Genomic DNA, 57,671 nt, shown 5'->3' with positions numbered 1-57,671 from the left:
GCCATCTTGTTCGACGACTTCGAGTCGGTGCAGAGCCCCGCCGTGCTCGCCTTCATGCAGGACCTGATCGCCGCCCTGCCGCCCGGCAACCCGCTCGTGGCCGCCTCGCGCGTGACGCCCGAGCTAGGCATTGGCCGCATCCGCGCGCGCGGCGAACTGCTCGACATCAATCCCGCCGCGCTGCGCTTCACGCTCGCGGAGGCGAGCGCGTTCATCCGCGAGAAATGCGCGCTGCCACTGCGCGACGCCGATATCGCCACGCTGCACCGCTGCACCGAAGGCTGGGCTACGGCCATCTATCTGGCCACGCTCTCGCTGCGAACACGCACCGATCACGCGGCCTTCGTCGCCTCGTTCTCGGGCACCAATCTCGAACTCGCGGAGTATCTCGCCGAGGACATTCTCGCGAGGCAATCCGAAGCGTGCCGCTCTTTCCTGCTGGAGACGAGCGCGCTGCCGCAGTTCTCCGCCGCGCTTTGCGACGCCGCCACCGGACGCAGCGACAGCCGCGAGATGCTGGACTATCTGGAGCGCGCGAACCTCTTTCTCGTCCCGCTCGACGGCGAGCGCAGCTGGTATCGCTATCACCGGCTGTTCGCGAGCTTCCTGCAGCACCGGCTGCGAGCCTCGCTGCCAGAACGCGAACGCAATGTGCACAGCGCGGCCGCATGCTGGTATCTCGACGCGCAGCGCCCCGTGCCCGCCATCGATCATCTGCTCGACGCGGGTGACGAAGCCGGCGCGCTCGCCGAAATCGCGCGCCATTCGCGCGCCTTGCTCGGCAGCGGGCGGCTGCGCCTGTTGATGCGCTGGCTCGACCGCATCGGCGCTGAGCGCCTGGCCACGCGGCCCGACGTCGGCCTCACTTACGCCTGGGTGCTGCTGCTGAACCGCCGCTATGCGGACGCCATGCGCACGGCGCAAAGCATCGTCGAAGGCAGCGTCGGGCAGCCCAACCAGGACAGCGTCGCCTTCGTGGCCGAAGCAATTCGCGGCGTGCTGCTCGCGCTCACCGACCAGGTCGAGGTGTGCGCGCAAATGAGCGCCGCCTTGCTCGATCGCCTGCCCGACCGTGCGAACTTCTCGTTCTACAGCCTCACCAATTCGCTCGCCTTCAGCTACGTCTGCACCGATCGCTACGACGAGGCGCGCGGCGTACTCTCGCGCGCATTGCGGCGCGCGCACGATCATCCGTATGTCGTGATGCGCACGATGGCGGAAACCATCGAAGGCATCATCGATCTCGTGCAGGGGCGGCTTGGCACCGCGCTCGCGCGGCTCGAAATCTCGGCGGCCAACGCCACGGCGAACCGCACCGTGGACTCGGGCGGCGGCCGCACGAGCGTGGACGGCGTGCGCTCGCTCGCGCTCTACGAGAAAAACGCGCTCGACGACATGACGCATCTGCTCGCCGACGCCCTGCCGCGCGCCAAGCGCGTGGGCGCGACCGACGGGCTGATCGCCACCCATGTGCTTTCGGCGCGCGCCGCGCTCATCGACGGCAATGTCGAACAGTGGCTGCGCCTGCTCGCCGAACTTGAACAGTTGGGCCGTGCGGTCAAGTCGGACCGCGCCGTGAGCGCCGCATGGCTCGAACGCACGCGCGTCGCCACGCTCGAAGGCCGCTTCGACGCCGCCGAGCAGGCGTTGCGCGCGGCCACGCTGCACGCGGACTGGGCGCGCCCGGGGGTCTCGTACCATGCGAGCGAGATCGACGAGCCCGTGATCGCGCGCTGCCGCCTCGATATCGCGCAGGGACGCTACGCGGCGGCTCACGCGGCGCTCAGCGATGCGCTGGAGTTAGCCAGCGCGCGGCGGCGTCATTGGCGCGCGCTGAAGCTGCGCGTGTTGCTCGCACTCGCGCTAGACGGCAATGGCGATCGCACCGCAGCCTTCGATATGCTCACCGAGGCGCTGCGCATGGCGAGCCACGAAGGCTTCGTGCGCGCGTTCATCGATGAAGGCGAAGCGCTCATGCGCCTGCTTGGCGCATGGGCCGAGCGCGGGCCCACGCAGATCGCTTCGCTCGGCATCGTGCCCGCGTTCGTCGCGCAGTTGCTGGACGGCGTGGCGCCCTCCCACGCACGCGACACCTCGGCCGATCTCTCGCCCTACGCCGCGGACTCCCCCGCCGACGCACTCACGGCGCGCGAACTGGACGTGCTGCGCATGCTTTCGGCAGGCCACCGCAATCGCGTGATCGCGGAGAAGCTGTTCGTCTCCGAGCTCACGGTGAAGTCGCATCTTCGCAAGATCAACGCCAAGCTCGGTGCGGGCAATCGCACCCAGGCCGTCGCCATCGGCCGCGCGAAAGGGCTGATTCCCTGATTCTGGAACCCGGACAATGAACGATCGCCTGCACGCGAATGACATCTCCCATAACGTTGCGCACGCAACCGTCATGAACGAAGACGATGCCCCGCCGGCCGGCTTCGTGGCGTTGCCGTTCCGCACTGGCTATATGGGTCAGTTCGGCACGCTGTACTTCGACGAAGCACGCGGCGTGATCGGCACGCGCGTGAGCGAGCGCCATCTGAACAATCTGGACATCGCGCACGGCGGCATGCTGGCCACGCTCGCCGACACCGCGATTGGCGCGGCGATGATACGCGCGGCGGGACGCGAACGTCCGGCGGTGACGGCGCATCTGGGCCTCGATTACCTCGGTTCCGTGCGTCCCGGCGACTGGCTGGAAGCGCACGTCGCGCTCGACAAAATGGGCGTGCGCCTGCGCTTTGCCACCTGCCGCCTGATGGTGGATGAGCGCTGCGTGCTCAAGGCCAACGCAACCTTCGCGGTGTTGAGCGCGCAGGCCTGAGCGCCGCGCTCGCGTCGCATGCGGACAGCGTGACGCCGCCGCCCCTTGCGAGGCGGCGGCGCTGTGGGTTAGCCATCGTTTATCAGTGATGGCGCTTCTGGTCCTTCGCCATGTCCTTTGCGGCCTCTTTCATGTCGCCAACGTTCTTGCGTGCCTGGCCAGCTGCCTGCTGGAGGTCCCCCTTCAATTCGCGCGCCGGGTTGTCGGTTGCGCGGCCCACGGCCTCGTTGACCTTGCCCTTCATCTTTTCAGCCGTGCCCTTCACCTGGTCCTTGTTCATGGTCACACTCCACGTAAACGCGACGGTGTGTCGCGACGCTTCGTATAGCGCACGCACTGTGCCCAAGGTGACTGGCGAGCGCGTTTTGAGGGACGCAACATAAGCAGTCAATCGTGCGCCATGGCGCGGTCGATCGAGATCTGCGCAGGCATCATGTTGACGTTCGCGTTGTGCATGACCCACAGCGACAGCCCGACGATCACCGCAATCAGAAATGCCGTGCAGATGAAGATCGCCGTATTCGACCGCTGCTCGCGCGATGCGCCGATATGCAGGAAATACACGAGTTGCACGACGAGCTGCGCGATGCAGAGCACGACGATGGCCACAAGCCCGAAGCCCGGCGAAACGACTCGAAACATCACGACGCCGAACGACGCGAGCGTGAGCACGAGCGAGAGCACCGTGCCGATCATGTAGCCCCTGAGGCTGCCGTGCGACGCGTCATGCACGGCGTGGTGAGTGGCATGAGATTGGCTCACAGGAAACCTCGCAGATAAACGAACGTAAACACACAGATCCACACGAGATCGAGAAAGTGCCAAAAGAGGCTCAGGCAGGCGAGGCGGCGGCGGACCGTACCGGACAGGCCGAACTTGAGGGTCTGGTGCATCATGATCGCGATCCACAGCAGACCCGCCGTGACGTGCAGCCCGTGCGTGCCGACCAGCGTGAAGTACGCGGAAAGGTACGCGCTCGTGCTGGGGCCGGCTCCGTCGGCGATGAGCTTGGCGAACTCGTTGACCTCCATCGCAACGAAGCCCGCGCCGAACAGGAACGTGACGGCCAGCCACACGATCACCTGGCCGCGCCGCTGCGCGTAGAGATTCAACATGGCCATGCCGAACGTGACGCTGCTCGCGAGCAGCAGCAGCGTTTCGCCTAGCACGTACGGCAGTTCGAACAGATCCTTGGCGCCCGGACCGCCGGCCGTCGCATTCGCGAGCACGCCGAACGTGGCGAAGAGCGTCGCGAAGATGAGGCAGTCGCTCATCAGGTAGATCCAGAACCCTAATGTGGTCTTGGCGCTGTCGTCGTGTCCATGACCATGGGCGTGAGTAGTAGCAGCGTGAGCCATGGTTTACGCCATCTCCTCGAATTGCGTGGGTTGTTCGAAACGCTCGATGCCGAGTTGCTTGAAGCGCGCGTTCTCGATGCGCTCGACCTCGGCGGCCGGGACCCAGTAGTCCACGTCCTGGTTGTAGGTACGCGCGATGAACGTGGCGATCATGCCGATCAACCCCACCGCCGCGAACAGCCACATGTGCCACACGATCGCAAAACCGAACAGCAGGCTGAACGCGGCGATGATGAAGCCCGCACCCGTATTGCGCGGCATATGGATGTCTTCGTACTTGCGCGGCTGCACGTAAGCGCGGCCCGCTTCCTTGTTGTCCCAGTGCTGCTCCATCGAGGTGATCTCCGGCAGCACCGCGAAGTTGTAGAACGGCGCGGGCGAAGCGGTCGACCATTCGAGGCTGCGGCCATCCCACGGGTCGCCAGTCACGTCGCGGTTCGCTTCCCGATCGCGCAGACTCACGACGATCTGCACGATGAACGAGAGAATGCCGAGGCCCACGAACACCGCGCCCACGAGCGCCACCACGAGCCACGGGTGCCACTCGGCCACTTCATAGTGGTTCATGCGGCGCGTCATGCCTTCGAAGCCGAGAATGTAGAGCGGCGTGAACGCGAGCCAGTAGCCGATCAGCCAGCACCAGAACGACACCTTGCCCCAGAACTCGTTGAGCGTGAAACCGAACACCTTGGGGAACCAGAAGCTCACGCCCGCGAGGCAACCGAACACCACCCCGCCGATGATCACGTTATGGAAGTGGGCAACGAGGAACAGCGAGTTGTGCAGGACGAAGTCCGCGCCCGGCACGGCGAGCAGCACGCCGGTCATGCCGCCCACGGCGAACGTCACCATGAAGCCAATGGTCCAGAGCGTGGCGCTGTGATAGCGAATGCGCCCGCGATACATCGTGAAGAGCCAGTTGAAGAGCTTTACGCCCGTCGGGATCGAAATGACCGTGGTCATGATGCCGAAGAACGCGTTGACGTTCGCCCCCGAGCCCATCGTGAAGAAGTGGTGCAGCCACACGAAGAACGAGAGAATGCCGATCGACGCGGTGGCGTACACCATCGACTTGTAGCCGAACAGCGGCTTGCCCGAGAACGTCGCGATGATTTCGGAGTACGCACCGAACGCGGGCAGGATGAGGATGTACACCTCCGGGTGACCCCAGACCCAGATCAGGTTGATGTACATCATCGCGTTGCCGCCCAGCTCATTCGTAAAGAAGTGCATGTCGAAGTAGCGGTCCATCGTGAGCAGCGCGAGCGTACCGGTGAGCACCGGGAACACCGCGACGATCAGGATGTTGGTGATGAACGCCGTCCACACGAACACCGGCATCTTCATCATGTCCATGCCCGGCGCGCGCATGCGCAGGATCGTCACGATGAAGTTGATGCCTGAGAGCGTGGTGCCGAGGCCCGATAGCTGAAGCGACCATATGTAGTAATCCATACCAACGGTCGGGCTGTAGCCAAGCTCGGAGAGCGGTGGATACGCCACCCAGCCCGTGGCCGCGAAATCGCCCACGAACATCGACATCATCACGAGCACCGCGCCCACTACGGAGAGCCAGAAGCTCAGCGAGTTGACGAACGGATAGGCCACGTCGCGCGCGCCAATCTGCAGCGGCACGACCACGTTCATCAAGCCGAGAATGAGCGGCGTGGCCACGAAGAAGATCATGATGACGCCGTGCGCCGTGAAGATCTGATCGTAGTGATGCGGCGGCAAATAGCCCGCCGAGTCGCCATAGGCGATGGCTTGTTGCGCGCGCATCATGATCGCGTCGGCGAAACCGCGCAGCAGCATGACGACCGCGAGAATGATGTACATGACGCCAATGCGCTTGTGATCGACCGACGTGATCCACTCGCGCCACAAATAGCCCCACTTGCCCGCGATGGTGATCGCGGCGAGCAAGGCGAGTCCGCCGAGCGCCACGACGGCGCCCGTGCCCATGATGATCGGCTCGTGCCAGGGAACGGCGTCGAGCGTGAGTTTTCCGAACATGTTTTGATTACTCCGCTGCCAGGATGGCGCTACGGTTGAGCGTGAGCGCGCCTGCACTTGTGCCAGTGACGTTGCCAGGACCCGCGTTGGGGACCGTGCCGCAAATGGGGTTGCCGTGCACGTCGCGCATGTATTTGCCGACCACGCCGTCGAAAAGGCCCGGCGCGACGTTCGAATAGAGCGTCACCGGCGTCTTTTCGCCGGGCAGCGCGAGCTGTTCGTAGGCCGCGCGGCTCAGCATCGTCGGCGACGCCTTCGCTTGCGCGATCCACGCGTCGAAGTCGGCGCGGCTCTTGGCGAGCGTTTCGAAATGCATGTCGGAGAAGCCGGGGCCGCTGAAGGCTGCCGAGCGTCCCGCATAGACGCCGGGCTCGTTTGCAATGAGGTGCAGTTTCGTCTGCATGGCCGGCATCGCATACACCTGGCTGCCCAGTTGCGGGATGAAGAACGAGTTCATCAGCGACTCAGCAGTGAGGTTGAACTCAACGGGCGTATCCACAGGAATCGCGAGCTGGTTCACGGAAGCCACGCCGTAATCCGGGTAGATGAAGAGCCACTTCCAGTTGAGCGCGACCACGTCCACGCGCACCGGCTTCGTTTGCGATTCGATCGGGCGATACGGGTCGAGCGAGTGTGTCGTGCGCCAGATGAGCACGGCGAGTGTGAGCACGATCACGCAGGGGATCGTCCACACCACCACTTCGATTGCCGTGGAGTGCGACCAGCGCGGCGCGTAAGTCGCGTTCGTGTTGGAGGCGCGGTAGCGCCACGCGAACCACAGCGTGAGCGCGATCACGGGAATCACGACGAGCAGCATCAGCCCGAGCGCGATCAGGATGAGGTTCTTTTCCTGCACGCCGATGTCGCCCTTCGGGGCGAGCAACGCCATGTTGCAGCCGCTAAGCAGCACGAGCGGCGCGCCCGCCGCGACGAGAGCGGCGCGGCGCAGGAAGCGGGTAACAAGCGGGGGACGTGATGAAGAAGGCGGGCCGGCCGTAGCGGCCCGCCCCGAGCGAGGGTCTGGATTGCGCATGTCTGGTTCCAAGGTTGACGTTCGCGCAAACCCATCCATACGTGCTCACTCTGCTGCCGCACGAGCAGCCCGATCACGCCACTACAGGGCCGCCGCAGAAGCCATACATAGCCTATATGTATGGATTTACGCGCTTCATGCACGCATGCTAAAGTAAGACATGACGCATACATCCGCGACAGAATGACACACGACCAACCTGCCGAACGCGTCGGCGGAATCAATACATGGGCCACGGCGATGCAGTCCGGCAACGGCCCGCGCTACCTGCGGCTCGCCGACTTCATCGAAGGGGCGGTGGCGCAGGGCACGCTGCGTCCCGGCGAGCGCGTGCCCGCGCAGCGCAGTCTCGCCACCCTGCTGTCGGTCGATCTGACCACCGTCACGCGCGGCTTCAACGAAGCCCGGCGGCGCGGGCTGATCGAGGCGCGCGGGCCGCTTGGCACCTTCATTGCCGCGCCGCGCGCCGAGTTGCTCCAGCGCGTGGACCTCAGCATGAACATCCCGCCCGCGCCCGTCGGCCTCGACATGAACGCGCTGTTGCGCGAGGGCATGGCGCGCGTGCTGGCGCGCAGCGACGCCGATCTGCTCATGACCTACCACATGGGCGGCGGCGGCCGCGCCGACTGGCAGGCGGGCGCGAAGTGGCTGCAGCCCATGCTCGGCCACGTCGCGCCCGATCGCCTGGTGGTTTGTCCGGGCGCGCAGGCGGCGCTCGCCGCGCTCATCGTGGCCTTCACGCAGCCAGGCGATGTCGTCCTCGCCGAGCCGCTGCTCTATCCCGGCCTGCCGCACGCGGCGGCGCAACTGGGCCGGCGCATCGAGCCCGTTGCCGTCGACGCGCACGGCATGCGGCCCGACGCGCTCGAAGCGGCTTGCCGCGGGCATGCGGCGCGGCTGATCTACCTGAACCCCACGCTGCAGAACCCGACCACGGCGACCATGCCGGAGGCACGCCGCCTGGAGATCCTGCGGGTGGCCGAGCGTTGCGGCGCGCGCATCGTCGAAGATGATCCTTACTGGCGCTTCGCAACGGATGCGCCCCCGCCGCTCGCGCGACTCGCGCCCGCTCAGGTCTGCTACCTCGCGACGCTCTCCAAGACGCTCTCGCCCGGTTTGCGCACGGCCTATCTCGCGCTGCCCGACGAAGAGGCGCACACGCGCCTCGTGACCGCGCTGCGCACCTTCTCGCTCATGGCCGCGCCGCTCACCAACTCGCTCGCCACGCACTGGATCGAGGAAGGCGTGGCCGAGCAGATCTTCGCGGACGTGAAGGCCGAGGCGCGCGAGCGCCAACGCATCGCCGCGCACACACTGGGGTCGTCGGCGGGCGCGGGCATTCATCTCTGGTACACGCTGCCGCGCTACTGGCACGCGCGCGAACTGGCCGCCGCCGCGAGCATCGAGGGCCTGGCCGTCGCGCCCTCCACCGCGTTCCAGCAAGGCCCGGAAACCGCGAACGCGATCCGCATTTCACTAGGCGCGACGGGCGGGCGCGAACCATTGCAGGCGGCGCTGCGCAAGCTCTCGGCGCTGCTGGCCAACGACCGCAGTGCGCAGGCTCAAGTGATCGTCTGAGAGGGGATCGACGCGTATTTTTTGCCTCTGGCATCGCAATTGCTACGGTTTATCGTTTCCCTTCTTCAGCGCGGCTGCGCGGCCGTGCCCACATAATGGCAAAGACGCGGCTTGGCGGCGCAAGTACACTCGTCGCAGCAGCCGGCGACCGGATTCGAGTAACCGCGCCCGCGAGGGCGCCCTAAATACGGGAGATACGACGATGGCAAACGAGCAAATGCTTGCGCAGATGCGCGACAAACCGGGCTTCATCGCCGCGCTGGACCAAAGCGGCGGTTCGACGCCGGGCGCGCTGCGCCAGTACGGCATCGCCGAAAGCGAATATAGCGGCGACGCCGAAATGTTCCGTCTGATGCACGAAATGCGCGTGCGCATCATCAGCGCGCCCGCGTTCACGGGCGAGAAAGTGATTGGCGCGATCCTGTTCGAAGCTACCATGGACGGCCAGGCGCAAGGCAAGCCCGTGCCCGCTTTCCTCTGGAACGAACGCAGCGTCGTCCCCTTCCTCAAAGTCGACAAGGGGCTGGAAGCCGAAGCCGACGGCGTGCGCCTCATGAAGCCGATTCCGGGCCTCGACGCCCTGCTCGAACGCGCGGTGAAAGCCGGCATTTTCGGCACCAAGATGCGCTCGGTGATCGAGCATGCCTCGCCTTCGGGCATCGCTTCGATCGCCGCGCAGCAGTTCGCCTTCGGTGCGCAGATTTCCGCTCACGGACTCGTGCCGATTCTCGAGCCCGAAGTCTCGATCAAGGCCCCCGACAAGGCCAAGGCCGAGAAGCTCCTGCGCGACGAACTGCTCAAGGGGCTCGACGCGCTTCCCGCCTCGCAGAACGTGATGATCAAGCTCACGATTCCCGATACGCCCGACTTCTATTTGCCGCTCATCGAACATCCGCGCGTGGTGCGGGTGGTGGCGCTTTCCGGCGGCTATTCGCGCACCGACGCGTGCGAGCGTCTCGCGAAAAACCATCGAATGATTGCCAGCTTTTCGCGCGCGCTCATCAACGACCTCACGAAGTCGATGAGCGACGCCGAGTTCGACGCCGCGCTCGCCGCGAGCATCGACGAAATCTGGAAGGCTTCGGTGCAGAAGGTCTGAACTCCGCCTGACGCCGGTCAGGGATGTGAAAACGAGATGACATGCAGCCGGCCTCATTAATCGGGGCCGGTTATACTTTCGCCTTCTTTTTCTTCCTATGCACCGGCCATGAGGCAGTTACTCTGCCTGCTCGTCCTGTTGCCGGGCCTCGTGCAAACCGCGGCCGCGCAGGCGCTGCAGCAGGCGCCCGCGAGCGACATCGTCAGCGCATCGGCTGCGAGCGACGTTGTTCCCGCAAGCTCTCCCGCCGCTTCCAGCGCCGTTTCGAAATACCTCACGCAAAAGTTCGGCATCGCGAAAGAGAAGGCCGCGCAAATCTCGCAAGCCGTCACGGGCGCCGCCGAGAAGTATTCGCTGCCGCCTGCGGTGCTGCTCGCCATCATCTCGATCGAGTCGCGCTTTCGCGAGAAGGCGCACGGCGCGAACGGCGCGACCGGGCTCATGCAGGTCGTCCCCTCGGCGCATCGCAATATCCTGCATAACAAGGATCTCACCGATCCCGAGGTCAACATCGAGGTCGGCTCGTCGATCCTCTATGGCTACCAGCGTGCCGCCGGCGGCGACCTCAACGCCGCGATGAAGAACTACGGCGGCTCGAAGGCCTATGCCGAAAAGATCCGCACGCGAGCCTTGGAGTTCAGCCGTGTGCTCGACACGGCGAGCGCGCCTGCCGCGAGCGATGCGCCCGCAAGCGTCGGGCTGGCGGCTTCGGCGGCTTCCGCCTTTGCGGCTGCGGCGGCTTCGGCTGCGATCGGCGCATCCACGCCTGCCTCCGCGGCGGCGTCGGCCTCCGCGCAGGCCGCCGTGCAAGCGGCCGCGTCGGGCAACTCGCGCTAAATCCCCAACCTGCTTCGCTCAGTCGGCGGCTATGCGTGCCGAAAACGCGATACGAAGGCGGCGTGTGCGCCAAACGTTGCGCACGTATCGATCGGCAGCGCCCCTTCCCAGCGCAAGCAGCGGCTCACCAGACGTGCAAACGCCCTCGCGCGGCTACGCCGCGAGAGGGCCGTTTCGGAACGGGATATTCCGGCGGGTCGGCTCAGGCGCCGGTTGCGGGCGTCTCGCCGTTTTCCGGTTGCTGGACCGCCGTTTCCGGCGCGTCGGAAGGTGCCTGCGGCTCCACGCTCTGGGCTTCGGGCTGCGGCGCGGCTTCGGTCTTCGCTTCGGGTTGGGGCGCAGCCTCAGCCTTCACTTCGGCCTTGGCCTCGGGCTGGGCCTTGCCCTCTTCGCGCGCCTTGGCTTGCGCCTCGGCCTTGGCCTTCTGACGCGCAAGCGCCGCATTCGCGCGGCCGACGTGCGACGGATCGATGCCGGGGCCTTCCGAGGCCGTGCCGTCCAGTTCGTAGCGCGCGCCGCCCGCGGCCACACGCTCGTGATAGCGCGGATGGTTCACATGGCGCTTGAGCACGGCGACGATCATCGTACGCTCGTACTCGGGGTGACGCGCAACGAGATCCTCGGCCACGCCGATCTTGAGCGGCAAACGGTCGCGGAAAGCCGGGTAATGCTTCGCGAACACGTTCCAGACCGTGTTGAGCTGGCGATTGCGCTCGATACGCGCCTTTTCGGCCTCGCTCAGATTCGCTGCCGGCGGCTGCTGGGGGCGTGCCGGACGACGGCGCTGCTGCGCGGCACCGCCCGACTCCGGCCCGCGAGCCGGCTTCGGCTGCTGCGGCCGGCGCGGCTGCTGGGCGCGCTGCCCCTGCTCGCCTTGAGTCTGCTCCTGCGCTCGCGCGCCCTGAGGCCGGCCGTGGCGCGAGCGCGAACGCTCGTCCTTGCCGCCGGCTGCGCCCGCAGCCGCAGAACCGTCTCTCGGCGCACGCGGGCCCTTCGGGGCGTGCGAGCCGCCATGGCCCTTCGCGCCCTTGTGAGCGGGCTTGCCTTGCGATTTTTGCGCCTGTTCTTCGGCGGGCTGGCTTACGCTGCCCCCCATGCTCTTCTTGATCTCAAGAAGGCCTTCCTTGAAGCTCAGGGTACGGCGTTGTTGCGATGCGGCTTTCACGTCCAGATCTCTTCCATATGGAACCGGACGCTATGATACCGAAAACGCGGCCGACCCAACCGGGCAATCGCTTGCCGCGGCCGGTTTCGAGTCCGCCAACGTGCGCCGCGCCACATCGCGAATCCACGCGGCGCGCGGCAAAATCCCTCGAATTTCACGCGTCAACACCTTGCGTGCGCAAGGATCGCATCCCTTTTTTCATCACGACACCATGACGATTTCGACATCCGCCCCCCGTTCCACCATTCGCGCCATCGTCACCGGCCATACGCGCGGGTTGGGTGCGGCGCTCGCGCAATCGCTGCTGCAACGGAACGTCGAAGTGCTCGGCCTCGGCCGCGGCACGCACGCCGAACTCGCGTCGCGTCATCCGGAGCGGTTCGCGCAAGCCATCGTGGATCTCGCCGACCCCGCCGCGCTCGAGCGCTGGCTGGCGGACGACACGCTCAATGCGTTCGCACTCGGCGCGCAATGCGTGCTGCTCTTCAACAACGCCGGCACCGTCGATCCCATCGCGCCGCTCGGCGCGCAGGACACGCTCGCCATTGCTCGCGCCGTGACGCTCAACGTGGCAGCGCCGCTGATGCTCGCGAACGCGCTCGCCGCCACGCCTGCGTTGGACGCAAGCGCATCGCGCCGCATCGTGCACATTTCGAGCGGCGCTGCGCGCAATGCGTATCCGGGCTGGAGCGTGTACTGCGCGACCAAGGCCGCGCTGGACCACCACGCGCGCGCCGTCGCGCTCGACGCGCCTGCCGGCGTGCGCATTTGCAGCATCGCGCCGGGCGTGATCGACACCGGCATGCAAGAGACGATCCGCGCGACGAGCGTCGATCAGTTCCCGCTGCGCGAGCGCTTCGAGCAACTCAAGCAGAACGGTTTGCTGTCCACGCCTGAAGCGGCCGCGCAGCAATTGATCGACTACGCGCTGAGCGATGCATTCGGATCGGCGAGCGTCGCAGACGTGCGCGAACTCGGCAAGGCGTGAGCACGTTGCGCGTTCAATGCACCGATAGGGTTCCCGCAAACCCTCACCGTTGAGGTTTCGCCGTTGCGCTTCACGTGAGCGCAACGCGCGGCCGTACCGCTTTCAGTCGCCGCACACCTCCCGCGAGCACGAGCAACGCGCCGACCACGAGCACATCGCCCGCGAGTCGCGCGGGCAATGAAGCCGTGACATGCGTGGCACGTAGCAGCGTGTCGATGACGTTCGAAGCGACCGCGCCACCCACGAAACAAACGAGGCCCTGCTGCCCCACGGTGACGACGGCAGGCAGCCTTTGCGCGAGCCACGCTATCCAGCCCTTGCGCACCGCCTGTGCGGCCAGCCAGGCCACGGCGGCGAAGTTCACGATGCGCACGCTGGCGAGGTTCTGTTTCATGTAGCCTGGCTGAGGGTCCAGATCGGCGAACAGCTGGATGAACGCGAACGTGGCGACGAGCACCAGCGCGAACGCCGTCAAGGTGCGGCCCGGCCATGAGACCTGAAACTCGCGCGACACGGGATAGATACGGCACAGCAGTCCGAGCATGAACATGGCCTGCCAGGCAAACGGGTTGAAGGGCCATATTGCGCCCGGCGCGGTAGGCAGATATCCCACGAGCCAGCATCCGCCGAACCACAGCACGAAGCTGCCCACGAGCGCGAGATCGGGCGAGCGGCGCGCAAGCGGCATCACGAAGGGCAATGCCATCACGAGCACGATGTACATGGGCAGCACGCCGGCCAGATAAGGCTGATCGCGAAAGACGGCGATATTGGCGAGCGTCGTGAACGGTTGCGCGGCGAAGCGCAGATAACCCGACTCTGCAACCAGCGGCGAATCCACGCGCAGCATAACGGCGGCGGCGCCCGAAAGCAGCATGAGCGCAGCGGTGCACAGATACGCGGCGTAGATCTCACGCCCGCGTCGCCAAAACCGGCGGTTGGCCGCGCCCTCTCCCTTGCGCCCGGCAATGGCGAGCCAACTCGCCGCGCACACATAGCCGCTCACAAATACGAAAACTTCCGCGGAATCGCAGAACGCGAAGTTATGCAGCATCGCATGCGAGAGCACGCTGGACGGAATGTGATCGAGTGCAATGGAAATCAATGCGAAACCGCGGAAGAAGTCGATTTCGATCGATCGCTTCGCTGCCTGACTCATTGGTGACGACTCCCGTTCGTGTCGAAGATTACGATTGAAGGGATGCACTGCCTCGATTCGATGAAGCTGTCAGCTTGATTGATGTTTTTGTAAGGATGCCTGATCGATTCGTGGCCGCATGTGCTACGCATGAAAGGGTCCCGTAAAAGGCCGCGCAACAGCGTCGGCTCACCATGCGACTTTAATGCCAGCTCGATTCGAAATGGGGCTGCGTAACCCATGGTAAGCATTTCGCGCGCTAGACGCCTCCGCGCGGTCGCGCGCGCATGCCTGAACGGTGCGCGCCGTGCACATCGAACCAGCGTCCGCCCTTTTCTGGTGCCACATCGTGCGGTGTCGCATTTGCGGCGCCGTTCGGCCATCGCGCCTCGTGGAAAGGCGCGCGAAAGCCTGCGTGTTCCCTTCGCTTGCGTCATGGCGAGTTGACGCCCGAACCGCGCCGAGGGTTCCGGAAAAAATCAGATGTTTTGTGGCCTCCCCCCAGGCTCATCCCGCCCTCGCCGGTAAAACGCGGCGAATTACTTGACACCTAAAGTAATTAGACCTACATTGACCTTGCAGACTGAACGAGACGGTGAACGAAGGAGCGAGCATGCGCATTGTTTGCATTGGCGGCGGGCCGGCAGGCCTCTATTTCGGCCTCTTGATGAAGCGCCGTCACCCCGACTACGAAATCACCGTGATCGAGCGGAACCGCCCGTACGACACGTTCGGCTGGGGCGTGGTGTTCTCGGACCAGACGCTAGGCAACCTGCGCGCGGCCGACCCCGAAAGCGCGGACGAAATCCTCGACGCCTTCAATCATTGGGACGACATCGAGATTCACTTTCGCGGCAGCGCGGTCCGCTCGTCGGGCCACGGCTTCTGCGGCATTGGCCGCAAGCGCTTGCTCAACATCCTGCAGGCGCGCTGCGAAGCGCTCGGCGTGAAGCTCGTGTTCGAATCGCAGATCACCGACGACGACGTCACCAACGCCGACCTCATCATCGCAAGCGACGGCCTGAACAGCGCCACGCGCCAGAAGTACGCCGCCACGTATCAGCCCGATATCGACTTGCGCGATTGCCGCTTCGTGTGGCTCGGCACGTCGAAACTCTTCGACGCGTTCACGTTCGCGTTCGAAGAAACCGAATGGGGCTGGTTCCAGGCGCACGCTTATCGTTTCGACGACAACACATCGACGTTCATCGTCGAAACGCCCGATCATGTGTGGCGCGCATCCGGCCTCGACACCATGAGCAAGGAAGACAGCATCGCGTTCTGCGAGAACCTGTTTGCGCGCTATCTCGACGGCCACGCGCTGCGATCGAATGCATCGCATCTGCGCGGCTCGTCGCAATGGATCCGTTTTCCGCGCGTGGTCAATCGCGAGTGGGTGCACTGGAAAACCGCGGCGGACGGAAAGGAAATACCCGTCGTGCTGATGGGCGACGCGGCGCACACCGCGCACTTCTCGATCGGTTCAGGCACGAAGCTCGCACTCGAAGACGCGATCGAACTCGCCAACAGCATGGAAGAACATCCCGCCGATCTGCGCGCTGCCCTCACGCACTACACGAACGTGCGTAGCGTCGATGTCCTGCGCATCCAGAACGCCGCGCGCAATTCCACCGAGTGGTTCGAGCATGTGGATCGCTACGCGAAGTTCGATCCGGAGCAGTTCGCCTATTCGCTGCTCACGCGTTCGCAGCGTATTTCGCACGAGAATCTGCGCGAACGTGACGCGAGTTATCTGTCCGGCTTCGAAGCGTGGCTCGCGCAACGCGCGGGCGGCGAGGCACGCGCGGTGCCGCCCATGTTCACGCCTTATACGGTGCGTGGCGTGACGTTGAAAAATCGCGTGGTCGTCTCGCCGATGGCGCAGTACTCCGCGCATGACGGCGTAGCCGGCGACTATCACCTCATGCATCTGGGCGCGCGCGCCATGGGCGGCGCGGCGCTCGTGATGACCGAGATGACCTGCGTCTCGCCCGAGGCCCGCATCACGCCCGCCTGCCCCGGCATGTATGCGCCCGAGCATCTGCAGGCGTGGAAGCGCATCGTCGATTTCGTGCACACGAACTCGGACGCGAAAATCGGCATGCAGCTCGGCCACTCCGGCGCCAAGGGCTCGACGCGCGTGGCATGGGAAGGCATCGACCAGCCGCTCGACGACGGCAACTGGCCGCTCGTCTCCGCTTCGCCGCAGCAATATCTGCGCGGCGTGAGCCAGTGGTCGCACGAAGCGAGCGCAGAGGAACTGCGCGAGATCGAGGCGCAATTCGTGCACGCCACGCAGATGGCGGACGAAGCGGGCTTCGACTGGCTCGAATTGCACTGCGCGCACGGCTATCTGCTGTCGAGCTTCCTCTCGCCGCTCACGAACCAGCGTACTGACGAATACGGCGGCTCGCTCGAGAATCGTCTGCGTTACCCGCTTGAAGTTTTCAAGGCGATTCGCGCGGTGTGGCCGGAAAACAAGCCGATTTCGGTGCGCGTCTCGGCGCACGACTGGGTGGAAGGCGGCAACACGCCCGACGACGCCATCGAAATCGCGCGCGCGTTCAAGACGGCCGGTGCGGACATGATCGACGTCTCATCGGGCCAGGTGAGCAAGGAAGAAAAGCCCGTTTTCGGCCGCATGTTCCAGACGCCGTTTGCCGATCGCATCCGCAACGAAGCGGGCATCGCGACGATCGCAGTGGGCGCGATTTCCGAAGCCGATCACGTGAACGGCATCATCGCAGCCGGGCGCGCCGACTTGTGCGCCGTGGCGCGGCCTCATCTGGCCAATCCTTCGTGGACGCTCACCGAAGCCGCGCGCATCGGCTACCTCGACATCAAGTGGCCGAATCAGTACACAGCGGCCAAAACGCAACTCGAACGCAATATCGAGCGCGAACGCGCGGCCACGGCAGCAGCGGCGGGTCTTTCGCCGATCGAGCGTTCGCAACGCGCCGAAGGAACTGTATGAGTATGAACCAGGCAATCCTTAACGATCGTCATGCAGTCGTCACTGGGGGCGGCAGCGGCATCGGTGCGTCAACGGCCGCCGCGCTCCTGCAGGCCGGCGCGCGCGTCACGCTGATGGGCCGCGACGCCGCGCGGCTCGACGCGCAGCGTACAGCGCTCGGCGGCAGCGAGAACGTGGCTTGCGTGAGCGTGGATATCACCGACGAAGGCGCCGTGAACGCCGCGTTCGCGCGCGCCGCCGAAACGCTCGGCCCCGTCGATATCCTCGTGAACAACGCGGGGCAGGCCCAGGCCGCGCCATTCACGCAAACGGACCTCGCGCTGTGGAAGCGCATGCTCGACGTCAATCTCACCGGCGCATTTCTGTGCACGCGCGCGGCGCTGCCCGGCATGCTCGCGCGCAAGGCCGGGCGCATCGTCAATGTCGCGAGTACGGCGGGCCAGGTCGGCTATCCGTACGTGGCCGCCTATTGCGCCTCGAAACACGGCGTGATCGGCATGACGCGCGCGCTCGCGCTCGAAGTCGCCACGCAAGGCGTGACCGTGAACGCCGTGTGCCCAGGCTACACGGAAACGGAACTGCTGCAGGCGTCGCTCGAACAGATCACGCGCAAGACTTCGCGCAGCGAAGCCGAGGCGCGCAGCATCCTCGTGCGCCACAACCCGCAGCAGCGCTTCGTCACGCCGGAAGAAGTCGCCAACGCCGTGCTGTGGCTCTGCGCGCCTGGATCGTCCGCGATCACGGGCCAGTCCATATCCGTTTCCGGTGGAGAAATCACATGACATCGCCCGCATCCACGCGTAAGAACGCCGCAACGAAAGCGCCGCGCAAGGGCGTTGAAAAGCCCGCCGAGAATGTCGTCGACATGGAGATGAGCACCGGCGCCGACAGCCACATGGGCCTGCGTCTGTGGCTGCGCCTGCTCACCACGACGAACCTCGTGCAAGCCGAGTTACGTCGCCGCCTGCGCGTCGAGTTCGACACGACGCTGCCGCGCTTCGACCTGATGGCACAGTTGGAGCGTCACCCTGAAGGCCTGCGCATGACGGAACTCTCGCGCCGCCTGATGGTGACGGGCGGCAACGTCACGGGCATTACCGATCAGCTCGAAAAGGAAGGCCTCGTCGTGCGCGACGTGGCCCCCGACGACCGGCGCGCCTTCGTGGTACGCCTCACGTCCGAGGGCCGCGCCCTCTTCGACCGCATGGCGGCCGCACACGAGCAATGGGTAGTGGAATTGTTCGGCGGCCTCTCGCTCGACGAGAAGTCGAAGATGCACGAGCGGCTCGGCAAGCTCAAACAACATCTGCGCAACGGCCTCGATGGCTAACGCGGCACAGAGCCAACATCCGGGAGACATATCTTGACGACACGTTCCAGCGCCGAAGCGCTCTTCGCGGGCAACCGCGTAACGCTTGCCGGTTATGAGGCGCAACACTTCGGCTGGTCGGTGCAAGGCCGCGTGGCGACCATCACGCTCAATCGCCCCGAGCGCAAGAATCCGCTCACGTTCGAATCGTATGCAGAACTACGCGATCTGTTTCGCCAGCTCGCCTATGCGACCGATGTGAAGGCTATCGTGCTCCACGGCGCAGGCGAAAACTTCTGCTCGGGCGGCGACGTGCACGACATCATCGCGCCGCTCATCGATCTGCCGATGCCCGAACTGCTGATGTTCACGCGCATGACCGGCGACCTCGTGAAAGCCATGCGCCACTGCCCGCAGCCGATCATCGCCGCCGTGGATGGCGTATGCGCCGGCGCGGGCGCGATTCTCGCCATGGCCTCCGATCTGCGCTACGCCACGGCGCGCAGCAAGCTCGCCTTCCTCTTCACGCGCGTGGGGCTCGCGGGTTGCGACATGGGCGCGTGCGCGATCCTGCCGCGCATCATCGGTCAGGGCCGCGCGGCCGAGCTGCTTTATACGGGCCGCTCCGCAAGCGGAGAAGAAGGCCACGCATGGGGCTTCTACAACCGCATTTGCGAGCCCGAGGTGCTGCTCGCCGATGCGCAGAAGCTCGCCGCCGACCTGGCGTCCGGGCCGACCTTTGCGCACGGCATCACCAAGACGATGCTGCATCAGGAATGGACCATGAGCATCGACGAGGCTATCGAGTCCGAAGCGCAGGCGCAGGCGATCTGCATGGCCACGCGAGATTTCGGCCGGGCCTATGAGGCGTTTGCTGCGAAGACGCGTCCGGTTTTCGAAGGGGACTGAATTGAACGCTGCCGTTGAAACCAACCTCCACGACGCGCTCGCGTGGCCGTTCTTCGAAGATCGCCATCGCGCGCTCGCCGCGGGAATCGAAACTTGGGCGCGCGAGCATCTCGCGCACGTGCCGCACGACGATGTCGATGCAACCTGCCGCGCGCTCGTGCGCAAGCTGGGTGAAGCCGGCTGGCTGCGCTACGGCGTGGGCGGCACCGCTTACGGCGGCCACGGCGACACCATCGACACACGCGCCGTTTGTCTGCTGCGAGAAACGCTCGCGAAGCATTCGGGCCTCGCCGACTTCGCGCTCGCCATGCAGGGCCTGGGCTCCGGCGCCATCTCGCTGGCTGGCAACGACGCGCAGAAGTCGCGCTATCTGCCGCGCGTGGCGCGTGGCGAAGCGATCGCCGCGTTCGCACTCTCCGAGCCGGAAGCCGGCTCCGACGTTGCCGCGATGGCGCTCGCCGCACGCGCCGAGGGCGACGACTACGTGCTCGATGGCGAAAAAACGTGGATCTCGAACGGCGGCATCGCCGACTTCTACGTGGTGTTCGCCCGCACCGGCGAAGCGCCGGGCGCACGCGGCATCAGCGCGTTCGTGGTCGACGCCGATACACCCGGGCTCGAAATCGCCGAACGCATCGACGTAATCGCGCCGCATCCGCTCGCGCGACTGCGCTTCGCCGGCGCGCGCGTGAAGCGCAGCCAGATGCTCGGCGCCCCCGGCGAGGGCTTCAAGATCGCCATGCGCACGCTCGATATTTTCCGCACGTCGGTCGCCGCGGCATCGCTCGGCTTCGCGCGCCGCGCGATGGCCGAAGGCCTCGCACGCGCCGCTTCGCGCAAGATGTTCGGCCAGACGCTCGGCGATTTTCAGTTGACCCAGGCAAAGCTCGCGCAAATGGCGCTCACCATCGACAGCAGCGCCCTGCTCGTCTATCGCGCGGCGTGGCTGCGCGACCAGGGCGAGAGCGTCACGCGCGAAGCGGCCATGGCGAAATGGCACGCGAGCGAAGGCGCGCAGCAGGTGATCGACGCGGCCGTGCAGCTTTGGGGCGGCATGGGCGTGCAAAGCGGCAATATCGTCGAGTCGCTCTACCGCGAGATTCGCTCTCTGCGCATTTACGAAGGCGCGACGGAAGTGCAACAACTTATCGTCGGGCGCGACTTGCTCAAGGCATACAACGCAGCGTAAGCGAGCGCTTTTCAATGGAGCCGGACGACATATGAAACAAGCCCTTCTTCCCGCAGGCTGGGTCAAGCCGCGCGGCTATGCCAACGGCGTCGCCGCGCGCGGCACGCAGGTCTATATCGCCGGCCAGATCGGCTGGGATGCGAACGCGCGCTTCACGAGCCGCGAATTCGGCGCGCAGGCCGTGCAGGCGCTGCGCAATATCGTCGCCGTGCTCGAAACCGCGGGCGGCAAGCCCGAGCATCTCGTGCGCATGACCTGGTACGTCACCGACAAGAAGGAGTACCTGGCATCGCTGAAGGAGATTGGCGCCGCGTTTCGAGAGCTGATCGGAGACTACGACATCGCGATGAGCGCGGTGCAGGTGGTTGCGCTCATGGAAGACGATGCAAAAGTGGAAATCGAGGCGACAGCCGTGATTCCCGACGACGCACGTCTCACGCGCGCATAGACCGCTGCCCACGCAACGGAACGATCAGCTCAAACAGACAGCCGGAGACGCCATGCAACCCACCGCCCATGTCGATACGTTCGCACGCGATCATCTGCCGCCCGAGTCGCAGTGGCCCGACATGCTGCTCGACAACCCCGACGTCGCCTACCCCACCCGCATGAATTGCGCGGTCGAGCTGCTGGACCGCGCAATCGAGGCCGGGCACGGCGAGCGCCCGGCCATCTGGTCGGATATCGACGGCAAACCGCAAGCGACCACGTACGCCGAGCTGCTTGCGCTCGTCAATCGCAGCGCCCGCGTGCTGGTTGAAGACATGGGACTGCTGCCGGGAAACCGCGTCCTGTTGCGCGGACCGAACACGTTGCAGATGGCGGTCGCGTTCCTCGCGTCGCTGAAGGCCGGACTCGTGGTGATTCCCACCATGCCGCTGCTGCGCGCCAAGGAGCTCAAACAGATCGCCGACAAGGCACAGGTTTGCGCGGCGTTGTGCGACGTGCGGCTCACCGAAGAACTCGCGCGCTGCATGGATCCCGCCGACGAATTCTTTTGCAAAGGCATCAAGCAGGTTTGCTACTTCCACGACGAATCACCGGGCACGCTGGAAGCGCTCGCGGCAAGCAAGCCCGCCGACTTCACGGCCTGCGACACGGCCAGCGACGACGTCTGCCTGATCGCCTTCACGAGCGGCACGACGGGCATGCCCAAGGGCTGCATGCACTTTCACCGCGACGTGATCGCCATGTGCGATTTGTTCCCGCGCCACATCCTGAGGCCCACCGCCGAAGACGTCTTCTGCGGCACGCCGCCGCTCGCGTTCACGTTCGGGCTTGGCGGCCTGCTGTGTTTTCCGCTGCGCGTGGGTGCTTCGACGGTGTTGATCGAAAAGCTCACGCCGGCGCTGCTGCTCGATACGATCCAGCGTTTTCACGCGACGATCGTCTTCACCGCGCCCACGTTCTACCGGCAGATGGCGGCGCTCGTCCCACAGTACGACCTTGGCAGCCTGCGCAAGACGGTATCCGCCGGCGAGGCGCTGCCACAGGCCACGCGCGACCTGTGGCGCGACGCGACGGGCATCGAGATGATCGACGGCATTGGCGGCACCGAACTGATTCATATCTTCGTCTCATCCGCAGGCGCCGATGTGCGCCCTGGCTCGATCGGGCGAGCGGTGCCGGGCTACGTCGTGCAGGCGCTGGACAATGACCTGCAGCCCGTGCCCCCCGGCGTGACGGCCAATCTCGCCGTGCGCGGCCCGACCGGCTGCCGCTACCTCGCGGACGACCGCCAGAGCGTGTTCGTGCGCGGCGGCTGGAACCTGCCCGGCGACGCCGTTTCCATCGACGCCGACGGCTATGTGTTCTACCAGGCCCGCTCCGACGACATGATCGTTTCGTCGGGCTACAACATCGCCGGCCCCGAAGTCGAGACGGTGCTCATGCAACACCCCGCCGTGGCCGAGTGCGGCGTAACGGGCGTTCCCGACGAACTGCGTGGCCAGGTGGTGAAGGCGTTCGTCGTCTTGCACCCCGGCTTCAGCGCGGGCGACGCCCTGGTGGCCGAGTTGCAGAATTTCGTGAAAAGCGCCGTGGCGGCGTACAAATATCCGCGCTTGATCGCCTTTATCGATGCACTGCCGCGCACCGAGACCGGCAAGCTCAAGCGCTCGGCATTGCGGTCGATGTGAGGCATCGCGAAAAGAAAGAAATACCACGTAAACCGTTTAATTTCTAACGACTGCAGGCCGGTGTCCATCGAAGGATACGCGCATAATTTTGCGCAATTATCACTAAATTGGTAAATATGCGCAAAATCATGCGCATTTCTAAACGCAAAGGTCCTCGCCATCTCGATGCGCAGAATTATGCGCAAAATGTTCTATCACCACCTATAATGCGCACCATGATGCGCAAAAAAACCGCAACCCCCTCGATTTCCAACGTCGAGCGCCTGTCAGAAGGCCTGCGCGCGACGCGCCGTGAGCGCAAGCTGACCCAGCAGGCTCTGGCGGAGCAGGCGGGCGTCGCCCGCCGCACCGTCACGAACGCGGAACACGCGGGCAACGTCGGCATACGCGAACTCTGCCGTCTCGTGAACGCGCTCGGCTACGAAGTCGTGCTTCGCCCCATGGACACCGTCATCCTCGAGGACCTGAACGACATATTCAGGGACGACGAATGACTGCCAATGCCTCATTCGACCTCGAGCGGCTCCTGCGCGAAATCCGCAATCTGGAAGTCCATACGCCGCAGGGCGTAAGCGGTTTGCTCGCGCGCGAAAGCCGCTTCGTCTTCAATTACGGCGACGTGCCGGACATGACCGCCGTTTCGCTCACCATGCCAGTGCGACGCCAGAGTTATGCGAGCGGCGACCTGATGGGCATCTTCGCGATGAACCGGCCAGAGGGCTACCTGCGCTTCGTCATCGAGGAACGGCTCGCGCGTTACGGCGCGCCGAGCGACATGTTTCTGCTCTTTCTTGCCGGCACCAATCAAATCGGGCGGCTCACGTATTCCGTGCCCGGCGAGCGCGTGCCGGAGAGCGACGGCGAGCGTCTGGATGAACTGCTTTCGTCGCCCTCGGGCCAACTGTTCGAGCGCCTGATCGACCGCTACGCGCTCGGCTCGGGTATCTCAGGCGTGCAGCCCAAGGCTGTCGTTCCGCTCGCCGCGGAAGCTGCCTCGCGCCCTGCTGAGCATACGGCGCTGCCCCTGCACACCGTGATCGTGAAGGCCGAAGGCGATGACTTTCCCGGCCTCGCGCGCAACGAATACTTCTGCATGTCGGTGGCGAAGGAGGCCGCGCTCGAAGTCCCCGACTTCTGGCTTTCCGACGACGGCAAACTCTTCGTGATGTCGCGCTTCGACCGCGAGGCGAATGGCACGCCACTCGGATTCGAGGACATGAGCGTGCTTACCGGCAAGGCCAAGTACGAGGGCAGCTACGAGATGATCGCCAAGGCCGTGGACATCTATACGCGTTCGGACCCGGCGCAGAAACGCCGCCTTTTCGAGCGCATCGCCCTCTCGTGTCTGTTGCGCGACGGTGATGCCCACATGAAGAACCTGGGAATCCTCTATATCGATCCGACCGGAGCGCGCCGTCTCGCTCCAGTGTTCGACGTGGTCTGCACCGACATCTATCCGGATCTCGACGGGCGCATGGCGTTGAGCCTCAACCGCAGCAAGACGTTCCCGCTGCCGGCGGAACTCCATGCCTTCGCCCGGCGGCTCGACCTGCGGCAGTCCGAGAGCGAGGAGATCATGGGCCGCCTGCACGACGCTTATCTCACAGTCGCCGAACGCTTTGCAGACGACCGGCGATTCCACGAAGGCGATCTGCTGGCAAAGATCCGCCGCGCCGTCGAACGGCCGGGCGTCAAACCCGTCTCGCGCCCGAAGCTGGTGCGCTAGGCGCGCGAGCACTGGCATCGACCTTTGCCCGCCTACTGCAGCGCGAACGCCATGCGTTGAGCCGCCGCGTCGTAACGGCACACAACTTTGGCGCCCTCTTTCACGCCGCCCTTGAGCATTTCCTTCGCCAGTTCGTTCTCCACCGCCTGCTGCATCTTGCGCTTCAACTCGCGCGCGCCGAATTCCGGCCGATACCCATCCGAGGCCAGATAGTCGATCACGCTGTCGTCGAACGTCAGGTCGATGTCCTGGCTGCGCGCCATGCGCCGGACCTGTTCGAGCTGCAGCCGCACGATCGAGCGCAGTTCGTCGCTGGTGAGCGGCTGGAACATGATGATTTCGTCGATGCGATTCAGAAATTCCGGCCGGAAATGCTGGCGCAACTCGCCCATCACGGCGCTCTGCATCGACCCTTCGGCGCTCGTGAGGAAACCGGGTCCCGAGCGCTTCTGCCCCGAGACCACGTCGGAGCCGAGATTGCTCGTCGCGATCACGACCGTATTGCTGAAGTCGACGACGCGACCCTTGCCGTCGGTGAGGCGTCCGTCGTCGAACACCTGCAGCAGCACGTTGTAGACATCGGAGTGCGCCTTTTCGATCTCGTCGAGCAGGATCACGCAATAGGGCCGGCGGCGCACCTTCTCGGTCAACTGGCCGCCTTCGTCATGGCCCACATAGCCCGGCGGCGAGCCGATCAACCGCGACACCGCATGGCGCTCCATGAACTCGCTCATGTCGATGCGCACGATGGCGTCCTCGTCGCCGAACACCACTTCGGCCAGCGCCTTCGCAAGCTCCGTCTTGCCGACGCCCGTCGGCCCGAGGAACAGAAAAACCGCCGTGGGACGCCGGCCGCGCCGCAGCCCGGCGCGCGAGCGGCGCACCGCGTCGCTGACCGCAACGATGGCCTGCTCCTGGCCGATCACGCGCTCGTGCAGCCGCTTTTCCATTTCGAGCAGGCGCGTGCGCTCTTCGGCGGTCAACTGCGTGACCGGCACGCCAGTCAGCTTCGAAACGATCTCCGCGACATCTTCGCTCGTCACATCGGAAGTCACGGTGCCAAGCTGCCCTTTCCAGTCATTGGTGGCTTGCGCGAGCGCCTTTTCCTTGTCGGCGATCGGCTCGTCCAGCGTGTGCGCGCGCTCGAAGTTCTTGCGCGTCGCCGCGTAGTCCTGCTCGCGCCGCAACTGCGCCAGTTCCGCCTCGAGTTCGAGGATCGCGGCGGGCCGCGAGGTGGCCGAAAGATGCACGCGCGCCGCCGCCTGGTCGACAAGGTCGATGGCCTTGTCGGGCAGGAAGCGCCCCATCACATAGCGGTCCGATAGCTCGGCCGCCGAAACGAGCGCGTCGTCGCGGATGGTGACGTGGTGATGCACCTCGAGCTTGTCGCGCAGGCCGCGCAGAATGTTGATCGTCTGATCGACGCTCGGCTCGGAAACGAACACGGGCTGAAAGCGCCGCTCAAGCGCCGCGTCTTTTTCGATGTACTTCTGGTATTCCGAAAGCGTGGTCGCGCCAATGAGGTTCAGTTCGCCGCGTGCCATGGCCGGCTTGAAGACGTTGGCGATGTCGAGGCCGCCTTCGCCGCCGCCCTGACCCGCACCGACGATCATGTGCACTTCGTCGATGAAAAGCACGAGGCTCTCGCGCTGCGCCGAGATTTCCTCCATCACGCCTTTCACGCGCTCTTCGAATTCGCCGCGGTACTTCGCGCCCGCAATCAGCGCGTTGACGTTCAGCTCGACGAGTCGCCGCCCGCGCAGCGATTCGGGCACGTCGCCGTTGAGCATACGCTGGGCGAGGCCTTCGGCAATCGCCGTCTTGCCCACGCCCGGTTCGCCGATCAGCACCGGGTTGTTCTTGCGCCGGCGCGCGAGCACTTCCACCACGGTCTCGATCTCGCTCGAACGGCCGATCACGGGATCGAGCTTGCCCTCGCTCGCGAGCGCGGTGAGATCGCGGCTGTACTGATCGAGTTGCGGCGTCGCGCTCGGGCCTTTCGCGGCCGGCCGCTCGCGTTTGTCGCCTTGAGCCTCGACGAGCCGCTGCAACACCTTCTGGGGCGTGACGCCGTAGCGGCCCAGCAGATGGCCCGCAAAACTTTCCGGCACCTGCGTGAGGCCGAACAGCAGATGCTCGGGCGCGACGTAGCTGTGGCCCAGTTCGCGCGAGACGAGAAATGCGCGGTCGAGCGCGCCCTTCAGGCGCGGCGAGACGCCGATGCGGCCGTCCTCGGGCGCGCCTGCGCCTTCGCTCTTCTGTGCATTGGCGTCGATAAACGCGCGCACGTCGTCGGGCTGAATGCCGAGACGCTTGAGGATCGCCGCGCCAGCGTCGTTGCCCGCGAGTTCGTAAAGCAGATGCTCCGTGTCGACCTCGCGCCGCCCGAACTGCACGGCTCGCTCCGCCGCGCGCTGGAGCAATTCACGCGCCACGTCGCTGAAATAACGCTCGACGATGGCGCCGTCGCCCGCTTCCATCGCTTGTGGCGCAGGTTCGGCGGCCGGGTCGCTGGCGTCGCCTGCGCCGTCCGCCTGCTGCGAGGCGCGAAACAGCGCCTCCAGCGGGCTCAGGGTGCGCTGATGCCGCGTGAGTTGCGCGTAGTGATAGTCGCAGACATCGAGAAAACGCCGCCTGCCGTCCTGCAACACGGCGACCCGCACCGTCGCGGGGCGCACGCCGCAGATATCGCAGTTGAACTGAGCCATTTCGTCTCCTTGGAAGCCGTGCGCGGCACGCGCGCATACGCTGCCCGAGACCAGGAGTGGCACGAGGCATGCCCACGCGAGCGCCGCATGAATGCTCTAACGAATGCCGAAGCGAAGTTCAGACGTCATCGTAGCGTCGATTCGAACTGCGCGTCGTCAAGGAGACGTTTGCTAATCGATTAAGTGGCCTGCGCCGCGTCAAATGTCCTGGCTGGCAGCCGGGTTGGACGCATCGCGCGATTGCGCCGCCGGGTCGCGTATCCACGCGCTCAGCAAGGTGGACGAAACGGCGAGGATCACCGGCCCGATGAAGAGCCCGACGATGCCGAAGGCGAACAAGCCGCCGAGCACGCCGGAGAGAATCAGCAGCATCGGCAGATTGACGCCGCGGCGAATCAGCACCGGACGCACGAGATTGTCGAGCATGGCGACCATCACGGACCACACTGCGAGCAGGATGGCCGTGATATGCGCGTCGTGCACGAACAGCCAGATCACACCGCCGAGCAACGGCAGCGTCGGGCCGATCTGCGCGAGACAGAGCATGAGCATGACGGCCGTGAGCACGCCCGCACCCGGCACCCCAGCCACCCACAGGCCGATGCCGCCGAGCGCCGACTGCAGGATCGCCGTGACGACGATGCCCAGCGCCACCGCGCGAACCGAAGCGCCCGCGAGCTTGACGGCCTGCTCGCCATAGACCGGCGTGAGTCGAACGGCGAACCGCGTGACGTAGTCGGCAGCATGTTCGCCATTGCTGTAGAGAATGCCCGTGATGATGACAGTGATGAACATGTGCATGACGAACACGCCCACCGAAGCGGCATGGCCGATCAACCAGTGCGCCACGATCGTGGCGTACGGCTCGAGCTGCGCAAGCAGGCCGCCAGGGCCAGCGTCGGAGAACTCCTTCCACTTGCTGGTAATGCGAGAGCCGACCACCGGAATGTCGCTGACCCATTGCGGCGGCGCCGTCAACGCATAGTCGGGCAGCTTGCGGATCAGGTCCATGATCTCGCTGCCGTGCAACGCGAGCGTCGAGATGGCTTCATAGAGCGGCAGGACGATCACGACCAGCAGGATCAGCAGCATGACGAGCGTGGCGAGCCAGCGGCGGTTGCCGCAGCGCCGCTCGATGGCCTTCATGGCGGGCCAGGTCGCGACGACGATGGTCGTGGCCCAGATCAGTCCGGGCAGGAACGGGCGCATGACGTAGAGCGTGCCGATCGTCAGAGCGCAGAGTATGGCGACAACGAACAGGATGCGGGCAAGGTCCGGCGTGGCTTGCGGCTTCACTTACTTCTCCTCACAGCAGGGCGCGCCTCATGGCGCCGACGCGCTAGTCTATATCGGATACGCTACGAATCCCTTTTGAAAGTGTCGCAGCGGCCCGCCCGGAACGCACCACTCTGGAATAATGGCCCTTTCCAGGTTTTCCCCGACCCTGCAACGAAGAAGAGCCAGCCATGTCCGCAACCGATACGAAACTGCCCTGCGTGCTTCTCACCAACGACGACGGCATCGACGCGCCCGGCCTCGCCGTGCTCGAAGCCGTGGCCGCCGAACTCGCGCATGAAGTCTGGGTGGTCGCGCCCGAACACGACCAGAGCGGCACCTCGCACTCGATCAGCCTGCATACGCCGCTGCGCGTCTCCCGGCGCGGCGAGCGGCGCTTCGGCGTGCTCGGCACGCCCGGCGATTGCGTGGTGATGGCGGTGCGCCAGCTCATGGGCGATGTGCGCCCCTCGCTCGTGCTCTCGGGCATCAACCGCGGCGGCAACCTCGGCGTCGAGACGATGTTCTCGGGCACGGTGGGCGCTGCGATGACGGGCCTTTTGCTCGGCCTGCCGTCCATCGCCTTGAGCCAGACCTTCCGCGACCGCGAGCGAGTGCGCTGGGACACCGCACGCGCACTCGCACCGGACGTGATTCGCCGGCTCGCCGCCGTGGCGCACGATGCGCCCGTCTGCCTGAACGTGAATTTTCCCGATATCGACGCGAGCGCCGCCGGCCCGCTCACGGTCACGCGCCAGGGCGTGGGACTCGTGCAGGGCATCGACGTCGTGCCGCAGATCGACCCGCGCGGCATGGATTACCACTGGCTGCGCTTCAATCGCGGCCCGCGCGAAAACGGGCCCGACAGCGAAACGGCCGTGGTGAACTCCGGCCGCGTTTCGGTCACGCCGCTGCATTTCGACCGCACCGACGAAAAGACCTTCGCCACGCTGGAGACGGCGCTCGGCGCTGCCGCCTGAACATGGCTCTGTGATTATTCGCGCGCGGGGGCCGTCATCGCCCGCGCGATCGCGTCGCGAATGTCATCAGGAATGCCAATCGACTTGTGAGTGTCGAGCGAGGTGGTCACGATGGTCTGGCGTGCCGCCATGCGCAGCACGCCGTCCACGCCCGTGCAGGCCCACGCGAGCGTAAGCGAGGCCCCGCCCAGGCGTTCGACGTCGAGCGAGAGCCAAACCTCGTCGCCCATCTTGCTCACCGCCTTGAAATCCACTTCGAGCCGCACGGTCGGCATACCCACGCGCCGCCCGCCTATTACGCCGTGATAGCCCTCCTGCGGCAACAACTCGTCGATCCACGACTCGACCAGATCGTTGAAGAGGACGAAATACTGCGGATAAAACACGATGCCGGCAGGATCGCATTCCGAGAAGTGAATCTTGTGTTTGCGGCGGTACGTGGGCGTCGCCATGCGTGTGTCTCCTTTCATGCCTGCTCGTCACTGCCCGCGCCAGCGTCAAATCACGAGCCGAGACACCTTCACGCCTTCGACCGACACCCCTGCCATGAGACCCGCATTGGTCAACACGAACGCTTCCACGGGGCTCGTCGCAGTCGAGGTATCGACGTTGCCGTTCGCGCCCACGGTGACGACCGCCACCGTGGCGTCCGCGCCTGCCGACCAGCCCTGGCTGCTCGTGAAATCGTTGAGCGCCACCGGGTTCATGAACGCGAAGATGATCGCCTTCGACTGCGCGCCGATCTGCAGGCCGAACGAGCCCGCAATGGTGCTGTAGTAGCCGGTCGTGCGTCCATCCACGCGCAGCGCGCCGGTGCCGTACTGCCCGCCGAACCAGAAGCCCGCCGAAAGGACCTGCGGAAAGACGAGCACGCCGCTCGACTTCGAGATCAGTTCCTGCGACCCGCTCACCGTGCTGAAAAGGCGGGCGAGCGTGGCGTCGACGCCGGCGTCGATCGAATTGCGCTTCGCCGTGTTCTGCGAGGCGCTGTCCTGCCCGCCGAGCGGCGTTGTCGTGCAGCCGGTGAGCGCAAGGCCGCTGGCGGCGAGCGCGGCGCTGGAGCTGAGGAGAAATTGACGTCGGCGCATTAGGGAGTTCCTGTGCAAATGGGGCTTCGATTGCTCGCGCCGGCCGATCGTGGACAGTCGGACCGCGCGCAAAGCGCTACAGGATAGCGCGCATGGCCGTCGCCGGGGAAAACCGGCATTGTGCCCGGCTGCGGCGGCCATGACCGCTCATCCTTGGGGGTATAGGACCATGCATCGGGCATCGAGTTCTCATAGAGATGTAAGGAAATCCCCACCCGCGGGGGTTTCGGTGCAACGCAGCATCGTCCCGCTTCTTCTGCTGCTTCTTCTGCCGCTTCTTCTCCCGCTTCTTCTCCCGCTTTTCGAATTCCTTCGATATCGCCAGGCCGACCCCGGTCGCAACATGGTGGACATGTCGAGGCGCAGGCTGCGACTGCCCACCCAGCCGCGTCACGGCTCATCCCCGGAAGAGATTCGCCATGTACCCCAGCACGCCAGACCGATCGACCCAACCGCACAGGCCCACGCTCACGCGCGTCTGCGACCGCCTGAGCGGCGCCGGCGTCTATCTGCTGCCACCGCTCTACGTGGGCTTCGTCGCCATGCTGTTCCTGCTCTGCCAGGCCCCGGTCGGCGCCGTCTGGCTGCTGACCGCGGCGGGCGCGCTCGCCGGGGCGATGAGCCTCTGCTCACTCGTCTTCTACGCGGCCAGCAGCGCGCGAGTCGCCTCGCGCCAGCCGGCAGCGCTGCGCGCCATGGCCTCCCACGGCACGGTACGCCTGGTGCCGCAGCGTTTCGTGCAGATGACCACGCGCACCTGCAGCCAGCACTGCGCCGGGACCGATGGCGCGCGCACGCGATTCACGGTGTCGTGCTTTCACGCACACTGCAACGCAGGCAACCCAGACAAGGAAACCGCCCGAGCGACCAACTGAGTCCCGCACCGTCAAATCAACGCACATTACGTGTAGGCAAACTCCGATAACGATCAGTAATCCCTGACTTATAATGACTCAGACCACGACAGAGCAACGCGCGCGCTGAATCTGGGCTCTGTGGGTCTCGCCCTCCGGCTCATCCGACTTCAGGCGACACGCTCACGACCATGACGAATGCAACGCAAGATGTGCGGATCGTGGTGGCCGACGACCATCCGGTCGTGCTGACAGCGATCAGCGATTACCTCGACGGCATGCCGGGCTTCAGGGTGGTCGCAAAAGCCACTACCGGCGCGGGGCTCATCGACGCCTTGCGCGACACCGAGTGCGAGCTGATCATCACCGACTTCTCGATGCAGGGCGACGTCGAAGACGAAGACGGCCTGCGCCTCGTGAGCCGCTTGCGGCGGCTCTTTCCCGACACGCCGGTGATCGTGTTCACGATGGTCACCAATGGCGGCATCCTGCACCAGCTTGCGCAACTCGGCGTGGCCGGGCTCATCGGCAAGGATGAGCCGATTCCGGCGCTCGGCGAAGTCTGCCGGCGCGCGCTCGTGGAACCGGGCACGGCGCTTTCCGCGCGGATTGCCGAACGTCTCGCCAAGGAAGGGTCGACCGCCGACGAGTTTCAGCGCAACCAGCCGCTGTCGCCGCGCGAACTCGAAGTCGTGCGGCTCTTCGCACTCGGCCTGAGCGTCACCGAAATCTCGAAGCGGCTGAACCGCTCGGTGACCACCGTCGCCACACAAAAGCGTGCGGCCATGCGCAAGCTCCATCTCGAATCGAATGCCGATCTGATCCGTTACGCCGGCGAGCACGGATTCGCGTGATGCCACGCTCGCGACGCCTGGACGCCTCGACGCAAGCCTCGCCCTACGAGGCGCTCAAGGCGCTGGAGCGCAATCTGAAACGCGAGCGGCGCGTCTTCGCCATGCTCACCGGCCTGCTGATTTTCGCGGCGCTGTGCATGGCGGCGATCGCGATCGGCAGTGTCGGGTTCGCCACGCTGCGCACGCAGGCCCTCGAAGCCGCAAACCGGAGCGCACAGGCGAACACGCGCATCGAGCGGCAGTTCGCGATGATCGGCACGACCGCTGTGCTCCTCGTGCTCGACAACGCTTCCCCGTTCGCGGCTCAGGTGAACGCCGCGGCGGCGGCGCGCTGCGCGCCGACCTTCGAAGGTCTGCCGGGCGCACCGGATTTGAGTACAGTGTGCGACCGATTCGTCGCTGCGGTCTCGACCGTTTCGACCGATGTGCCGATCATGCTGATGCGTATCGACGGCAGCGCCGCGTACGGCCACAGTCTCGCGCCAGGAGGCACGCCGTTGCCGCCCGCCGACGCCGCGCGCTTGCTGGCCGACACCGTGCACCTGCGCATCGTGGCCCGTGGCCAGAACATCGTCGCCGTGGCCAACGCGATCAAGGTCATCTGGTTCCGGCCGCCGCCGGCGCTCGGCTTCGCGCCCAATCTCGTGCTCGGCGCGCTGACGGTGTCTCTGGACGGCAAACCCTACGCATTCGCGATCTCCAGTGTGAATCTCGACACGTTCGGCCGCTCCGGCGCGGACCATGCGCCCGCAATCGAGCCCACCCTGTTCAACGTCGACGGCGCCATGCTCGCGGGCCCGCTTTCGCCTGCGGGCGCACAGTATCTCGACCGCGTGGTCGCATCGCTGACTCCCGGCAGCTTCCATATGCTGCCGAGCTTTGGCTTCGTGCTGCGCGAGCCGCCGCTCGCGCGCGACTTCGGCCACTACATGATGGCGATCTCATGGAGCAATCTCTTTGACCTGATCAGCACGCCGGTCCTCGTCATCCTCGCGCTCACGGCCGCCCTCGTCGCCATGCTCCTCGCGCTCTCGCGCTACTGGAACCGCCGGGTGCTCGCCCGCACCTACGACGAGGCGACCCGCGCGCTCGAAGGCGAGTTGCTCAATCACCTGCTCGTTCATGCCACGCCGGTCGGGCTGTGCATCGTCAGGCGCAGCAACTTCGAGATCGTCGTGGCGAACCAGATCGTGCGCAACGTGCTCGGCCTCGACGAGCACGCAACGCGTCTGCCGAGCGCCCTGTGCGCGGAATTCGAAAAGCACTCTCCGTGGCCCGAAGCCGCGACCCACGGCGAGAAGACCCCGGTGTACGAGCTGCCTTACTCGCTCGAGCGCACCGGCGAGGAAGGCCTGCATCTCGCCATCACCTATGCGAGCGCCACCATGAACCACGAAGACGTGTTGTTCTGCGCGGTCGCCGACATGTCGAAGCACTACGAGGTGGAGCGGCTGCTGCGCGAAGCGAAGCGCCTGAGCGACGAAGCCGCGCGTGCGAAAGTGAGCTTCTTCGCGGCCATGAGCCACGAGATCCGCACGCCGCTAGGCTCGCTCGTCGGCAATATCGAACTGGTCGCGCGCGGCCCGCTCGCGCCGGAACAAGGTGCGCGCGTGCAGGCCATGCAGATTTCGGCGGCCGAACTGCTGCAGATCGTGAGCGACGTGCTCGACTTTTCGAAGATCGACGTCGGCCAGATGAAGCTCGTCGAAGCGCCCGGCTCGATCGCCGGCCTGCTCGTGCGTATCGCGCTCGCCCATGCCCCGCTCGCCGTGCGTCAGCATCTGCCGTTCTATCTCGTGATGGACCGCGGCATTCCGGACCAGCTTCACTTCGACGCCGTGCGGCTCGCGCAGATCGTCAACAACCTGCTCAGCAACGCGTTCAAGTTCACTCGCTCCGGCAAGATCGTGCTACGCGCGCGCTGGCGCGAAAGCGCGCTGGAGATCAGCGTGAGCGACTCGGGCGGCGGCATTCCTGAAGACCTCAAGCCGCACCTGTTCCAGCCGTTCACGCAAGGCGACGCCCAGAAGCTCACGCAGGCGCGCGGCACCGGCCTCGGGCTTTCCATCTGTGCGCGCCTGACCGAGCTGATGCGCGGGCGCGTCGCGCTCGACAGCACGCTCGGGGTGGGCACGCGCGTCACGGTCACGCTGCCACTGCGCCCCGAGGGCGAAGCCACGGCAGGCGAAGCATGGACGCTGCCCGACGCGCATCCCGCCATGTTGTGCCGGGCGCCCGAGAACCACGAGTGGCTCGCCAATCTGTTCGACGCGCGCGCGAGCACGCCAACCTTCCTGAGCCTCGATGAGCCGACGCACGAGGGCGCGTTCGACTACCTGCTCGTGACCGACGAGTTCACTCGCGAAGACGTTGCACGGCTCTGGCCTACCGGCACGAAAATCGTGTGGCTGCGCCAGGACGGCCCGCTCGTACCGCTCGAACTCGCGGGCGGCGCGGTCGAAGTGAGCTTGTACAGCCTGAGCGCCATCCGCGCGGCGACACAGTTGCAAGGGCGCGGCGCGGCGTTGGCCGGTGAAGCGCCGCGCCCCGCCGGCATACCCGACAACGTCGAACATTTTGCAGCCCTGAATGTTCTGATCGCCGAAGACAATCTGCTCAATCGCGGCCTGTTGCGCGACCAGTTGCGTACGCTCGGCGCAAGCGTGGTCGAGGCGAAAAATGGCGAAGAAGCGCTCGCCCGGCTCGACGAACATGACGTGGATCTCGTGCTGACCGACCTGAACATGCCGGGCATGAACGGCAACGCGCTGCTCCAGGCGGCGCGCGCGAAGTTCCCGCTTCTGCCGATCTACGCAGTGAGCGCCGACGCGCTACCCGAACAGATCGCCCAGGGGCGTGCACTGGGCTTCTCGGATTACCTCACCAAGCCGCTCGCCCTCGCGGAGCTTGCCCGCGTGCTGGCCTCCGTGACCACGCAAATCCACGCGGGGCAGGAAGTTCGAACGGCTGAAGCGCCCACCGAGACAGTTGCAGAGGATGCCGAACCAATGGCAGATGATGAGCTGCCCCGCTTCCCGGCCCTCATGCCCGCGCTCGCCGACCTCTTCGTCGAACAGGCCGGGCGCGACATCGCCGAATACGCGGACATCTCGCAGAGGCGCGACTTCAAACGCTTGCGCGAATGGGCACATCGCGTGTCGGGCGGCCTTGCGGTGCTAGGTCCGTCAATGCTCAACGAAGCCTGCCTCGAATTGCGCGCGACACTGCGCGAGACAGGTGAATGGACCGACGATGTGAGCGATCTGTCGGCGGCCGTCGTCGAAGAGCTCGAAGCGCTGCGCGCGCTCGCCGCGCACCGCGACGCTGTGTGAGCGTGAGTGGGGTGCGCACCGCCACGTGACGCCGCGCAACTCGATGCACTACCGCGCTGCGGCAGTGGTGCGTGCGCCTGCAGAACATCGCGCCGCGCTTATTGCCACCCTCAGGGTGGCGCGCCTGCGTGCCCAAACGCGAAATGCCGTGTTAGACTCCGCCGCGCAATCATTCTCATTCTCATGAATTCACGCAAGCATTCACTGCTGACCGCATGGCTTGGCCTCGTCGCCATGTGGCTCATCGTGCTTGCGCCGCTCGTGAGCCAACTCGTCGCCGCGCAGCACGCGCATGAGCCGGACGCCACGCTCTGCTCGGCCATCCAGCCGGCCGGGGCCAGTGGCGCGCCGCATCTTTCGCACGACGATGCATTCGGCGCATGCGGCTACTGCCATCTGCTCGAACATCAAGTGGCGATGCCTTCGATCGCCGCGCCCGAGCCGCTGGCCGCCCTCGTTCTCGCGCGCGAGACGATCGCGCCGCCCGTCACGCACGACCTCCCCTTAGGCGCCTTCCCTTCGGGCAGACCGCGCGCCCCACCCGTCCTTTCCTGAGTTACGCCGTTACCGTCCGGCCGATCGCGATCTGATTGCGTGCGCAACGAGCACGCTCGGCGCGCGCGGCCGCTCGATTCCCGCTTTCAGGAAGACCTTTCATGTCCACGCTCGCCACGCGTGGCGCTGGCGTTCGCTCGCGCGAACGTGCAACGCCGCGCGCGCGGCAATACGCCGGGCGCTTCGCGCTCGCCATGTTGCCGCGCGTCTTGCCGCTGCCTCTTATTGCGCCCATCGCCGTTCACGCAGCCCTTGCCGCCGAGGCGCAAACGCCCGATGCCAACCCGGCCGCGACGCTGCCAACCGTCACGGTCAGCGCCACCGCACGCGGCACCGCGACGCCCGCCGTCGACCCCAACCTGCCCGCGACGGTGGAAACCGTCACGCCTGCGCAATTCGGAAACTGGAACGTCGTCAATACCGAGGACGTGCTCAAGTACCTGCCGAATCTCGCCGTGCGCAAGCGCTACGTGGGCGATCTGAATTCGATCATCGCCGTGCGCGGCACGAGCAACACGCAAAGCGCGCGCGGCCTCGTCTATGCCGACGGTCTGCTGCTCTCCAACCTGCTCGGCAACAGTTACAGTTTTCCGCCACGCTGGTCGATGGTGTTCCCCGACCAGATCCAGCAAGTGGATGTGATCTATGGGCCGTATTCCGCGCTCTATCCCGGCAACTCGCTCGGTGCGACCGTGCTCATCACCACGCGCATGCCGAAGCAGTTCGAAGCAAACGCGGACGTTAAAGCGTTCACCCAGCATTTCAGCCTTTACGGCGTGAACCAGAACTTCAACGGCAGCGAGACGAGCGCTTCGATCGGCGACCGTATCGGCAAGTTCTCGTATTTGCTCGGCGTGAACCACCTGGAGAACACGAGCCAGCCGCTGCAATTCGCCACGCTCGCGCAGTCGACGAAACCCGCCCAACCGGGCGACACGCCCGTGCATGGCGCGTATTTCTACAACAATCAGACGAACACGCCGACGGTCGTGCTCGGCGTGAACGGCGAAGGCATGCAGCACACGGTGCAGGACCAGTTCAAGCTGCGCATGCAGTACGACTTCACGCCCACCGTGCAAGGCGGCGTGACGCTCGGCTATTGGCACCAGACCTACAACAACGCTACATCGACCTTTCTTTACGACGCGAATGGCAACCCCGTGTACAGCGGAAAAGTGTCGATCAACGGCTACGAATACACCGTACCCGCCGCAGCGTTCGCACCGAGCCGCGGCTGGAGCGAAAACTGGCTGTATGGCGCGTCGCTGCGCACGCATCAGGCAACGGGCTGGAACGCGGAAGCCATCGCTTCGTACTACGACGTAAGCAACAGCGTGGCGCGCACAGCGAATGCGGGCGGACCTGGCAACGGCCCCGGCGTCATGACGCTGGGCGACGGCACCGGCTGGAAGACCCTCGACCTCAAGGCGACGTGGACGCCCGCCACGCCCGAAGCCGGCCTCGCCGCGCACTGGCTCACGTTCGGCTATCACTACGACGACTACGCGCTCGACAACCGCACGTACAACACGCTCGCGTGGCGCGACGGCGGCGGGGAAAGCTTCGCCAATGCATTCGCGGGCAAGACCGAAACCCAGGCGGTCTACGCACAGGACGCCTGGCGCTTCCTGCCGCGCTGGAAGCTCGTGTACGGCGTGCGCTACGAAAACTGGCGCGCATACGACGGCTATCAGGCACTCGGCGGCGTGAACGTGCCTTACGCGAACGTGGGCGATCATCACTTCTCGCCGAAAGCCTCGCTCTCGTACGACGTGACCGACGACCTCACGCTGCGTGCATCGATTGCGCGCGCCTACCGCTTCCCGACTGTGAGCGAGTTGTTCCAGGGGCAGGTGAACGGCTCGTCCATCGTCAACAACAATCCGAACCTGCGGCCCGAAGACGATCTCTCGAAAGAACTGAGCGCTGAATGGGCGCATTGGAACGGCCTCTTTCGCTTGACGCTCTTTCAGGACGACGTAAAAAACACGATCTTCAGCCAGACCGATACGACGGTCATTCCGAACGTCACGAACTTCCAGAACATCGGCAAGGTGCGCTCGCGCGGCGTGGAAACAAGCTACCAGGGAGAAGACGTCATGCTGCGCGGGCTCGATCTCGCGGCGAACGTGGCGTATACGCAGTCGAAGATTCTGGAGAACGCGCAGAACCCGGCGAGCGTTGGCAAGTACTTCTATCGCATTCCGCTGTGGCGCGCCAATCTCGTCGCGACCTACCGCTTCGATGCGCGCTCGGCGCTCACGCTGGCCGCGCGCTACTCGGGGCGCCAGTACAACACGCTCACCAACACGGACACGAACCCGAACGTGTTCGGCGGCACGAGCACCTACACGGTCGCCGACGTGAAGTACACCTTCCGGCCGACGAAGAAGAGCGAGATAGGCGTGGGCGTCGACAACCTGTTCGACGCCCGCTACTTCGTCTATCACCCGTATCCCGGCCGCACGTACTACCTCGAAGCGAAGCTCGGCATGTGAGCGGCTCGCTCGCAAGCGTCTTCGTTTTCGTTTGAACCATTCATGCAGTCGAGCCGCGCCGGCTCGACAAGGAGGACCCGATGTCCACGATATCCGACCCGGTGAGCGCGCCGCCTGCGCGCGCGGTCCAGCCCGGCTACCGCACGCTGTGGCGCTGGCATTTTTACGCAGGCCTCTTCGTCATGCCCTTGTTGCTCGTGCTCGCCATCACGGGCACGATCTACTGCTTCCAGCCGCAGATCGAGCCGCTGCTCTACCCGCACCGGCTGGTGGTCGCGCCGGCGGCGACGCCGCGGCTGCCCGTGGATGCGCTGCTGGCCCGCGCGCGAACCGCGCTGCCTGCGGATGCGCGTGCGCTGCGTGCGCACGTCGAGTCGAACCCCGCGCGCAGCGCCGAATTCGTTTTCGCGCTGCCCGGCGGGCGTAAAGAAAGCGTCTACGTGAATCCTTATGACGGCAACGTGCTCGGCACGCTCGACGTCGATCGCCGTTTCATGCAGGTCGATCGCATGCTGCATCGCAAGCTCCTGCTCGGCAAGCCCGGCGAGTTGCTCGTGGAGCTGGCCGCCTGCTGGACGCTCGTGATGATCGCCACCGGCATAGCGCTCTGGTGGCCGCGCGCGGGTGCTTCGTGGCGCGCCGCGCTGCTGCCGCGCTTCGGCGCAAGTGGGCGGCCATTCTGGAAGAGCGTGCACGCGAGCATCGGCATCTGGCTCGCCGTGGGCGCGCTTGCGTTCGTCCTGAGCGGCCTGCCGTGGACCGGCTCGTGGGGCAAGCAGTTCAAGGCGCTCGCCACGCGTGCGAGCCTCGGCGCGCCGCGCGCCGCGTGGGGCGGCGGCCTCGCGCTGAAGTCGGTCTTGCCGGGTGCGCCTGCCGCAGCTAGCGGCAGCGCGGCGCCTCCTCCCGCAAGCCACGCCGGCCGGCAGGAGCACGGTGGAGAGCACGCGGGCCACGACATGGCGTCGATGCCGGGCATGGTGATGGACGACATGCCGCTGCCGCTCGTGCCGTGGGCGGTCGGCGCGCTTCCCGTGCCGCGCTCGCCCGACGGGTCTGCCGCAGCGAGCGCACCGCGCCACTGGACGCTCGCTCAAGTGGTCGCCCAGATGCGTGATCTCGGCGTGCTCGACGGCTACGACATCGTGCTGCCCGCCACGCCCGATGGCGTCTACACGGTCTCGAACTTTCCGCCCGATCCGAAAGCGGAGCGCACGGTGTATATCGATCGGTACAGCGGCGCCGTGCTCAGGGACATACGCTATGAGGATTACGGCGCAGTCTCGCAGGCCATTTCGTATGGCACGTCGCTGCACATGGGCCGGTATTTCGGCCTGGCGAACCAGTTGATCTGCGCGGCGATCTCGCTGGGCCTTGGCGCACTCGCGGTGACCGGCTTCGCGATGTGGTGGCTGCGCCGGCCCACACGCGCGAAGGGTGCGTCCGGCACGCTCGCTGCGCCGCCACGCGAGCGCGCCGCGCCGCCGCTGCGCGCCTGGAAAACCGCTCTCGTGCTGCTCGGCATCGTGTTTCCGCTGATGGGCGCGACGCTCGTGGCGGTCTGGCTGTTCGACCGCGCGGCGTTCCGGCGCGCGTAGCGGCTGCCATCTCGCGTCGACGGCGCTGCGGTAATCTGCGGACACAATTGCGTCTGAACCCGGCTGCGCCAAACGGTTTCAAACGTAGATATGCGGAGATCATCGTGTTGCGGCTAATTTCGGCACTTGGCGCGGCCGCGGTGCTCGCGGGCTGCGCTGTCGCGCCTTATCCGGGTTACCCCGGCTACTACGGCTATGACTACGGCTACCCCTACAATTCGGGCTATCCGTACCCCTACGGTTACGACTACTACCCCGGCTATTTCGGCGGCGGCTACGGCGGCATAGCCATCTGGGGCGGTGGCGGCGGATGCTGCTATCACCACGGCTGGCACGGCGGCGGTGGGCATGGGGGCGGATGGCACGGCGGCGGCGGTGGCCACGGCGGTGGCTGGCACGGCGGCGGTGGCGGCACGTGGCAAGGCGGCGGCGGTGGCATGGGGTCCGGCGGCGGCCACGGCCATTGACAATTCACAGCGCGCTCACAGCGAGACCGGTCGCTTCAACCGGTCCCTGTGCACCGCTGTAGCGCCTACACGCGCCCGTTCACGGGAATCAGCGCGCCCGTAACCGCCTGCGCGTCCGCGCCTAGCAAAAACGCGATCACCGTCGCAATCTCTCGCGGCTGCACCCAGCGCGTGAAATCGGCGTCCGGCATGTCGGCGCGGTTTTGCGGCGTGTCGATGATGCTCGGCAGAATCGCGTTCACCGTCACGCCCTTGTCCTTCAGCTCTTCCGCGAGCGCTTCCGTCAAACGCGCGACGCCCGCCTTCGATGCCGAATACGCGCCCATGCCGAGCCCCGCCTTGAGCCCCGCGCCCGCGCCGATGTTGATCACCCGCCCCGCGCCGCTCTTCACGAGATGCGGTAGCGCGGCCTTCGAGGCATTGAGCGCCGTCTTCACGTTCAGGTCGAACATCAAATCCCAGGTGCGCGCGTCGCCGTCGCCGATGGTTTCCCACCGGAACGCGCCCGCCACGTTGACGAGCGCGTCGAGCCCGCCCAGTTTCTCTTGCAACGTGCCAAACGCAGCCTGGGCCGCCTGGGCGTCGACGAGGTCGACGCCGCCCATGCACAGCGCACCCGCGAGCGCGGCGGGCAGCGCGGCCGCTTCGGGAGCCGCGCCCCGGCCGATCAGCGCCACACGAGCGCCGCGTTCGGCCAGCAGTTGCGCCGTCGCCAAACCGAGGCTGCCGAAACCGCCCGTTACCGCGACCACCTTGCCGTTCAAACCGTTTTCCATGCTCTTTTCCCTTCGCTAGCTTGCGTTCGATGCGGCCCGCGCGATCGATGCGGGCCCCGCTGGCGCCACGTTACGCGAGGCGCGGCCTTCCATCAACCTGCGCTCTATCATCCATGTCGGGCGTCCGCACGTACCGTGGCAAGCGTGCGCTGCTTGCGCAGATTCTCCGTGGTTTCGCCACCGCCGTCCGCGCGCCAGCCCGGCGGCAGGAACACATAGCGCACGGCGGTCCAGATGTTCTTCGCGGTGACGACATCGCGTGCGAGCGTCGCCCAGTGCTCCAGTTCGACGACGAACGGATTGCGCGAGCGCACGGGCGTGACGAGCCCGTAACGGCACGGCTCTTCGGCGCGTTCCTGCACGTAGGTGCCGAACAGTCGGTCGAAAACGATCAGGACTCCGCCATAGTTCGCATCGAGGTAATCGACGTTCGAAGCATGGTGCACGCGATGATTCGACGGCGTGTTGAAAACGTACTCGAGCCAGCCGAGCTTCGGAATCCACGTGTTGTGCAGCCAGAACTGATAGAGCAGGTTCAGCGAAAGGATGGCGAGCACGACTTCGGGACGCACGCCTAGCCAGACGAGTGGCGCGAAGAACATGGCCGGGCCGGTGAGCTTGCCGGTCCACCCGAGCCGGTAGGCAGACGAAAGCGTCAACTGGTTCGGCGAATGGTGCACGGCGTGCGTGGCCCAGAAGAAGCGGATACGGTGCGACGCGCGGTGATACCAGTAATAGCAGAATTCCTGACCGATGAAGACCATCAGCACGAGCGCAATGGTGTCGATATTCAGCGTGAAGAGGCGGTGCTCCCAGGCGAAATCGAAGATAGGCGTGGCGAGCGAAAGCGGCAGGAGCGCGAAGAGTTTGCGGCCCGCGAGGTCGGCGAGCGACAGCCAAACTTCAGACCAATCGAAAGGGGCCTCTCCCTTTGTTTCGCGGCGCTTGCTGAAGGTGAGCACGCATGCCTCGATCAGCGAGACGGCAACGACGAACAACGTGACATAAAGCGCGAGTTTTCCGGTGGTGAGCATGATGGATCGTGTGCAATAGGCGCGTCTTGCGCGGTGAAGAAAGACGCGTGTTGCCCGCAGAAGTCTCGGCGTCGCGTCGGATGAAGGGCACTGTAGAGGCGCGCAAAGGGAAAAACCACGCGCAAAGTATGTCGGGATATGTCACGCGCCCAGCGCGCGAAACACGCAACTACGCGCGCCGCGCCGCGTGTGCGGGCAGCTAGCGGCAGAAGGCTCGCGACGTGTAACACCGCGACATGGTTTACGACGGGACTTGATCAGGACACAGCCCTATAGTTCGTTCCGCTGACACGCCACAGCGTGCCCCCCGAAACGAACCGCAAGGACCTCTGATGAAAACGCTCCCCCTCGTTGTCGCCGCGCTCATCGGCTTCGCCAGCGCCCCCGCCTTCGCCGGCTGGTCCGGCCACGGCACGGCCTACACGCCGCACGGTACGTACAACGGCGCGCACTACGGTTCTTGCAGCGGCGGCACCTGTTCGCATGCGGGCGGCGTGGCCGGTCCCTGGGGCGGCGTCGCCACCAACAGCGGCTCGGTCACCCGCACGGCGCCTGGCCAGTTCAGCAACAGCGGCACGGCTTACGGTCCGAACGGCCGCTCGGTCCAGCATTCTGGCGACACGAACTGCGCCAACGGCACCTGCTCGCACACCGGCTCGCTCGACGGCTCGGATGGCCGCAGCGCGAGCACCTCGGGCAGCGTGACGCGCACGGCGCCGGGCCAATACTCGTCCAATGGCACCGTCACGACGGGCAACGGCAACACCTACGGGCACTCGGCGTCCACGTCCTGCGCGGGCAGCACGTGCTATCGCTCGGGCACCGTCAACGGCTCGCAGGGCGGCAGCGTCTACCACTCAGGCAGCGCCACGGGCGTCGGCACAGGCGTCGTGACGACGGGCGGCGGCACGACCGTAATCCACGGTGGCACGGTCACTACCGGCAGCACGACGGTCGTACACGGAAGCACGGTCGCGACGACTGGCACGACGGTCGCCGTCGTGGCCGCCCCGGCCCCCGTACCTGCACCGGTCGTCGTCACGCCGCCGCCGCCCAGCACCACGGTGTATGTCGCCCCGCCGCCGCCCGCCCCGAAGACGGTGGTCGTCGCGCCGGCACCCGCACTGCAGACGGTCTATGTCGCGCCTGCCGCACCGAAGACCGTCTACGTCGCACCGAAAGTCGTCTACGTGGCCCCGCCCGCACCCAAGGTCGTGTACGTAGGCCAGCCGCTGCCGCGCGCCGTGTACATCGCGCCGCGCCCCGCCGTGTGGGTTCCCGGCCACTGGGTCGGCCGCGTGTGGGTGCCCGCCCACTGGGCCTGAACTATCACTCGCGGCTTAGCTATCGCTTGAGGCGAAGCCGCACGTTTCATTCGCTTTATCAACCGGCCGGCAAGCTACGTCGGCCACCTCACGGAGAACACCATGAAGAAGATGATCGCTGCCCTCGTTTTGTGTATCGTTTCAGCAGCGGTTTGGGTGCCGGCATCGGCTCAGGCCTTGCCAGGCAGTTCAGGCAGCGCGCGCGTCGAACGCATGATGGCGCAGGTGCAGGAACGCTTCGCCGCCGCGAACACGACGCACGACGGCAAGCTCACGCGCGAACAGGCGCAGGCGGGCATGCCGCGGGTCGCACAGCACTTCGACGAAATCGACACGCAAAAGGCCGGCTTCGTCACCCTCGCGCAGATCGAGGACTTCATGCGAGCGCGCGCAGCAGCCCAATGAACGCCGGAGGCGTCACATGGAGCAGGCAAACAGGATCATCGTGCTCGACGACGAAGCCGAACTGCGCAACATGCTGCAGCGCTTTCTCACGAGCCAGGGTTTCGAGGTGCGCGCCGTCGCCGACGGCAAGCGCCTCGACCGCCTGCTCCAGCGCGAGCCCTACGACCTGCTCGTGCTCGATCTCATGATGGAGCCCGAAGACGGCCTGACGGTCTGCCGCCGCCTGCGCACCGAAGGCCAGACGTTACCGATCCTCATGCTCACTGCGAAGGGCGACGCCGCCGACAAGGTGGTCGGCCTCGAAACCGGCGCCGACGACTACCTCGCCAAGCCTTTTCTTCCCGATGAACTGGTCGCGCGCATTCGCGCGCTGCTGCGCCGCCAGAAGATGGCCTCGGGCGAACCCACGGTCACCTCGCAAATGCTGCGCTTCGGCGACTTTCAGTTCGACGTTGGCAAACAAACGCTTTACCGCGACGGCACGCCCGTCGAGGTCCACTCGGCGCAGATGCTGCTGCTCCACGCGCTCGGCTCGTCGCCGAACCGCGCGGTGAGCCGCGAGAACCTGCTCGCCCGTGCGCGCGGGCGCGACCACAACGCGCTCGACCGCAGCGTGGACGTGCAGATCCTGCGCCTGCGCCAGATCGTCGAGGACGATCCCGCCAAGCCGCGCTTCATCAAGACCGTCTGGGGCATCGGCTACATGCTGGTGGCCGGCGTCGAATCGTAATGCGCTTGCGCCTGCCGCGCTCGCTGCTCTCGCGCAACATCGCGTTGCTGGTGGCGCTCGTCGCGCTCTCGCAGATCTGCTCGATCGCCGTGCTGCTGCACTTCGTGCAGCGCCCGCGCATCGAGCGCGCGTCGATCATCTTCGCCGATTACGTGAAGCTGCTCGACACTACGCTCGCGTCCATGCCGCCCAGCGAAGGGCGCGCCGCGGCTGCGCGCCTCGAGACGCGCAACACGGCGCCACCGGAAGCGCCCGGCGAGATGCATCCGAGCCTCGTCGACTTTTTCCGTACCTGGCAGCGCGACGTGTTCGTCGAAGCGCTGCAACGCCATCTGCCTTCCGACCTGCTGGTGCGCTGGGACGCGAGCCACGACGCGGCCGAACCCGCAGCCGATGGCGAAGCTGCGCAGGAGCGCCTATGGATCCGCCTGCACGCGGCGGGCGAGCCGGTATGGGTGGCGCTTCCGATGACGGCAGACGCACGCGCGAGCGGCATCACCACGGCGTTGATCCTCTCCGCCGCGCTCGCGCTGCTCGCGGCGCTCACCGGCTACCTGTTGCAGTGCCACATCAACCAGCCTTTGCGCAAACTTGCGCGCGCGGCGCGGCGCGTGAGCGGCGGCGAAACGCCGCCGCCGCTGCCCACCGACGGCCCGACCGAAATCGCGCAAGTCAGCCTCGCCTTCAACCAGATGACCGAGGCGCTGAAACAGGCCGAAGCGACGCGCGCGCTGATGCTCGCCGGCGTGTCGCACGATATCCGCACGCCGCTCACGAAACTGCGCCTCGCGATCGCGATGGCCCTGCCGCGCGGCAGGAACGACGCGCTCGTGGCCTCGTCGGAAAGCTATCTGGACCAGATCGACACGATCCTCCAGCAGTTCATGGACTACGCGGGCAGCGGCGAGCGTGAAGCGCCGCAACCGGGCGACCTCAACGCGCTAGCAGGCCAGCTCGTTGCCGACTTCGCCGGGCTCGGCCATGAGTTCGATTTCGACGAAGGTGAGTTGCCCGTGTTCGCGTTCCGTCCGATCGCCGTTATGCGTCTGCTGATGAATCTCATGCAGAACGCCGTGAACTATGGGCGCACAGGTCTGACGATTCGCACCTGGCGCGACGGCGACACCGCCTGCGTGATCGTCGCCGACCGCGGCAACGGCATCCGCGCCGAGGAACTGGAGCGCCTCAAGTCGCCCTTCAGCCGCGGCGCGAACGCCCGCACGCATTCGGGCGGCTCGGGCCTCGGGCTCGCCATCGTCGAGCGGATCGCGCGGCTGCACGGCGGCTCGCTCACGTTCCGCGACCGTGAGGGCGGCGGCCTCGAAGCCATCGTGCGCCTGCCGCTGAACCGTCCCTCATCGGGCCAGAACGACGCGCCGCAAGCCGCGCGCGCATGACATGACTCGACATAATTCACGCGTGGATTTCGCACGCCCTTCCCCCCATACTTGCGCCTGAGCCTGAGCAACGGAACGAAGCAAACCGAAGCTCAGACGCCGAAGCACCACAGTCGATAGTTCGCCATCCTGATTAATTAGCGAGTATCGGCAGACACGAGACACTCTTTCAGGCAAAGGACATCGACATGCAAACGATCATCAACTTCCTCGTCAACAAGGCCAAGCGCATCGCCGGCACCACGTTTCTCGCCGGCGCGCTCTTCGCGAGCGGCTGCGCATCGGCAGCGCCGGTCGTGCAAACGAACGGACCGCTCCCGCAGTTGCACGCCGACGTCGTCTACGTCTACACGTTCGACGCCGCCGCCGATCAGGTGAAGCTCGACAGCACCGGCATGCTGCACAAGCTCAAGACGATGGCGAGCGGCGAATCGTCGGCGCAGCAGCAACAGCAAGCCGCGCTGCAAACGCGCGAGCATCTCGCCGATCAACTCGTCAGCGAACTTCAGAAGATGGGTCTGCCCGCCGTGCGCATGGATGGCCCCGCACCCGCCGGCCGCAACGCGCTGATCGTGGAAGGCCGCATCGACACGATGGATTCGGGCAGCAGCCGCCGCCGCATGCTGATCGGTCTCGGCGCCGGCAAGAGCGAAGTGGGCGCGACGATCGCGGTGCTGTTCCAGCCGGCCAACGGCGGCGAGCCGCAACCGCTCCTGAGCTTTGAAACGAAAGCGGATAGCGGCCATATGCCCGGCATGGCCGAAACGGCGGGCGTGGGCGCGGCGGCTGGCCATGTCGCGACGGCGGCGGTAGTGGGCGGCGGTCTGCACGGCGCATCGGAGGCGAAGCGCGACACGCTCTCGTCGGATGCCGGCAAGCTGGCCCGCTCGATCGCGAAGGAAGTCACGCAGATCAGCACGCAGAACGGCTGGATGGCAACGACGACGAAGAGCTAATACGGGGGGAAGCGCGCAGCGCAGCGCGTTTTCGGCGGCGGTTCGATACCGCCGCCGTTTTTTGTTTACTGCGCCTGCGCCTCGCACTGCGCCAGCGGCTCACGGTAATGCGCGAACTTCGACGTATGCCCGATACCCGGATTGAAGCAGTTGCACGGATCGAGCGTTTCGTAAAACGACTTCAGCGCGGGCTTCGCATCGTAGAGATGGCCCACGTTGTGCTCAGCAGGATATTCGGCGCCGCGCGCGTCGAGCAGCTTCCACATCTCGTGTTCCAGCGCGAGGCAATCGGTGCCCTTGCGTACGATGTAGTCCTGATGGAACACATGGCAAAAGAAGTGCCCGTAATAGAGCTTGATCGCGATGGGCTTTTCCACCGCCTCGGGCAGTTGCTCGAACCAGTCGCGATCGTTGCGCCGAAGCGCGATATCGAGCGCGACGATGTCCTCCACTTCGTCGCCATGCACCGCGCGATAGCGCACCGCCGCGCCCGCTGCCGCGAACCGATGCAGAAATGCCTTGCTGCCCTCTTCGTCAGTGCATTCGAAAAAGTCGCCGCTCGACACGCCGAAAAACGTGGTCAGATAGGCGCGCGTTTCGTCCACCATATCGGCGGATACCTTGAGCATCAAATGATGTTCGTAGCGCTGCCGGTAGTCCTTGAGCCGCGCGGGCAGATGGCTGGGAAAACACTGGCTCACGGCCTGCGCCACGCGGTCGGTGAAATGCGCGGGAAAGAACGGCAGCCGCTCGAAAAACGCATCGCAGCGGCTCTTGAAGGCGAACAGCGCGGGCAGTCGCCGCGTGCCGAGATGCTGGATCAAGAGGAACATGTCCTTGCCGTAGCGCTCGGCAATATCGAAAGCATCTCGATGCAGGTATTCGCCCGCTATAGGGAGCTTCGAAAACTTGCCGAGCATATCGCGGCGCAGGTCGGTCAGTTCCGCCGTCTCGTTCGTGCCGATGTAGAACACCTTCGCGCACCGCTCAATGGGAAACGTGTCGAGCCGCACCGCGAACACCATCACCTTGCCCGCCGAACCCGCTGCTTCGTGCAAGCGCAGCGGGTCGGCGTTGTAGCGTGCAGGCGTGTCCGCTTCGATGTCTCGCACATGGTCCGCGTAGCCGTGGTCGGAAGCCGCGCCCGCGTCATGGAGGATATCGGCTTCAGGCAGTTCGCCGCGATCGAGGCGTCCGAGCACGTCTTCCGGCGTCTCGCCAAGACGAATGCCAAGATGATTCACGAGCGCAAGACTTCCTGCCGCATCGACCTGCGCGAACACGGTCATTTCCGTATAGGCCGGGCCGCGCCGCACGAGCGAGCCGCCCGAGTTGTTGCACACGCCACCGACAACCGAGGCGCCCAGGCATGAGGAGCCAATGACCGAATGCGGCTCTCGCCCGAGCGGCTTGAGCATCTGCTCCAGCTGATCGAGCGTCGAGCCCGGCAGGCAGACCACCTGCTTGCCGCCGTCGATCACGTAGACCTTGCGCATGCGCGTCATGCTCACGATCACGACCTCGCGGTCGTAGTCGTCGCCGTCGGGCGTGGAGCCGCCCGTGAGGCCGGTATTCGATGCCTGCGAGATGACGATCGCGTTCGCGGCCACGCAAGCCTGCAGCACCCGCCATTGCTCGACGAGCGTACCGGGCCGCACGACCGCTGCCACCTTGCCCTCGCCGAAGCGAAAGCCCTTGCGATAACGCCGCGTGGCTTCGTCACCGGTCAGCACGTGCTGGCGGCCGACGACGGCTCGCAACGACGCGACAAGCGGCTCGCGCCCGGCGCTCCGGTTCGTGGTGGACATGCGGACGGCTCCTGCGGAAAACAATGATCGCGCAAGGATAAAACCCGCGATCCATTGCGTCCAATATCGCAACCACGCGCGATCAAGACGAAAAAGATATCGATCGCCTTCCTGGCCACGCAGAATCACCCGCGCGGCGCGTGCTTCGACGCATCCCGGACGATGCGCACGAAGTTCTGCACCGTCGGCGCCTTTTCGCGCGGACGATGCACGAGCGCGATGGTCGTGTGCAGCGTACCGCCCTTGAGATCGTGGTACGTCACGCCCTTGGCCTGGATCTGGCGCATGGAGGAAGGAATGAGCGTGACGCCGAAGCCCGCCGCCGCCATGTTGACCGTCGAGGAAATCTGCGGCGACTCCATGCTGATCGCAGGATTGAAACCCGCCGCGTGGCACGCGCTGATGATCGAGTCGTAGAGATCGGGGCCGATCGGGCGTGGAAACAGGATTAGCGGGTCGCCAGCCAGTTCGCCGAGATCGAGGCTGCGGCGGCGCGCGAGGCGATGGCGCGGCGGCAGCACGGCGAGCACGTCCTCTTCGACTAGCGCCTGCGTGGCGAGGCCGCGGCAATCGAGCGGCAGGCGCACGAAAGCGGCATCCACTTTCGCTTCGCTCACGCGTTCCAGCAGCACCGAGCTATTGCTCTCCTCGCACCCGATCACGACGCCGGGATGCGCGCTGCGAAAGCGTTGCAGCACGGTTGCGACGAGCGGATGAAACACCGTGGAACCGGCGAAGCCGAGCACGAGCCTGCCGGTCTCGCCGCGCCCCGCGTTTTGCGCTTCCGCGAGCGCAAGATCCGCGTCGTCGAGGATACGTTGCGCGCGCTCGCGAAACAGCCGCCCGGCCTCGGTCAGTTCCACGCGGCGCGAGTGGCGAATGAACAGGCGCGTGCCGATTTCCTTTTCGAGCTTGAGGATCTGCTGGCTGAGCGGCGGCTGCGCAATGCCGAGAAAAGCCGCCGCCTCGCTAAAATGCAGATACTCCGCGACGGCGAGAAAGTAGCGTAGTTGCCGGAATTCCATATTTTTTTCGTCTTGATGCAACCGGTGGATTGTGAACCTGCCACCGGTAGGCATCAAGACGGCGCGGCAAAACGCTCAGCCCAACCCCATGCGCGTCTCGTCGACGAACTTCTCCGTGGCGTCGTCGATCTTGCGGCCCTTGCGGCCGGTGGGGCCATGAATGTAGACGGTTTTCATATCGACCTGCGGTGCGCCGTTCATGCCGGGCGGCGGCGTCATCTCGTAGTGGACTTCGCGAGCGTGATCGGCCAACTGCAGGCGCGGATCGAATACCGAGTTGAAGCGCCACAGCATGCGCACGAAATTGGTCTGGCCGCGCAGCAGCAGGTGCGCGGCCTGCCCCGCCGCTCCGCGCAGCGCGGTCCAGCCCATGTGCTTGCGATTGAGCACCTGCTGCGTTTTCACGAGTTCCGCGTAGAACTCGGGCAGCGGGAGCTTGGTCGGCACGACGGCGTGCTGGATGTCGTAGAGCCGATAATCGAGGCTCATGAGGCGGCGCGCCTCGCGCTGCCAGTTCTCCGTGCCCGGATACGGCGTATTCACGCTGATATTGACGATCTCGGGAATCTCCAGGCACCACTGGCGGATCGTCTCGAAGCGTTCGCGGTCCCACTCCGGATCGGCAATCAGGTTGATCGCGACGGTAATGCCCAGCGAACGCGCGAATTCGAGCGCCTCGAAGTTGCGGTCGAGGCTGATCCGTTTGCGAAACGCCTTGAGCCCCTCCTCGTCGATCGCCTCCAGACCGAGGAACATGTACTTCAGGCCAATGGACTCCCACAGGCGAAACACGTCCTTGTTGCGCAGAAGCACGTCGCCACGCGTTTCCAGGTAGTAGTGCTTGTCGATGCCACGCCGCTTGATCGCCTCGCCGATCGCCATGCCGTGTTCGGCATGCACGAACGCCACGTCGTCGACGATGAACACGCCCGGCTCGCGCAGCGCCGCCAGTTCGTCCACGACGACTTCGGGGCTGCGCGTGCGGTAGCTGCGTCCATAGAACGTCCACGCGCTGCAGAACGTGCAGTCCCACGGGCAGCCACGTGCAAATTCGATGGAGGCGCACGGATCGAGCGTACCGATGAAGTACTTGCGGCGATGGCGCAGCAAGTCGCGCGCGGGCCTCACAGGATCGAGATTTTCGACGAAACGTGGCGCCGGCCCCGACCCGTGGCTCGTCAATACGCCCGGGACGGCGAGCAGATCCGTGCCGCGCGTCACCGCTTCGAGAAGTTCGTTGACCGAAGCTTCTCCCTCGCCGCGCAGCACGCAGTCGATCGCGCCTTCGGCATGGCGCAGCAGATCATGCGCCGTGAACGACACGCTGTGCCCGCCCACGAACACGAAGCACGAGGGCAGCGCGGCCTTCACGGCCTTCGAAAGGTCGATGATCTCGGGAATGTTGGCCAGATAGTTGCCCGAAAAGCAGAGCGCGTCGGGCCGCCAGTTGCGCACCATGCGCATGAGGTCGCGGTGTGTCTCGACCTGCAGATCGAGAAGCCGCACGTCGTGGCCCGCGTCGCGCGCCGTGCCGGCCACGGATTCGAGCCCCAACGGCTCGAGCCGCAGGAACACGCGCGTGTACATCAGTCCGCTCGGGTGGACAGCAAGCAATTTCATGAAGCCTCCTCCTTGCGAAGGGCCGCTGGTTCGCGAGAGTCTACGCGCGTTCGCGGATCGCTGCCGCCGCGGCGTGTCCCTTGCGGGACACAACGTTCAGAAACTGCCGAATAGCGAACCCAGCACGATTACCACGGCGAGCGCGATGAGCGCGCCGACGATGCTCACCACCACGAGGTCGCGGTAGCTTTCGCGATGCGTCGAGCCGCACACGGCCAGCAGCGTGACCACGGCGCCGTTGTGCGGCAGGCTGTCGAGCGTGCCCGACGACATCACGGCCACGCGGTGCAGCAACGCGGGATCGATGCCGTGCTGGGCTGCAAGCTGCATGTAGGTGCCGCCGAGTGCGTCGAGTGCGATGGTCAAGCCGCCCGAGGCGGAGCCCGTGAGCCCGGCGAGCAGGTTCGTGGCCACGGCGAGCGAAACGAGCGGGCCGCCGCCGATACCGAGCACCCAGTCGCGCACGGCTTCGAACGCGGGCAATGCGGCGATCACGGCGCCATAGCCCACGAGGCTGCCCACGCTCAGCACCGGCAACACCGACGCGTTGGCGCCCGCATCGACGCTTTCGCGCAGTGCGCTGAGCCGCCCGCGATTCAACGCTACCAGCACGATAATGCCGAGCGCGAGCGCGACAGAGACGCCCCACACGCCCGCCACCGCGGAAAGCGTGGTAGAACCCCAGCGCGGTTCGGCCAGATACGAGGCGTCGATGCGCGGGAACACCACAACGTTCATCACGAAGTTCATCGCCACGACGACCACGAGCGGCGCGAGCGCGGCAAAGGGCGACGGCGGCCCGGCATGGTCCGATGGCGCTGCGGTTTGGCCGATTTCGGCGGGGTCGAAGGCTTGTGCGAGGCTCGCACGCTCGCGCACGAGCGAGGACTTGCCGCGCTCTTCGTCGTCGGCGCCGCCGTTGTCAGGCTCGACGAAACCCTCGCCGTTGCGCCGCGCCGCCGCAGCCGCCCGCCCGAGCCACCAGAGGCCGAAGCCCGCCATCACGAGGCTCGCGATCACGCCGAGACCCGGCGCCGCGAACGGCGTCGTGCCGAAAAACGGCATCGGAATGGCGTTTTGCAGCGCGGGGGTGCCGGGCAGCGCCGACATCGTGAAGGTCGCCGTGCCAAGCATGATCGCAGCGGGCATCAGGCGGCGCGGAATATCGGCCGAGCGAAAGAGCGCCTGCGCCATGGGCGCGAGCACGAAGAACGCAACGAAGAGGCTCACGCCGCCGTAGGTGACGAGCGCGCCGCCCAGCACCACGGCCACGAGCGCGTGGCGCGTGCCGAGCTTGTCGATCATGAGACGCGCCACGGCGTCCACCGAGCCGCTGTCTTCCATCAGCTTGCCGAACAGCGAGCCGAGCAAAAAGAGCGGAAAGAACTGAGCGAGAAAGCGGCCCGTGCTCGACATGAAGGTTTGCGTCCAGTGCGCGAGCACCGGTTCGCCGGAAATGAGCGCGGCCAGCATGGCGCACAGCGGCGCGAGCAGCAACACGCTCCAGCCGCGATACGCGAGCCAGATCAGGAGCGCAAGGCTCGCGAGCATGCCTCCCAGGCCGATCACCAGCGTGCCCGCGCTCATTTCAGCACTCCTTCGAGCAGCGCTTCGAAATCGAACGTCGACGCCTCGCCAAGCTGCGCGCCGTGCTGCGCCAGGAATTCATCGGCGGCGCGGCGGCCTTCGTCGCGCAGCATCGTGATAAACGACCATTCGGCGTTGAGCTTCGACGACGAGCCGAGCGTGACGAGTTTCTCGCTATGCACGCGATGCAGGCGCATATCCGCCCAGCGGCGGCCCTCCTCGCTGCCCGCGTCGGCGACTTTGTGCAGCAGCGCCATCATGCGCAGCTCCTTGATCAGCGGCGAGTTGAACGCGATCTCGTTCACGCGGTTGATGATGTCGCGCGCCGAGCGCGGCGTGCCTGCGCGCTCCACAGGGTTCACCTGCACGAGGATCGTGTCGATCGAATCGGTCTCGCGTATCAGCGGCGACATGGTGGGATTGCCCGCGTAACCGCCGTCCCAGTAGGCCTCGTCGTCGATCTCGATGGCCTGGAAGAGCGTGGGCAGGCAGGCCGAGGCGAGCAGCGCGTCGGGCGTGACGTCGGCATTGCGGAACACGCGCGCCTGACCGTTCGAAACCCGCGTGGCCGTGACGAAGAGCTTGATGCGCGAGCGGCGCAATGCCTCGAAGTCGATGGTGTCGGCGAGGATCGTGCGCAATGGGTTCACGCGCCCCGGATTCAGGTCGTACGGGGAGACGACGCGCGCCATCATGTCGAGCGCGACGAACATGGGTGAGTGATCGAGCGTCCAGCGGCCGAGCAGGATGTCGACGGGGCCGCGCCGGAACGGGCTGAAACGCGCGGCGTCGGACACGCGGCGCCAGAAGCGCTCGAGCGCCTCGCGTGCGCCGGCCGCGCCGCCCAGCGCATGGCCGCTCGCGAGCACGGCGGCGTTCATCGCGCCCGCCGAGGTGCCCGAAATGCCTTCGATCTGCAACCACGGCTCCTCGAGCAGGCGGTCCAGCACGCCCCATGTGTATGCGCCATGGGAGCCGCCGCCTTGCAGTGCGAGATCGACGAGCAAGGGTTCGGTGCGGGTCGTGCGGGTTGACGTCTCGGCTTCGGCGGGCATTGCGGCTCCGTTCCAGATCGACCACCGGCGAGATTACAGGAAAAGCGTAAATGGCCGCACGAGAATGACGCAGTGCGCAATGTGCGTCGCCCGCGTTTCGATCGTACTTCCACCGGCGCAAACCGGGCCGGTCGCAACGGCGCGTCGCGGGGGCGTTTGGTAGACTGGATCTCCCCGCCACGCCTTCCCGCTTTCCCGCCTTGCCGTGTCGAATGTCCATCCGCTTCGAGGGCCGCTTTCGCTAACGGGCCCGCTTCCCGCGCTGCTCGCTGAAATCCGCGCTTGCCATGTCTGCGCCGACGCGCTGCCGCTCGGGCCGCGTCCGGTGGTCCAGGCGAGCGATACCGCGAGCCTGCTGATCGTCGGCCAGGCGCCGGGAGCGAAGGTCCATGCCTCCGGCGTGCCCTGGGACGACGCGAGCGGCAAACGGCTGCGCGCGTGGCTCGGCATCGACAGCGAAACGTTCTACGACGCCGCCCAGGTCGCGCTCGTGCCGATGGGCTTTTGCTACCCCGGCCGCGGCAGCGGCGGCGATAACCCGCCGCGCCCCGAATGCGCCCCGCTGTGGCACGCGCGGCTCGTCAAGCAGTTGCGCGGGGTGCGCCTTACGCTGCTCGTCGGCCAGTATGCCCAGCGCTATTTTCTGGGCGGCGAGCGCCACGGTTCGCTCACCGAAACGGTGGCGGCCTGGCGCGACTACGCACCCAATTTCGTGCCACTGCCGCATCCGTCGCCACGCAACCAGGCCTGGTTCAAGCGACACCCGTGGTTCGAACGCGATGTCCTTCCAGCGCTGCAGGAGCGCGTGCGAGCGTTGCTGGCACCCGAGGGCCGCCGCGCGCAATCCGCCAAAAAGGAGCCGACGATGACGAAACCGGCAATCGATATCCAGCGTATCTACGAACCGCTGCCCGAGCACGGGCATCACTGCTATCTGGTGGACCGGCTGTGGCCGCGCGGCCTGAGCAAGGAAAAGCTTGCGAACGTAGAATGGGTAAAGGAAGTGGCGCCGAGCACCGAACTGCGTCAATGGTTCCACAAGGACCCGGCGCAGTGGGAAGAATTCAGGAAGCGCTATCTGGCCGAACTGAACGGCAATCCCGACGCCTGGCAGCCGCTCGCCGAAGCCGCCGGGAAGGGGCACATCACCCTGCTCTATGGCTCGCACGACACGCAGCGCAATCACGCGATCGTGTTGCGCGACTATCTGGCGAAGCATGCGAAGCAGAAATGATCGGGCGGCGCGCGCTGGCCGCCCGCTCTACGCTCAGCACGCTCAGAAGAGATACATCCCCGCGACGAACACCACGCCCGAGAAGAGCAACGTGGTCACGCAGTAGCCCATGATGTCGCGCACGCCAAGGCCTGCGATCGCGAGCGCGGGCAGCGCCCAGAACGGCTGCGCCATGTTGGTCCACGCCTCGCCGTAGGCAATCGCCATCGCCGACTTGCCGAGGTCCGCGCCGAGCGCCTGCGCCGCCGGCATCACGAACGGCCCCTGCACGACCCAGTGGCCGCCGCCCGAAGGCACCGCGAAGTTGATTACCGCCGAGCTGAGAAACACGAGCAGCGGAAACGTGTGCACGTTCGCGATATCGACGAACCACTTCGTGATGACGCCCGCGAGACCCGAGTGGTCCATGAGCGCCTGAATGCCCGCGTAGAACGGAAACTGGATCATGATGCCCGAGGCGCCCCTCGCCGCGCCGGCCACGGCGCGCGCGTAGGCCATCGGCGTTTTGTGCAGCACGAGGCCCGCCGCGAGGAACACGAGATTCACAGTGTCGATGTCGAGCGCGAAGCCCTTCGTGTGAAAGCGGATGCCAAGGAACACGAAGCACAGCGCCGCCACCAGCAGCGAGAGCGCGCGGCTTTCCTCGATGCGCTCGGCAAAGGTCGCATCCGGGCCGAGCTTGCGCTCGACGCTCGGCGGATCTTCGAGCAGCGCGGGATCGACCGAAACGACGTCTTCGGGCTTCGGCATCATGAGACGCACGAGAATCGGCAGCAGCACGATCAGGCCAAGCGTGATGAACGCGTTATAGCCCGTGAAGATGGTCTGCGAGACCGGGATCAGGCCTACAGCCTTTTCCATCGGGTTGCCCTTCGTGGCCGCCACGAGCGGCACCGAGCCCGACAGGCCGCCGTGCCACGTGAGGAAGCCCATGTACGCGGCGGCGACGAGCAGCCGGTAGTCCGCGCCGCGCACGCGCCGCGCCACTTCGCGCGAGAACATCGCGCCGAGCACGAGGCCGAAGCCCCAGTTGATTGCGCAGGCAATCGCGCCCACGAATGCCACCAGCATCACGCCCTGGCCCGGCGTGCGCGCACAACTCGCCAGCGCGACGAGCATGCGCTTGACGGGACCGGAGCTGGCGAGCGCGTGGCCGGTCACGAGAATCAGGACCATCTGCATCGCGAACGCGAGCAGGTTCCAGAAGCCCGAACCCCACATCATGACGAGCGCTTCGGGCGGTTGCGGCGTGAGCGCGAACGCCAGCACGAAGGTCACAACGGTGAGGAGAATGGCGAAGATGAGCGGGTCCGGCAAGATCCGATGCACCACGCCGGTAAAGAAATGGGAAATACGCTGAATCACTTTGGTCTGCTCCTCGTCTGCTGATACGGAATCGGCCGCTTGTTTTCTTCTTTGCGAACCGAGGCCGCGATTTTTGCACAGCGCGGCACAATGCGTGCGCCCCGCCGGCACTGCGCTCAACGCTGCGCATGCCCTGCGATTGTGCGCCTGCGCGAAATAAGCCGTTACATGCTCAAACGCGCCCTAAAAGTCTTATCTGCTACCGTTAACGTTGCTATCTCAATAAATGTCCGGGTGACGCCACCCAGCGGGAGGCAGCAATGCGCAAGCAGTTTCTCGGTGTCGTGTTCGCCGCGCTAGCCGGCATATTCGTGGCTTCGCCGCCCGCGCACGCCCAGTCGCAGGCATTCACGAATCAAACCGTCAATCTCTACGCAGGACCTGCAGCCGATTTTCCTATCGTCGCCCAGATACCGGGTGGCGTGGCCGTGACGGTATGGGGCTGCGTCGCCGGCTTCAGCTGGTGCGACATCGGTTTTCCGGGCCTGCGAGGCTGGGTCTACGGCACCTTCATCAGCTACCCGTGGCAAGGACAGCGCGTGCCGGTGATGAGCTATGGCCCGCGCATCGGTCTGCCGATCGTGACGTTCTCGCTCGGCGCGTATTGGGGCCTTCACTATCGCGACCGGCCGTGGTTCTCCAACCAGTCGCGCTGGGCGCGGCATCCCGGGCCGCGGCCCGTGCCGCCGCCGCCCGTGCGGCCGCGTCCGCCTGTCGGTCGACCACCTGGCGGCGCGCGGCCGCCGAACCAGGGCGGCGGGAATCGTCCGCCGAATAACGCGGGGCCGGGAAACCGGCCGCCCAACAACAACGCGGGACAGGGAAACCGGCCACCCGGCGCTGGGTCCGGCAATAACATTGCGCGGGCCCCTGGGC

The 57,671-nt window shown here is 65.8% G+C and carries 49 protein-coding genes and 1 pseudogene (1 of these 50 running past the window's edge); 31 read left to right on the top strand and 19 right to left on the bottom strand.

The features are described 5' to 3' along the window. Both VSR72_RS38965 and VSR72_RS38960 read left to right on the top strand, forming a co-directional pair. Positions 1-2,328, top strand: the 3' portion of a protein-coding gene (locus VSR72_RS38965; protein WP_342957529.1) for a LuxR C-terminal-related transcriptional regulator. Its footprint begins 609 nt before the window's first position; 2,328 of the gene's 2,937 nt are visible here — the last part of the coding sequence; the start codon falls outside the window, past its left edge; its stop codon occupies positions 2,326-2,328. 16 nt (positions 2,329-2,344) lie between these two features. Continuing rightward, positions 2,345-2,818 carry a PaaI family thioesterase gene (locus VSR72_RS38960; protein ID WP_342957528.1) on the top strand — a complete coding sequence of 158 codons (474 nt, stop codon included), beginning with the start codon at positions 2,345-2,347 and terminating at the stop codon, positions 2,816-2,818. An 82-nt stretch (positions 2,819-2,900) separates the two neighbouring features. Here the strand turns inward: VSR72_RS38960 and VSR72_RS38955 are convergent, their stop codons facing one another. The 5 genes from VSR72_RS38955 to cyoA all read right to left on the bottom strand — a co-directional run bounded on the left by VSR72_RS38955 (position 2,901) and on the right by cyoA (position 7,222). Then, on the bottom strand, positions 2,901-3,098 hold the full coding sequence (locus tag VSR72_RS38955) for a CsbD family protein (protein ID WP_342957527.1): 198 nt from the start codon (positions 3,096-3,098) through the stop codon (positions 2,901-2,903). 107 nt (positions 3,099-3,205) lie between these two features. Further along, positions 3,206-3,580, bottom strand: a complete 375-nt coding sequence (gene cyoD / locus VSR72_RS38950; protein ID WP_342957526.1) for a cytochrome o ubiquinol oxidase subunit IV — start codon at positions 3,578-3,580, stop codon at positions 3,206-3,208. After that, complete coding sequence (gene cyoC, locus VSR72_RS38945) at positions 3,577-4,176, bottom strand: cytochrome o ubiquinol oxidase subunit III (protein WP_342957525.1); 600 nt, start codon at positions 4,174-4,176, stop codon at positions 3,577-3,579. Before cyoC ends, cyoD begins: the two co-directional genes overlap by 4 nt. 3 nt (positions 4,177-4,179) lie before the next feature. Next, complete coding sequence (cyoB, locus tag VSR72_RS38940) at positions 4,180-6,189, bottom strand: cytochrome o ubiquinol oxidase subunit I (protein ID WP_342957524.1); 2,010 nt, start codon at positions 6,187-6,189, stop codon at positions 4,180-4,182. A 7-nt stretch (positions 6,190-6,196) separates the two neighbouring features. Further along, positions 6,197-7,222, bottom strand: coding sequence for a ubiquinol oxidase subunit II (gene cyoA, locus VSR72_RS38935; protein WP_342957523.1), 1,026 nt, complete (start codon positions 7,220-7,222; stop codon positions 6,197-6,199). A 183-nt stretch (positions 7,223-7,405) separates the two neighbouring features. On the opposite strand from cyoA, the gene VSR72_RS38930 reads away from it, so the two are divergent. The 3 genes from VSR72_RS38930 (at position 7,406) to VSR72_RS38920 (ending at position 10,736) form a co-directional block, all read left to right on the top strand. After that, positions 7,406-8,800 (top strand): PLP-dependent aminotransferase family protein, encoded by a 1,395-nt coding sequence (locus tag VSR72_RS38930; protein ID WP_342957522.1) that lies wholly within the window; start codon positions 7,406-7,408, stop codon positions 8,798-8,800. Between the two features lie 202 nt (positions 8,801-9,002). Next, a complete protein-coding gene (locus VSR72_RS38925; RefSeq protein ID WP_342957521.1) occupies positions 9,003-9,899 on the top strand; it encodes a fructose bisphosphate aldolase in 897 nt (298 codons plus the stop codon). Positions 9,900-10,007: 108 nt separating this feature from the next. Beyond that, entirely contained in the window at positions 10,008-10,736 is a 729-nt protein-coding gene (locus VSR72_RS38920) for a transglycosylase SLT domain-containing protein (RefSeq protein WP_342957520.1), read from the top strand. Between the two features lie 202 nt (positions 10,737-10,938). Here VSR72_RS38920 and VSR72_RS38915 read toward each other — a convergent pair whose 3' ends face one another. After that, positions 10,939-11,901 carry a ProQ/FINO family protein gene (locus tag VSR72_RS38915; RefSeq protein WP_342957519.1) on the bottom strand — a complete coding sequence of 321 codons (963 nt, stop codon included), beginning with the start codon at positions 11,899-11,901 and terminating at the stop codon, positions 10,939-10,941. Between the two features lie 211 nt (positions 11,902-12,112). Between VSR72_RS38915 and VSR72_RS38910 the strand changes: the two genes are divergently transcribed. After that, entirely contained in the window at positions 12,113-12,889 is a 777-nt protein-coding gene (locus tag VSR72_RS38910) for an SDR family oxidoreductase (protein ID WP_342957518.1), read from the top strand. Positions 12,890-12,959: 70 nt separating this feature from the next. On the opposite strand, the gene VSR72_RS38905 is transcribed toward VSR72_RS38910, so the two are convergent. Then, the gene (locus VSR72_RS38905) at positions 12,960-14,048 is read right to left on the bottom strand and encodes an OpgC domain-containing protein (RefSeq protein ID WP_342957517.1); all 1,089 of its coding nucleotides are present in this window, start codon (positions 14,046-14,048) and stop codon (positions 12,960-12,962) included. Positions 14,049-14,640: 592 nt separating this feature from the next. Here VSR72_RS38905 and VSR72_RS38900 point away from each other — a divergent pair. The 9 genes from VSR72_RS38900 (at position 14,641) to VSR72_RS38860 (ending at position 24,272) form a co-directional block, all read left to right on the top strand. Beyond that, the gene (locus VSR72_RS38900; protein ID WP_342957516.1) at positions 14,641-17,001 is read left to right on the top strand and encodes a bifunctional salicylyl-CoA 5-hydroxylase/oxidoreductase; all 2,361 of its coding nucleotides are present in this window, start codon (positions 14,641-14,643) and stop codon (positions 16,999-17,001) included. Then, a complete protein-coding gene (locus VSR72_RS38895; RefSeq protein WP_342957515.1) occupies positions 16,998-17,783 on the top strand; it encodes an SDR family oxidoreductase in 786 nt (261 codons plus the stop codon). Before VSR72_RS38900 ends, VSR72_RS38895 begins: the two co-directional genes overlap by 4 nt. Continuing rightward, positions 17,780-18,331 carry a MarR family transcriptional regulator gene (locus VSR72_RS38890; protein ID WP_342957514.1) on the top strand — a complete coding sequence of 184 codons (552 nt, stop codon included), beginning with the start codon at positions 17,780-17,782 and terminating at the stop codon, positions 18,329-18,331. The genes VSR72_RS38895 and VSR72_RS38890 overlap by 4 nt, the downstream gene beginning before the upstream one ends. Before the next feature lie 33 nt (positions 18,332-18,364). Next, the gene (locus VSR72_RS38885) at positions 18,365-19,219 is read left to right on the top strand and encodes an enoyl-CoA hydratase family protein (protein WP_342957513.1); all 855 of its coding nucleotides are present in this window, start codon (positions 18,365-18,367) and stop codon (positions 19,217-19,219) included. Position 19,220: 1 nt separating this feature from the next. Beyond that, entirely contained in the window at positions 19,221-20,408 is a 1,188-nt protein-coding gene (locus VSR72_RS38880) for an acyl-CoA dehydrogenase family protein (RefSeq protein ID WP_342957512.1), read from the top strand. Positions 20,409-20,439: 31 nt separating this feature from the next. Next, entirely contained in the window at positions 20,440-20,856 is a 417-nt protein-coding gene (locus VSR72_RS38875; RefSeq protein WP_342957511.1) for a RidA family protein, read from the top strand. A gap of 52 nt (positions 20,857-20,908) precedes the next feature. Then, positions 20,909-22,546 (top strand): AMP-binding protein, encoded by a 1,638-nt coding sequence (locus VSR72_RS38870; protein WP_342957510.1) that lies wholly within the window; start codon positions 20,909-20,911, stop codon positions 22,544-22,546. Positions 22,547-22,674: 128 nt separating this feature from the next. Then, entirely contained in the window at positions 22,675-23,040 is a 366-nt protein-coding gene (locus tag VSR72_RS38865; RefSeq protein WP_342957509.1) for a helix-turn-helix domain-containing protein, read from the top strand. Next, entirely contained in the window at positions 23,037-24,272 is a 1,236-nt protein-coding gene (locus VSR72_RS38860; RefSeq protein ID WP_342957508.1) for a type II toxin-antitoxin system HipA family toxin, read from the top strand. Before VSR72_RS38865 ends, VSR72_RS38860 begins: the two co-directional genes overlap by 4 nt. 32 nt (positions 24,273-24,304) lie before the next feature. Here the strand turns inward: VSR72_RS38860 and VSR72_RS38855 are convergent, their stop codons facing one another. Together VSR72_RS38855 and ydiK are read right to left on the bottom strand one after the other, a co-directional pair. Next, positions 24,305-26,980 carry an ATP-dependent Clp protease ATP-binding subunit gene (locus VSR72_RS38855; RefSeq protein ID WP_342957507.1) on the bottom strand — a complete coding sequence of 892 codons (2,676 nt, stop codon included), beginning with the start codon at positions 26,978-26,980 and terminating at the stop codon, positions 24,305-24,307. A gap of 198 nt (positions 26,981-27,178) precedes the next feature. Then, the gene (gene ydiK, locus VSR72_RS38850) at positions 27,179-28,276 is read right to left on the bottom strand and encodes an AI-2E family transporter YdiK (RefSeq protein WP_342957506.1); all 1,098 of its coding nucleotides are present in this window, start codon (positions 28,274-28,276) and stop codon (positions 27,179-27,181) included. A gap of 170 nt (positions 28,277-28,446) precedes the next feature. On the opposite strand from ydiK, the gene surE reads away from it, so the two are divergent. Continuing rightward, the gene (surE, locus tag VSR72_RS38845) at positions 28,447-29,235 is read left to right on the top strand and encodes a 5'/3'-nucleotidase SurE (protein ID WP_342957505.1); all 789 of its coding nucleotides are present in this window, start codon (positions 28,447-28,449) and stop codon (positions 29,233-29,235) included. A 14-nt stretch (positions 29,236-29,249) separates the two neighbouring features. Here surE and VSR72_RS38840 read toward each other — a convergent pair whose 3' ends face one another. Further along, positions 29,250-29,687 carry a thioesterase family protein gene (locus VSR72_RS38840; protein WP_342957504.1) on the bottom strand — a complete coding sequence of 146 codons (438 nt, stop codon included), beginning with the start codon at positions 29,685-29,687 and terminating at the stop codon, positions 29,250-29,252. 45 nt (positions 29,688-29,732) lie between these two features. Continuing rightward, entirely contained in the window at positions 29,733-30,323 is a 591-nt protein-coding gene (locus tag VSR72_RS38835; RefSeq protein WP_342957503.1) for a YSC84-related protein, read from the bottom strand. Positions 30,324-30,742: 419 nt separating this feature from the next. Between VSR72_RS38835 and VSR72_RS38830 the strand changes: the two genes are divergently transcribed. The 7 genes from VSR72_RS38830 to VSR72_RS38800 all read left to right on the top strand — a co-directional run bounded on the left by VSR72_RS38830 (position 30,743) and on the right by VSR72_RS38800 (position 40,478). Next, a complete protein-coding gene (locus VSR72_RS38830) occupies positions 30,743-31,198 on the top strand; it encodes a hypothetical protein (protein WP_342957502.1) in 456 nt (151 codons plus the stop codon). Between the two features lie 170 nt (positions 31,199-31,368). Continuing rightward, positions 31,369-32,031, top strand: coding sequence for a response regulator transcription factor (locus tag VSR72_RS38825; RefSeq protein WP_342957501.1), 663 nt, complete (start codon positions 31,369-31,371; stop codon positions 32,029-32,031). Next, a complete protein-coding gene (locus VSR72_RS38820; protein WP_342957500.1) occupies positions 32,031-35,363 on the top strand; it encodes an ATP-binding protein in 3,333 nt (1,110 codons plus the stop codon). Before VSR72_RS38825 ends, VSR72_RS38820 begins: the two co-directional genes overlap by 1 nt. Positions 35,364-35,546: 183 nt before the next feature. After that, positions 35,547-35,918, top strand: a complete 372-nt coding sequence (locus VSR72_RS38815; RefSeq protein WP_342957499.1) for a DUF2946 domain-containing protein — start codon at positions 35,547-35,549, stop codon at positions 35,916-35,918. A 101-nt stretch (positions 35,919-36,019) separates the two neighbouring features. Beyond that, complete coding sequence (locus VSR72_RS38810) at positions 36,020-38,416, top strand: TonB-dependent receptor (protein ID WP_342957498.1); 2,397 nt, start codon at positions 36,020-36,022, stop codon at positions 38,414-38,416. 80 nt (positions 38,417-38,496) lie between these two features. After that, positions 38,497-40,011: a PepSY domain-containing protein gene (locus VSR72_RS38805; protein WP_342957497.1), complete on the top strand. Its 1,515-nt coding sequence runs from the start codon at positions 38,497-38,499 to the stop codon at positions 40,009-40,011. A 104-nt stretch (positions 40,012-40,115) separates the two neighbouring features. Continuing rightward, on the top strand, positions 40,116-40,478 hold the full coding sequence (locus VSR72_RS38800) for a hypothetical protein (RefSeq protein ID WP_342957496.1): 363 nt from the start codon (positions 40,116-40,118) through the stop codon (positions 40,476-40,478). Between the two features lie 65 nt (positions 40,479-40,543). Here VSR72_RS38800 and VSR72_RS38795 read toward each other — a convergent pair whose 3' ends face one another. Continuing rightward, positions 40,544-41,254 carry an SDR family NAD(P)-dependent oxidoreductase gene (locus VSR72_RS38795; protein WP_342957495.1) on the bottom strand — a complete coding sequence of 237 codons (711 nt, stop codon included), beginning with the start codon at positions 41,252-41,254 and terminating at the stop codon, positions 40,544-40,546. A 107-nt stretch (positions 41,255-41,361) separates the two neighbouring features. Beyond that, entirely contained in the window at positions 41,362-42,288 is a 927-nt protein-coding gene (locus VSR72_RS38790; protein WP_342957494.1) for a sterol desaturase family protein, read from the bottom strand. A 332-nt stretch (positions 42,289-42,620) separates the two neighbouring features. On the opposite strand from VSR72_RS38790, the gene VSR72_RS38785 reads away from it, so the two are divergent. The 5 genes from VSR72_RS38785 to VSR72_RS38765 all read left to right on the top strand — a co-directional run bounded on the left by VSR72_RS38785 (position 42,621) and on the right by VSR72_RS38765 (position 47,101). After that, positions 42,621-43,613 (top strand): hypothetical protein, encoded by a 993-nt coding sequence (locus tag VSR72_RS38785; RefSeq protein WP_342957493.1) that lies wholly within the window; start codon positions 42,621-42,623, stop codon positions 43,611-43,613. Positions 43,614-43,715: 102 nt separating this feature from the next. Continuing rightward, positions 43,716-44,018 (top strand): EF-hand domain-containing protein, encoded by a 303-nt coding sequence (locus tag VSR72_RS38780; protein WP_342957492.1) that lies wholly within the window; start codon positions 43,716-43,718, stop codon positions 44,016-44,018. A 16-nt stretch (positions 44,019-44,034) separates the two neighbouring features. Beyond that, positions 44,035-44,748, top strand: coding sequence for a response regulator (locus VSR72_RS38775; protein ID WP_342957491.1), 714 nt, complete (start codon positions 44,035-44,037; stop codon positions 44,746-44,748). After that, the gene (locus VSR72_RS38770; RefSeq protein WP_342957490.1) at positions 44,748-46,145 is read left to right on the top strand and encodes an ATP-binding protein; all 1,398 of its coding nucleotides are present in this window, start codon (positions 44,748-44,750) and stop codon (positions 46,143-46,145) included. Before VSR72_RS38775 ends, VSR72_RS38770 begins: the two co-directional genes overlap by 1 nt. 188 nt (positions 46,146-46,333) lie before the next feature. Then, complete coding sequence (locus VSR72_RS38765; protein WP_342957489.1) at positions 46,334-47,101, top strand: DUF4410 domain-containing protein; 768 nt, start codon at positions 46,334-46,336, stop codon at positions 47,099-47,101. A gap of 65 nt (positions 47,102-47,166) precedes the next feature. On the opposite strand, the gene dld is transcribed toward VSR72_RS38765, so the two are convergent. The 5 genes from dld to VSR72_RS38740 form a co-directional block, all read right to left on the bottom strand. Beyond that, positions 47,167-48,909, bottom strand: coding sequence for a D-lactate dehydrogenase (dld, locus tag VSR72_RS38760; RefSeq protein ID WP_342957488.1), 1,743 nt, complete (start codon positions 48,907-48,909; stop codon positions 47,167-47,169). 125 nt (positions 48,910-49,034) lie between these two features. Further along, complete coding sequence (locus VSR72_RS38755; protein WP_342957487.1) at positions 49,035-49,934, bottom strand: LysR family transcriptional regulator; 900 nt, start codon at positions 49,932-49,934, stop codon at positions 49,035-49,037. A 75-nt stretch (positions 49,935-50,009) separates the two neighbouring features. After that, the gene (hpnR, locus tag VSR72_RS38750) at positions 50,010-51,554 is read right to left on the bottom strand and encodes a hopanoid C-3 methylase HpnR (protein ID WP_342957486.1); all 1,545 of its coding nucleotides are present in this window, start codon (positions 51,552-51,554) and stop codon (positions 50,010-50,012) included. A gap of 96 nt (positions 51,555-51,650) precedes the next feature. After that, positions 51,651-53,141: a GntP family permease gene (locus VSR72_RS38745; RefSeq protein ID WP_342957485.1), complete on the bottom strand. Its 1,491-nt coding sequence runs from the start codon at positions 53,139-53,141 to the stop codon at positions 51,651-51,653. Then, positions 53,138-54,196: a patatin-like phospholipase family protein gene (locus VSR72_RS38740; RefSeq protein WP_342957484.1), complete on the bottom strand. Its 1,059-nt coding sequence runs from the start codon at positions 54,194-54,196 to the stop codon at positions 53,138-53,140. Before VSR72_RS38740 ends, VSR72_RS38745 begins: the two co-directional genes overlap by 4 nt. 205 nt (positions 54,197-54,401) lie before the next feature. Here VSR72_RS38740 and VSR72_RS38735 point away from each other — a divergent pair. Both VSR72_RS38735 and VSR72_RS38730 read left to right on the top strand, forming a co-directional pair. Then, positions 54,402-55,019, top strand: a pseudogene (locus VSR72_RS38735) (uracil-DNA glycosylase family protein); the annotation flags it as partial. 42 nt (positions 55,020-55,061) lie between these two features. After that, positions 55,062-55,430 (top strand): DUF488 family protein, encoded by a 369-nt coding sequence (locus tag VSR72_RS38730; RefSeq protein WP_342957542.1) that lies wholly within the window; start codon positions 55,062-55,064, stop codon positions 55,428-55,430. A 42-nt stretch (positions 55,431-55,472) separates the two neighbouring features. Here the strand turns inward: VSR72_RS38730 and VSR72_RS38725 are convergent, their stop codons facing one another. Further along, positions 55,473-56,795, bottom strand: coding sequence for a TIGR00366 family protein (locus VSR72_RS38725; RefSeq protein WP_321916345.1), 1,323 nt, complete (start codon positions 56,793-56,795; stop codon positions 55,473-55,475). Positions 56,796-57,055: 260 nt separating this feature from the next. On the opposite strand from VSR72_RS38725, the gene VSR72_RS38720 reads away from it, so the two are divergent. Beyond that, the coding region (locus VSR72_RS38720) for an SH3 domain-containing protein (RefSeq protein ID WP_342957483.1) at positions 57,056-57,671 on the top strand (616 nt) is incomplete at its 3' end.

Source organism: Paraburkholderia sp. JHI869 (assembly GCF_038900775.1).
Classification (GTDB): Bacteria; Pseudomonadota; Gammaproteobacteria; order Burkholderiales; family Burkholderiaceae; genus Paraburkholderia.
Note: the sequence above shows the minus strand (reverse complement) of the source record. Positions and strands in the feature narration are given on the sequence as shown.

Excerpts from the sequence above, each read along its gene's own strand:
- cyoA (WP_342957523.1), bottom strand. The coding sequence starts at position 7,222 with ATGCGCAATCCAGACCCTCGCTCGGGGCGGGCCGCTACGGCCGGCCCG.
- VSR72_RS38860 (WP_342957508.1), top strand. The coding sequence starts at position 23,037 with ATGACTGCCAATGCCTCATTCGACCTCGAGCGGCTCCTGCGCGAAATC.
- VSR72_RS38920 (WP_342957520.1), top strand. The coding sequence starts at position 10,008 with ATGAGGCAGTTACTCTGCCTGCTCGTCCTGTTGCCGGGCCTCGTGCAA.
- surE (WP_342957505.1), top strand. The coding sequence starts at position 28,447 with ATGTCCGCAACCGATACGAAACTGCCCTGCGTGCTTCTCACCAACGAC.
- VSR72_RS38870 (WP_342957510.1), top strand. The coding sequence starts at position 20,909 with ATGCAACCCACCGCCCATGTCGATACGTTCGCACGCGATCATCTGCCG.
- VSR72_RS38895 (WP_342957515.1), top strand. The coding sequence starts at position 16,998 with ATGAGTATGAACCAGGCAATCCTTAACGATCGTCATGCAGTCGTCACT.
- VSR72_RS38830 (WP_342957502.1), top strand. The coding sequence starts at position 30,743 with ATGTACCCCAGCACGCCAGACCGATCGACCCAACCGCACAGGCCCACG.
- VSR72_RS38910 (WP_342957518.1), top strand. The coding sequence starts at position 12,113 with ATGACGATTTCGACATCCGCCCCCCGTTCCACCATTCGCGCCATCGTC.
- VSR72_RS38775 (WP_342957491.1), top strand. The coding sequence starts at position 44,035 with ATGGAGCAGGCAAACAGGATCATCGTGCTCGACGACGAAGCCGAACTG.
- VSR72_RS38745 (WP_342957485.1), bottom strand. The coding sequence starts at position 53,141 with ATGAGCGCGGGCACGCTGGTGATCGGCCTGGGAGGCATGCTCGCGAGC.
- VSR72_RS38755 (WP_342957487.1), bottom strand. The coding sequence starts at position 49,934 with ATGGAATTCCGGCAACTACGCTACTTTCTCGCCGTCGCGGAGTATCTG.
- VSR72_RS38770 (WP_342957490.1), top strand. The coding sequence starts at position 44,748 with ATGCGCTTGCGCCTGCCGCGCTCGCTGCTCTCGCGCAACATCGCGTTG.
- VSR72_RS38780 (WP_342957492.1), top strand. The coding sequence starts at position 43,716 with ATGAAGAAGATGATCGCTGCCCTCGTTTTGTGTATCGTTTCAGCAGCG.
- VSR72_RS38930 (WP_342957522.1), top strand. The coding sequence starts at position 7,406 with ATGACACACGACCAACCTGCCGAACGCGTCGGCGGAATCAATACATGG.
- VSR72_RS38905 (WP_342957517.1), bottom strand. The coding sequence starts at position 14,048 with ATGAGTCAGGCAGCGAAGCGATCGATCGAAATCGACTTCTTCCGCGGT.
- hpnR (WP_342957486.1), bottom strand. The coding sequence starts at position 51,554 with ATGAAATTGCTTGCTGTCCACCCGAGCGGACTGATGTACACGCGCGTG.
- VSR72_RS38875 (WP_342957511.1), top strand. The coding sequence starts at position 20,440 with ATGAAACAAGCCCTTCTTCCCGCAGGCTGGGTCAAGCCGCGCGGCTAT.
- VSR72_RS38815 (WP_342957499.1), top strand. The coding sequence starts at position 35,547 with ATGAATTCACGCAAGCATTCACTGCTGACCGCATGGCTTGGCCTCGTC.
- dld (WP_342957488.1), bottom strand. The coding sequence starts at position 48,909 with ATGTCCACCACGAACCGGAGCGCCGGGCGCGAGCCGCTTGTCGCGTCG.
- VSR72_RS38925 (WP_342957521.1), top strand. The coding sequence starts at position 9,003 with ATGGCAAACGAGCAAATGCTTGCGCAGATGCGCGACAAACCGGGCTTC.
- VSR72_RS38955 (WP_342957527.1), bottom strand. The coding sequence starts at position 3,098 with ATGAACAAGGACCAGGTGAAGGGCACGGCTGAAAAGATGAAGGGCAAG.
- VSR72_RS38825 (WP_342957501.1), top strand. The coding sequence starts at position 31,369 with ATGACGAATGCAACGCAAGATGTGCGGATCGTGGTGGCCGACGACCAT.
- VSR72_RS38840 (WP_342957504.1), bottom strand. The coding sequence starts at position 29,687 with ATGGCGACGCCCACGTACCGCCGCAAACACAAGATTCACTTCTCGGAA.
- VSR72_RS38820 (WP_342957500.1), top strand. The coding sequence starts at position 32,031 with ATGCCACGCTCGCGACGCCTGGACGCCTCGACGCAAGCCTCGCCCTAC.
- VSR72_RS38805 (WP_342957497.1), top strand. The coding sequence starts at position 38,497 with ATGTCCACGATATCCGACCCGGTGAGCGCGCCGCCTGCGCGCGCGGTC.
- VSR72_RS38810 (WP_342957498.1), top strand. The coding sequence starts at position 36,020 with ATGTCCACGCTCGCCACGCGTGGCGCTGGCGTTCGCTCGCGCGAACGT.
- VSR72_RS38900 (WP_342957516.1), top strand. The coding sequence starts at position 14,641 with ATGCGCATTGTTTGCATTGGCGGCGGGCCGGCAGGCCTCTATTTCGGC.
- VSR72_RS38890 (WP_342957514.1), top strand. The coding sequence starts at position 17,780 with ATGACATCGCCCGCATCCACGCGTAAGAACGCCGCAACGAAAGCGCCG.
- VSR72_RS38960 (WP_342957528.1), top strand. The coding sequence starts at position 2,345 with ATGAACGATCGCCTGCACGCGAATGACATCTCCCATAACGTTGCGCAC.
- VSR72_RS38785 (WP_342957493.1), top strand. The coding sequence starts at position 42,621 with ATGAAAACGCTCCCCCTCGTTGTCGCCGCGCTCATCGGCTTCGCCAGC.
- VSR72_RS38790 (WP_342957494.1), bottom strand. The coding sequence starts at position 42,288 with ATGCTCACCACCGGAAAACTCGCGCTTTATGTCACGTTGTTCGTCGTT.
- VSR72_RS38740 (WP_342957484.1), bottom strand. The coding sequence starts at position 54,196 with ATGCCCGCCGAAGCCGAGACGTCAACCCGCACGACCCGCACCGAACCC.
- VSR72_RS38855 (WP_342957507.1), bottom strand. The coding sequence starts at position 26,980 with ATGGCTCAGTTCAACTGCGATATCTGCGGCGTGCGCCCCGCGACGGTG.
- VSR72_RS38765 (WP_342957489.1), top strand. The coding sequence starts at position 46,334 with ATGCAAACGATCATCAACTTCCTCGTCAACAAGGCCAAGCGCATCGCC.
- cyoC (WP_342957525.1), bottom strand. The coding sequence starts at position 4,176 with ATGGCTCACGCTGCTACTACTCACGCCCATGGTCATGGACACGACGAC.
- VSR72_RS38835 (WP_342957503.1), bottom strand. The coding sequence starts at position 30,323 with ATGCGCCGACGTCAATTTCTCCTCAGCTCCAGCGCCGCGCTCGCCGCC.
- VSR72_RS38730 (WP_342957542.1), top strand. The coding sequence starts at position 55,062 with ATGACGAAACCGGCAATCGATATCCAGCGTATCTACGAACCGCTGCCC.
- VSR72_RS38865 (WP_342957509.1), top strand. The coding sequence starts at position 22,675 with ATGCGCATTTCTAAACGCAAAGGTCCTCGCCATCTCGATGCGCAGAAT.
- cyoB (WP_342957524.1), bottom strand. The coding sequence starts at position 6,189 with ATGTTCGGAAAACTCACGCTCGACGCCGTTCCCTGGCACGAGCCGATC.
- VSR72_RS38795 (WP_342957495.1), bottom strand. The coding sequence starts at position 41,254 with ATGGAAAACGGTTTGAACGGCAAGGTGGTCGCGGTAACGGGCGGTTTC.